The sequence below is a fragment of the Actinomyces oris genome, assembly GCF_001929375.1.
Classification (GTDB): domain Bacteria; phylum Actinomycetota; class Actinomycetes; order Actinomycetales; family Actinomycetaceae; genus Actinomyces; species Actinomyces oris_B.
Window position 1 is genome coordinate 1 of the sequence record NZ_MSGO01000035.1, and the last position, 57,017, is coordinate 57,017.

Annotated in this window: 43 protein-coding genes, 1 tRNA gene and 7 pseudogenes; 26 read left to right on the forward strand and 25 right to left on the reverse strand. The window is 70.3% G+C overall.

What is annotated here, in order from left to right:
* Both BKH32_RS07740 and BKH32_RS07745 read left to right on the forward strand, forming a co-directional pair.
* Positions 1-387 (forward strand): annotated as a pseudogene (locus BKH32_RS07740) (zinc transporter); the annotation flags it as partial.
* A 57-nt stretch (positions 388-444) separates the two neighbouring features.
* Positions 445-928 (forward strand): annotated as a pseudogene (locus BKH32_RS07745) (iron chelate uptake ABC transporter family permease subunit); the annotation flags it as partial.
* Positions 929-1,301: 373 nt separating this feature from the next.
* Here BKH32_RS07745 and BKH32_RS07750 read toward each other — a convergent pair.
* The 3 genes from BKH32_RS07750 to BKH32_RS07760 are packed head-to-tail and all read right to left on the reverse strand — an operon-like array spanning position 1,302 to position 3,710.
* The gene (locus tag BKH32_RS07750; protein WP_075249405.1) at positions 1,302-2,414 is read right to left on the reverse strand and encodes an HAD hydrolase family protein; all 1,113 of its coding nucleotides are present in this window, start codon (positions 2,412-2,414) and stop codon (positions 1,302-1,304) included.
* On the reverse strand, positions 2,408-2,809 hold the full coding sequence (locus tag BKH32_RS07755; RefSeq protein ID WP_075249406.1) for an NUDIX hydrolase: 402 nt from the start codon (positions 2,807-2,809) through the stop codon (positions 2,408-2,410). The genes BKH32_RS07750 and BKH32_RS07755 overlap by 7 nt, the downstream gene beginning before the upstream one ends.
* 10 nt (positions 2,810-2,819) lie before the next feature.
* Entirely contained in the window at positions 2,820-3,710 is an 891-nt protein-coding gene (locus BKH32_RS07760) for a DMT family transporter (RefSeq protein WP_075249407.1), read from the reverse strand.
* Between the two features lie 177 nt (positions 3,711-3,887).
* Between BKH32_RS07760 and BKH32_RS14440 the strand changes: the two genes are divergently transcribed.
* The 5 genes and pseudogenes from BKH32_RS14440 to BKH32_RS14750 all read left to right on the forward strand — a co-directional run.
* Positions 3,888-4,019, forward strand: a complete 132-nt coding sequence (locus BKH32_RS14440; RefSeq protein WP_256691343.1) for a hypothetical protein — start codon at positions 3,888-3,890, stop codon at positions 4,017-4,019.
* Between the two features lie 369 nt (positions 4,020-4,388).
* Positions 4,389-4,985, forward strand: a pseudogene (locus tag BKH32_RS14735) (IS1380 family transposase); the annotation flags it as partial.
* 125 nt (positions 4,986-5,110) lie between these two features.
* Positions 5,111-5,491: pseudogene (locus tag BKH32_RS14740) on the forward strand (transposase); the annotation flags it as partial.
* Positions 5,492-5,571: 80 nt separating this feature from the next.
* Positions 5,572-5,685: pseudogene (locus BKH32_RS14745) on the forward strand (hypothetical protein); the annotation flags it as partial.
* Positions 5,686-5,694: 9 nt separating this feature from the next.
* Positions 5,695-6,411: pseudogene (locus BKH32_RS14750) on the forward strand (transposase); the annotation flags it as partial.
* A 463-nt stretch (positions 6,412-6,874) separates the two neighbouring features.
* On the opposite strand, the gene moeB reads toward BKH32_RS14750, so the two are convergent.
* The 8 genes and pseudogenes from moeB to BKH32_RS07820 all read right to left on the reverse strand — a co-directional run bounded on the left by moeB (position 6,875) and on the right by BKH32_RS07820 (position 19,989).
* Positions 6,875-8,182 (reverse strand): molybdopterin-synthase adenylyltransferase MoeB, encoded by a 1,308-nt coding sequence (gene moeB / locus BKH32_RS07785; RefSeq protein ID WP_075249410.1) that lies wholly within the window; start codon positions 8,180-8,182, stop codon positions 6,875-6,877.
* Between the two features lie 55 nt (positions 8,183-8,237).
* Complete coding sequence (locus BKH32_RS07790) at positions 8,238-10,388, reverse strand: ABC transporter permease (RefSeq protein WP_075249411.1); 2,151 nt, start codon at positions 10,386-10,388, stop codon at positions 8,238-8,240.
* Positions 10,389-10,430: 42 nt separating this feature from the next.
* A complete protein-coding gene (modA, locus tag BKH32_RS07795) occupies positions 10,431-11,393 on the reverse strand; it encodes a molybdate ABC transporter substrate-binding protein (RefSeq protein WP_075249412.1) in 963 nt (320 codons plus the stop codon).
* A gap of 34 nt (positions 11,394-11,427) precedes the next feature.
* Complete coding sequence (gene narI, locus BKH32_RS07800) at positions 11,428-12,216, reverse strand: respiratory nitrate reductase subunit gamma (protein WP_075249413.1); 789 nt, start codon at positions 12,214-12,216, stop codon at positions 11,428-11,430.
* A gap of 1 nt (position 12,217) precedes the next feature.
* Positions 12,218-12,979 (reverse strand): annotated as a pseudogene (narJ, locus tag BKH32_RS07805) (nitrate reductase molybdenum cofactor assembly chaperone).
* 1 nt (position 12,980) lies between these two features.
* Positions 12,981-14,678: a nitrate reductase subunit beta gene (narH, locus tag BKH32_RS07810; RefSeq protein WP_075249414.1), complete on the reverse strand. Its 1,698-nt coding sequence runs from the start codon at positions 14,676-14,678 to the stop codon at positions 12,981-12,983.
* Positions 14,678-18,454, reverse strand: a complete 3,777-nt coding sequence (locus BKH32_RS07815) for a nitrate reductase subunit alpha (RefSeq protein WP_075249415.1) — start codon at positions 18,452-18,454, stop codon at positions 14,678-14,680. Before BKH32_RS07815 ends, narH begins: the two co-directional genes overlap by 1 nt.
* 206 nt (positions 18,455-18,660) lie before the next feature.
* Positions 18,661-19,989 (reverse strand): MFS transporter, encoded by a 1,329-nt coding sequence (locus BKH32_RS07820; RefSeq protein ID WP_075249416.1) that lies wholly within the window; start codon positions 19,987-19,989, stop codon positions 18,661-18,663.
* A 322-nt stretch (positions 19,990-20,311) separates the two neighbouring features.
* Here BKH32_RS07820 and BKH32_RS07825 point away from each other — a divergent pair, with 322 nt between their 5' ends.
* Positions 20,312-20,845, forward strand: a complete 534-nt coding sequence (locus BKH32_RS07825) for a MogA/MoaB family molybdenum cofactor biosynthesis protein (RefSeq protein ID WP_075249417.1) — start codon at positions 20,312-20,314, stop codon at positions 20,843-20,845.
* Positions 20,846-20,888: 43 nt separating this feature from the next.
* Here BKH32_RS07825 and mobA read toward each other — a convergent pair whose 3' ends face one another.
* From mobA to BKH32_RS07840, 3 genes are all read right to left on the reverse strand, one after another.
* On the reverse strand, positions 20,889-21,554 hold the full coding sequence (gene mobA / locus BKH32_RS07830) for a molybdenum cofactor guanylyltransferase (RefSeq protein WP_081376747.1): 666 nt from the start codon (positions 21,552-21,554) through the stop codon (positions 20,889-20,891).
* Entirely contained in the window at positions 21,541-22,044 is a 504-nt protein-coding gene (moaC, locus tag BKH32_RS07835; RefSeq protein ID WP_075249418.1) for a cyclic pyranopterin monophosphate synthase MoaC, read from the reverse strand. The genes mobA and moaC overlap by 14 nt, the downstream gene beginning before the upstream one ends.
* A gap of 89 nt (positions 22,045-22,133) precedes the next feature.
* On the reverse strand, positions 22,134-23,468 hold the full coding sequence (locus BKH32_RS07840) for a molybdopterin molybdotransferase MoeA (protein WP_081376746.1): 1,335 nt from the start codon (positions 23,466-23,468) through the stop codon (positions 22,134-22,136).
* A gap of 182 nt (positions 23,469-23,650) precedes the next feature.
* Here BKH32_RS07840 and BKH32_RS07845 point away from each other — a divergent pair, with 182 nt between their 5' ends.
* The gene (locus tag BKH32_RS07845; protein WP_252862851.1) at positions 23,651-24,118 is read left to right on the forward strand and encodes a molybdenum cofactor biosynthesis protein MoaE; all 468 of its coding nucleotides are present in this window, start codon (positions 23,651-23,653) and stop codon (positions 24,116-24,118) included.
* A 96-nt stretch (positions 24,119-24,214) separates the two neighbouring features.
* On the opposite strand, the gene BKH32_RS07850 is transcribed toward BKH32_RS07845, so the two are convergent.
* The 3 genes from BKH32_RS07850 to BKH32_RS07860 all read right to left on the reverse strand — a co-directional run bounded on the left by BKH32_RS07850 (position 24,215) and on the right by BKH32_RS07860 (position 26,165).
* Positions 24,215-24,523, reverse strand: a complete 309-nt coding sequence (locus BKH32_RS07850; RefSeq protein WP_143222768.1) for a MoaD/ThiS family protein — start codon at positions 24,521-24,523, stop codon at positions 24,215-24,217.
* 24 nt (positions 24,524-24,547) lie between these two features.
* Positions 24,548-25,738 (reverse strand): GTP 3',8-cyclase MoaA, encoded by a 1,191-nt coding sequence (gene moaA, locus BKH32_RS07855; protein WP_075249419.1) that lies wholly within the window; start codon positions 25,736-25,738, stop codon positions 24,548-24,550.
* Positions 25,739-25,868: 130 nt separating this feature from the next.
* On the reverse strand, positions 25,869-26,165 hold the full coding sequence (locus BKH32_RS07860; RefSeq protein ID WP_075249420.1) for a DUF2249 domain-containing protein: 297 nt from the start codon (positions 26,163-26,165) through the stop codon (positions 25,869-25,871).
* A 228-nt stretch (positions 26,166-26,393) separates the two neighbouring features.
* Here BKH32_RS07860 and BKH32_RS07865 point away from each other — a divergent pair, with 228 nt between their 5' ends.
* From BKH32_RS07865 to BKH32_RS07875, 3 genes are read left to right on the forward strand one after another with little or no spacing between them, the layout of a single operon-like run.
* Positions 26,394-27,575 carry a hypothetical protein gene (locus tag BKH32_RS07865; protein ID WP_075249421.1) on the forward strand — a complete coding sequence of 394 codons (1,182 nt, stop codon included), beginning with the start codon at positions 26,394-26,396 and terminating at the stop codon, positions 27,573-27,575.
* Positions 27,572-28,960: a hypothetical protein gene (locus BKH32_RS07870; RefSeq protein WP_075249422.1), complete on the forward strand. Its 1,389-nt coding sequence runs from the start codon at positions 27,572-27,574 to the stop codon at positions 28,958-28,960. The genes BKH32_RS07865 and BKH32_RS07870 overlap by 4 nt, the downstream gene beginning before the upstream one ends.
* Positions 28,957-30,606 carry a multicopper oxidase domain-containing protein gene (locus tag BKH32_RS07875; protein WP_075249423.1) on the forward strand — a complete coding sequence of 550 codons (1,650 nt, stop codon included), beginning with the start codon at positions 28,957-28,959 and terminating at the stop codon, positions 30,604-30,606. Before BKH32_RS07870 ends, BKH32_RS07875 begins: the two co-directional genes overlap by 4 nt.
* A 139-nt stretch (positions 30,607-30,745) precedes the next feature.
* Here the strand turns inward: BKH32_RS07875 and BKH32_RS07880 are convergent, their stop codons facing one another.
* The 5 genes from BKH32_RS07880 to BKH32_RS07900 form a co-directional block, all read right to left on the reverse strand.
* Positions 30,746-31,477 carry a helix-turn-helix transcriptional regulator gene (locus tag BKH32_RS07880; RefSeq protein ID WP_075249424.1) on the reverse strand — a complete coding sequence of 244 codons (732 nt, stop codon included), beginning with the start codon at positions 31,475-31,477 and terminating at the stop codon, positions 30,746-30,748.
* A gap of 259 nt (positions 31,478-31,736) precedes the next feature.
* Positions 31,737-32,855, reverse strand: a complete 1,119-nt coding sequence (rsgA, locus tag BKH32_RS07885; protein ID WP_075249425.1) for a ribosome small subunit-dependent GTPase A — start codon at positions 32,853-32,855, stop codon at positions 31,737-31,739.
* Complete coding sequence (gene aroA / locus BKH32_RS07890) at positions 32,855-34,321, reverse strand: 3-phosphoshikimate 1-carboxyvinyltransferase (protein ID WP_075249426.1); 1,467 nt, start codon at positions 34,319-34,321, stop codon at positions 32,855-32,857. Before aroA ends, rsgA begins: the two co-directional genes overlap by 1 nt.
* A complete protein-coding gene (locus BKH32_RS07895; protein ID WP_075249427.1) occupies positions 34,318-36,594 on the reverse strand; it encodes an NADP-dependent isocitrate dehydrogenase in 2,277 nt (758 codons plus the stop codon). The genes aroA and BKH32_RS07895 overlap by 4 nt, the downstream gene beginning before the upstream one ends.
* A 222-nt stretch (positions 36,595-36,816) precedes the next feature.
* Positions 36,817-37,317, reverse strand: a complete 501-nt coding sequence (locus BKH32_RS07900; RefSeq protein WP_075249428.1) for a DoxX family protein — start codon at positions 37,315-37,317, stop codon at positions 36,817-36,819.
* A 344-nt stretch (positions 37,318-37,661) separates the two neighbouring features.
* On the opposite strand from BKH32_RS07900, the gene BKH32_RS07905 reads away from it, so the two are divergent.
* The 4 genes from BKH32_RS07905 (at position 37,662) to BKH32_RS07915 (ending at position 40,029) form a co-directional block, all read left to right on the forward strand.
* Complete coding sequence (locus BKH32_RS07905; protein ID WP_075249429.1) at positions 37,662-38,330, forward strand: sigma-70 family RNA polymerase sigma factor; 669 nt, start codon at positions 37,662-37,664, stop codon at positions 38,328-38,330.
* Positions 38,327-38,764 (forward strand): mycothiol system anti-sigma-R factor, encoded by a 438-nt coding sequence (rsrA, locus tag BKH32_RS07910; protein ID WP_075249430.1) that lies wholly within the window; start codon positions 38,327-38,329, stop codon positions 38,762-38,764. The genes BKH32_RS07905 and rsrA overlap by 4 nt, the downstream gene beginning before the upstream one ends.
* Positions 38,765-38,925: 161 nt before the next feature.
* Complete coding sequence (locus BKH32_RS14755) at positions 38,926-39,000, forward strand: 50S ribosomal protein bL37 (protein ID WP_370538935.1); 75 nt, start codon at positions 38,926-38,928, stop codon at positions 38,998-39,000.
* A gap of 294 nt (positions 39,001-39,294) precedes the next feature.
* A complete protein-coding gene (locus BKH32_RS07915; protein ID WP_075249431.1) occupies positions 39,295-40,029 on the forward strand; it encodes a YczE/YyaS/YitT family protein in 735 nt (244 codons plus the stop codon).
* An 18-nt stretch (positions 40,030-40,047) separates the two neighbouring features.
* Here BKH32_RS07915 and BKH32_RS07920 read toward each other — a convergent pair whose 3' ends face one another.
* Positions 40,048-40,641 carry a GDSL-type esterase/lipase family protein gene (locus BKH32_RS07920; RefSeq protein WP_003785741.1) on the reverse strand — a complete coding sequence of 198 codons (594 nt, stop codon included), beginning with the start codon at positions 40,639-40,641 and terminating at the stop codon, positions 40,048-40,050.
* A gap of 132 nt (positions 40,642-40,773) precedes the next feature.
* On the reverse strand, positions 40,774-44,613 hold the full coding sequence (locus BKH32_RS07925) for a multifunctional oxoglutarate decarboxylase/oxoglutarate dehydrogenase thiamine pyrophosphate-binding subunit/dihydrolipoyllysine-residue succinyltransferase subunit (RefSeq protein WP_075249432.1): 3,840 nt from the start codon (positions 44,611-44,613) through the stop codon (positions 40,774-40,776).
* Positions 44,614-44,977: 364 nt separating this feature from the next.
* Here BKH32_RS07925 and BKH32_RS07930 point away from each other — a divergent pair, with 364 nt between their 5' ends.
* The 6 genes from BKH32_RS07930 (at position 44,978) to BKH32_RS07955 (ending at position 51,353) form a co-directional block, all read left to right on the forward strand.
* On the forward strand, positions 44,978-46,321 hold the full coding sequence (locus tag BKH32_RS07930) for a hemolysin family protein (RefSeq protein ID WP_075249433.1): 1,344 nt from the start codon (positions 44,978-44,980) through the stop codon (positions 46,319-46,321).
* Positions 46,318-47,397: a hemolysin family protein gene (locus BKH32_RS07935; RefSeq protein ID WP_075249434.1), complete on the forward strand. Its 1,080-nt coding sequence runs from the start codon at positions 46,318-46,320 to the stop codon at positions 47,395-47,397. Before BKH32_RS07930 ends, BKH32_RS07935 begins: the two co-directional genes overlap by 4 nt.
* A gap of 346 nt (positions 47,398-47,743) precedes the next feature.
* Positions 47,744-49,864, forward strand: coding sequence for a M23 family metallopeptidase (locus BKH32_RS07940; protein WP_256691367.1), 2,121 nt, complete (start codon positions 47,744-47,746; stop codon positions 49,862-49,864).
* 12 nt (positions 49,865-49,876) lie between these two features.
* Positions 49,877-50,632 carry a glycerophosphodiester phosphodiesterase gene (locus BKH32_RS07945; RefSeq protein WP_075249436.1) on the forward strand — a complete coding sequence of 252 codons (756 nt, stop codon included), beginning with the start codon at positions 49,877-49,879 and terminating at the stop codon, positions 50,630-50,632.
* An 81-nt stretch (positions 50,633-50,713) separates the two neighbouring features.
* Positions 50,714-50,983, forward strand: coding sequence for a hypothetical protein (locus BKH32_RS07950; RefSeq protein WP_075249437.1), 270 nt, complete (start codon positions 50,714-50,716; stop codon positions 50,981-50,983).
* A gap of 19 nt (positions 50,984-51,002) precedes the next feature.
* Complete coding sequence (locus BKH32_RS07955; protein WP_075249438.1) at positions 51,003-51,353, forward strand: ribbon-helix-helix domain-containing protein; 351 nt, start codon at positions 51,003-51,005, stop codon at positions 51,351-51,353.
* A gap of 95 nt (positions 51,354-51,448) precedes the next feature.
* Here the strand turns inward: BKH32_RS07955 and BKH32_RS07960 are convergent.
* Positions 51,449-51,524: transfer RNA gene (locus BKH32_RS07960), tRNA-Arg, on the reverse strand.
* Positions 51,525-51,655: 131 nt separating this feature from the next.
* On the opposite strand from BKH32_RS07960, the gene argS reads away from it, so the two are divergent.
* From argS to BKH32_RS07980, 4 genes are all read left to right on the forward strand, one after another.
* Entirely contained in the window at positions 51,656-53,341 is a 1,686-nt protein-coding gene (gene argS, locus BKH32_RS07965) for an arginine--tRNA ligase (RefSeq protein ID WP_075249439.1), read from the forward strand.
* 6 nt (positions 53,342-53,347) lie between these two features.
* Positions 53,348-54,808: a diaminopimelate decarboxylase gene (gene lysA, locus BKH32_RS07970; RefSeq protein WP_075249440.1), complete on the forward strand. Its 1,461-nt coding sequence runs from the start codon at positions 53,348-53,350 to the stop codon at positions 54,806-54,808.
* 21 nt (positions 54,809-54,829) lie between these two features.
* Positions 54,830-56,110 carry an ATP-binding protein gene (locus BKH32_RS07975; protein WP_075249441.1) on the forward strand — a complete coding sequence of 427 codons (1,281 nt, stop codon included), beginning with the start codon at positions 54,830-54,832 and terminating at the stop codon, positions 56,108-56,110.
* A gap of 169 nt (positions 56,111-56,279) precedes the next feature.
* Positions 56,280-57,017, forward strand: a 738-nt coding sequence (locus BKH32_RS07980) for a hypothetical protein (RefSeq protein ID WP_143222769.1), incomplete at its 3' end; no start/stop codon positions are given.

Genomic DNA, 57,017 nt, shown 5'->3' on the forward strand with positions numbered 1-57,017 from the left:
CCGAAGGTCGTGATCTCCATGGCCTTCATCGTCTACACCAACCCCGCCGTGCGCTACCAGACCACCACCATCCTGGGCACTGCGATCGAGGTGGAGTTCACCCCCGTGTCCTACACCTGGAGCTGGGGAGACGGCACCACCACAACCACCACCGACCCCGGAGCCCCCTACCCCAACCAGACGGTGACCCACCGCTACCAGCACACCGCCACCGGCGTGACCACCTCTTTGACCACGACCTGGACCACCAGATACCGCCCCCAAGGCGAGAACCAGTGGCGGCCCATTGAGGGCACCATCACCACCACCGAGACCTCCACCCCCTACGACCTGGTCCGCATCGTCACCTACCTCACCGACGACGCCGAAGAAGCCCAAGGCCACTAACCCCCACACCCCCAGCACACACAACCGGAGAGTAGACCACCAGCTCGCCCTGGGGTGAGTCTCTTTAGCGCCGAGACGGCCAAGGCCTGGCAGTACGGTTCCTTCAACGCGATTTCCTGGGGGCAGGTCAGGCCCCTGGCTCTGGCCGCTGTGGTGCTGCTGATCCAGGTCGTGTGGCTCGTGCGGCCTGCGGGCCTGCTGGAGATGGGCGACGATGCCGCAACCAACCTGGGACTGCGGGTCGGCAGGGTGCGTGGCGCGCTGCTCGGCTACGGCGTCGTGCTGGCGGCGATCTGTGTGGCAACGGCTGGACCGATTGGCTTCATCGCCCTGGCCGCACCACAGCTGGTGCGCCGGTTGAGCCGGTCGGCTGGGATCACGATGATCGCTTCGGCGTCCATGGGAGCGCTGCTGCTGGGCGGGGCTGATTTCCTGGCGCAACGGTCAGATCCCAGTGGGTCTGGTCAGTGCTGCGGTGGGCGGGATCTACCTTGTCTGGCTGCTCATATTCTCATCCGAGCGCGCCGGGAGGACTGGCTGAGGCCGCCGTCGGGCGACCGCCGGAGCCAGGCTGCTGCTCTTTTAAGAACTCGCATCTCCTCACGCATCTCATAGCTCCTCCTTGAGTTTCGTGACTCTTAAGCCGACTCTGAGTCCTTCTGGCGGTCCTGGTCGGTGGCGTGCTCCTTCCTGTACCTTGCGACCCAACTGCCCACGTCTTTGGGCCACAAGATCGTAGGACTCGGTCACCTCCGCTGTGGTGGTCCTCCACAGGCCGCTTCTCGCTCGATCTGTGTCCAGCAGTTCCTATGAGTACTTTGCTGCTGGCATGGTCTCCTCCCATATCTACTCATGGGAAGAAAATCTCCCCAAGTCTGAGAAACGCCAGGCACTCCACATACAGGTTGGCGACGTTAGCGGTGCAGCTCAAGCAGCTGCTCCAGAATGGAGACCACCGCGCCGGGGCGTGAGGGGACGCGGACCGTCTGCCTCCTCGCTCTGACCTCTTTTAGACCGTCCCCGACGATGACACCGATGTCTGCCGCGCGGATCATCGTCACGTCGTTGGCGTCGTTGCCTACCGCGACCCACGTGGAGACGGGCCGGTGGCGAAGGCTCAGTACCTGTCTCATGGCGGCAGTCCTTCCTGTGGTACCCGCCCCTCTCGAGACAGCCGGCTTCTCCTCGCCGGTCGGCAGCCTCATGCAGACGCTTTTGTCCACCCCTGCCGCGCAGACGTCGACAACGCCGTCCTCGTGCGGGTATGCGACGACGCCGTCAAGGCGTAGACCCAGCAAGTCCTGGAGAGTGCCCGCGTGCTCCGGGCCGCCCGTCTCCTGCGCGTCGGCAGCCCTCGTACCCGGACCAGCCGCTCCTTGTAGCGGATCAGTAATGCTCTGCCTGACGATGTCCTGCCCCGCACGGCCCCGGCACCTTTTGCTGACGACCGTCACCTTGAGCACATCCTCAGTCGGTACCTGCGTCGGGTCGGTGCACCACGTACCATCCGGGTAGTCCCGCATGTGCTCCAGGCCGTCCCAGAGGCCCGGTTCCGTTTCGGAATCTTGGTTGCCCCTTCGCTGGGTCTCCTTCTCCGCCGTTGTTCCTGGAGACGCAGCGAAATCTGAGACCGCTGCAGACGCCTCCCCTGACCGCGGCTCTGCGACAGGGTCATGCCCCGCCAGTGCAGTGAAAGAGTGGCCCCGGTCCACGTAGAGGGGCATGCCCGCGCGGAAGGCGGCGTCCACGACGGCGCGGACGTGATCCGCCCTCATGGGATAGCGCCTCTCCTTGTCTCCTAGGCGCAAGAGAGCCCCGTTGAGGCAGACCGAGCCTTCCAGGCAGGTCACGGCGTCTCCTAGTACCTCGGCCATTCCTCGGGGTGCACGCGAGGTCGCCACGATGACCGATATGTCCTCACGTCCCGCGGCCCGCCTGAGAAAGGGGGCCAGCCGGGGATCGGCGACTCCGCCGAAGACGACGGTCCCGTCCAGGTCTGTCACCACGCCCACCGGGCTGCTCAGCATTGGCCACGCATCTTTGCAATATCAGGAATAACCCTGCTCTGAAAGGTTGACCCATCACCTGGCGAGCAGGTCACGGGGACCCACTCTACGGCCTCGATCTCAGAGCGAGGGACCGGGTCGCCCACAATATCGCACATGTAGACGAATAGGGTGATCATCCGGCTCCGGTCGAAGATGGAGACATCATCATAAGTACCGAAGTAAGTGGCCGACACCAACGAGACCCCGAGCTCCTCATCAAGCTCGCGGCCGAGGCAGGCGACATGCGACTCCCCTCTCTCCAGTTTGCCTCCAGGAGAAATGAGGGTAGTCGTACCACGCTTGCGGACAAGCAGCACGCTGTCTCCGCGGAGAACGACCGCAGCGCACTTGACAACTGACGGACTCTCTCTCATGTCACGCCTATCAAATTGCACCCGCTCCCTCCCTTCTTGAGCGGCGAATGTAGTGCATGTTGAGGCCGACGATCGCCCCAATGACCACCGACCCACCCACGAGCGAAGCCGCCCCGGGATTCTCACGGAAGAACAGCCACACCCACACCGGGCCCAGCACTGTCTCCGCCAACACGAAGATTGCCACATGGTGCACGGGCAGGAGCTTCGGCCCAACGGATAAGCAGACCAGACCGACCGGCATGACCACGAAGCCCTCGGCTACCAGAGGCAGCCATGAGGAGGACTCGTCAGGAACCTTGACCCCGTGCAGAAGGGCGGCGGCGGTGAGTGCGCACAGCGCCCCACCGACCGCTGTGGTGAGGAAGGGGCTGGAGCGGCGTTTGGAGGAGCACACGAAGCCGCCGCTCATCGACACGGCAGCCAGCAGGGCCAGCAGTTCCCCCCGGCCTGCGGCGCTGGACAGCTGTGAAGCGAAGATGATCATCATACCGGCCAGCGACGCCAGGATCGCCAGGACCGTCGGCCGGTCGATACTGGCCCGGAGAAATACTCGTCCCAGAATTGCTGACCATACCGGCATGGTCGCCATGATAAAGAGCGTGTTAGCGGCGGAAGTGCTCTCGATGGAATACACGAATGCCACTGATGCTATCCCGAACATCAGCCCGTTACCCCAGGCAGCCCACTCGTTGTCCCAGCGTTGCTTTACCCCAGCAACGTGGCAGACCACTGCCGCCAGCACCATGGCAGCGCATATCAGCACACCGCGCCACAACGACAACACCCCGGCCGGCTGGTCTACAGCGCGGATGAGGGCTGCATCAAAAGACATGACCAGGACCCCGCCGAGCACCACCACCGCACCCCGGACGTATCGGTTATCTAGCATTCCCGACATCTGATCAGTCCCTCCAGATCACGGCAGAAGGCTTCAGTAGCATCGACCCAGGAATCATCCTTGCACCCCAGCCTCGAGATTTCATCGTTGAGGTGGTGAAAGTGGGGTGAAGGTGTCGCTTCGCCTGGAATAATGCGGGTTGCTGAGATCCGAGAACTCCAGGGGAAGGACACCTTCGTGGTGAAGAATAGCGGGTTGTATCCGGTTGTGGGTGTGGAGTCCGGGGATGTTCCTGCGGTGGGGCTGGCCGGGGCGAGGCTGCTGAACGAGACGAGCAGGGTCACGGGCCTGGGCGACGAGCTCTCGTAGGTCCTGTCTGCGTGGCGGCGGTCGTGGGCGGTGCACGATCCGGGCAAGATCATTTTGGATCTGGCGGTGTGCGTGGTCCTGGGAGGTCGGTGCCTGTCTGACCTTTCGCTGCTGCGGTGCGGCAAGGAGGTCTTCGGGCCTGTTGCCTCTGACCCGACGGTCTCGCGACTTGTGGGGGCCCTGGCCGACCACGTCGAGGCTGTCGAGGCCGCCGAGGCTGGGCCCGCAGGACAGTGAGACAGCGGGTGTGGGACCTGGCCGGCGAGCACTCACCAACGGCTGGAATCAGTGCTGAGCGTCCGTTGGTGATCGACGTCGACGCCACCCTGGTGGGCGTCCACTCAGACAAATGAGGGTGCGGCCCCGACCTTCAAGAAGGGGTTTGGCTACCACCCGCTGACCGCGTGGTTCGACCACGGCCCCGATGGTGGGGGTGAGTGCGCGGCGCTCGTGCTGCGTCCTGGAAACGCGGGCTCGAACACTGCCGCCGACCACGTCGAGATCATCCGCCGGGCACTGGACCAGGCCGGGCTCGGCCCCAGACCCGGTAGAAAGGTGCTGGTGCGCATCGACGGGGCCGGAGGCACGAAGGAGACCATTGAGCTCCTGGCCCGCCGCCCGGGTGTCCTACAGCGTGGGGTTCACGCTTCCCGAGCACACGCCGCAGATCCACGGGCACCATCCCCGAGACTGCCTGGGCCCCGGCCTACAACGCTGACGGACAGCCCAGGCAGGGTGCGGACGTCGCTGAGACCCGCCGACCTGGTGGACCTGACCGCTTGGCCCAAGGGGATGCGGGTCAACCGTGCGCCGAGAGCGGCCCCACCAGGGCGCCCAGCTGCGCTTCGAGGACGTGGGCGGCTACCGGCTGACCGCCTTCGCCACCAGCACGAGGGTGGGTCAGCTCGCCGATCTCGAGGTGCGAGCCTGTTCAATGGTTTGTGTAAGCCCTTGTGGAAGGACTGACACTGATGACTGCTACTGATGATGACAACAGGGCTCCTGCTGGTGGGCGGGATGTGGTCGACCGGCTGCGCTCGGCTGGGGCTCTGGATGGCTTGTTCGAGCAGATTGATGCCGGCCAGGTGAGCATGACCGGGGCTGATGGCCTGCTTCCAGCCCTGGTCAAGGAGGCCCTGGAGAGGGGCCTGGCCGCTGAGCTGACCGAGCACCTGGGCTACGACAAGGGCGAGCCGACCTCCCAGGCACGCGGCAACGCCAGGAACGGGACCACGTCCAAGACGGTGGACTCTGAGGTGGGGCTCTTCGAGATCGAGGTGCCCCGGGACCGGGCCGGGACCTTCACCCCGCGCCTGGTGCGCAAAGGTCAGCGCCGCCTGGACGGGCTCGATGCGATGATCATCAGCCTGTACGCCGGTGGAATGACGGTGCGCGACATTCAGCACCACCTGGCCTCCACGCTCAGCGTGGAGCTGTCCGCGGGGACCATTTCGAGGATCACCGACGCGGTAGCCGATGCTGTCCTGGAGTGGCAGCGCCGCCCGCTGGAGGAGTTCTACCCGGTGATCTACCACAGGCGCGATCCGGGCCGATGGTCCGCGTCAATCACCGGGTCGCCTCCCGCTCGGCCCATATCGCGGTCGGGGCGGGGCATGGACGGTATCAAGCACGTGGCTTAAGTATCTGGGTCCAGGCCGAGGAGGGAGCCTCCTTCTGGGCACATGTGTGCGCCGAGCTGGCCAACAGAGGCGTGAGCGACGTGCTGAACGTAGAGGGGGCACCTCCCGCACGGGAGCGAAGCGCGCGGGGGAATGCGACGGGCTCACCGGCCTTCCCGAGGCGATCGAGGCGACCTGGCCCCAGGCCACGGTCCAGACCTGCGTGGTCCACCTGATCCGAGCCTCGATGCGGTTCGTGTCCTACGGGGACCGCCGGAAGGTCGCGGCCGCTCTCAAGACCGTTTACACCGCCCCGAACCAGGAGGCCGCCTGGCAGGCTCTGACCGACTTCTCTGAGTCCGATATGGGGGTCAAGTATCCCCAGACGGTGGCGACCTGGGAGCGGGCCTGGGAGCGGTTCATCCCGTTCCTGGACTTCCCGCCGATGCTCAGGCGCGTCATCTCTCCCCCACTTCGTGGGAGGTACCCCCTCCACCAACACGATCGAGACTGCGAGCTACCAGCTGCGCAAGGATCACCGATGAACCGCGGCCACTTCCCCTCCGATGAGGCGGTGGTCAAGCTGCCGAAAGCTGGCGATCTGCGACATCGAGGACAAACGAGCCCGAGAACGCGACAAGGAGAAAGGACTGCCAGCATCCAAGCGCAGGGCCAAGGGCAAGCTCGTCGAAGGACAGATCACCACCGACTGGAACAAGGCCCTGGCCCAGCTCACCACCGCCTACCCCGACCGAATCAACCCCTACCTGTAAAACGCTTACACAGAAAACTGGACAGGCCCTCAGGTCCTGCAGGCCGGCCTGAAGCAGACGACGGAAGACGTCATCATGCGCCAGGTCCGGGTCGGACAGGACTTCCTGAATCAGGACGGACACGGCAGACTGGTCACTGGGCATCGTGGGAGCACTCCTGGTGAATCTTGGTCGAGAATCCGGGTCCCACGATGCCTCTCTGTGTTCTCAGGCAGCTACACCGGCCAGGGAAGCCCCGCAGGAATTGCCACCACACTAAGAGACCCACCCCACACAGTCGCGCCTTAGACCGTCGAGCTCGCCGAGTGGTGTCACTGTGGGCGACTTTTAAGAGCACCCCTAGCCAATGACCATCGAGTTATCGCGCATATGTGCTGGTCAGAGCAGTACAGGCTCGAGCACGGCAGCAGATGAACACCCCAAAAGTCGCCATTCGTGACACCAAGGCCCTCTGATGTCGCGGTCAAGGCCGGCCAGACACCCAGGCCCTCATGCCGCCCTCAAGGTTGAGGAGCCGGCCGGTGTAGCCCGCAGCCTTCAGCGCCTCGATCGCGCGGGCCGAGCGCACCCCAGCGGCGCACACGACCACGGTCGGGCGATCCCCATCCAGCTCGTCCATCCGTGCCACGACCTCACGCAATGGAATGTGCAGAGAGCCTTCCATCGGCTCGAGCGCCACCTCAACATCCTCACGCACATCCAGAAGCGCCGGCGGCTCGGTGCTCTCCAGGAGCCTCCTCAGCTCGGCCGCAGAGACAGTGCCCACTTCCGCCTCAGGCTCCAGGGCCTCACCACCTTCCTGAGTCCGGGAGGACGCGGCGGGACCAGGCTCGGAAAGCCCGGCCTGCCGGCGGGACTCACCCCCGGAGCCGAGTTCCTGAGGCTGCGCCTCGGCGCCAGGATCCCGGGGGATTACGCAGGCATCAGTCTCCGTGACCAGCGTCGTGATAGTCGGGTTCTCCCCGCACACCGGGCAGGCCGGGTTCTTCGCCACCGGAATCTCCCACAGGCGCGCCCCCCAGGCGTCGAGCATCGCCAGTCTCCCCAGTAGCGGTTGTCCGCCGCCGATCACCAGCTTGAGCGCCTCGGCTGCCTGCATCGTCCCGATGATCCCGGGCAGCACCCCCAGTACCCCGGCCTCCGCACAGGAGGGCACCGATCCTGCGGGCGGCGGAGTGGGGTGCAGGCATCGGTAGCACGGGCCCCGGCACGCGTCGAAAACCCCCACCTGCCCGTTGAACCCCAGCACCGCCCCGTGCACCAGCGGCATCCCCAGCATGACGGCGGCGTCATTGACCAGGTACCGCGTGGGGAAGTTGTCCGTGCCGTCGATGACCACGTCCCAGCCGCCCAGCAGGTCTCGGGCATTGTCCGCCGTTAACCGAGTCCGGTGGGCAACGACCTCAACATCGGGGTTGAGTGCCCTGATCGTCTCGGCCGCCGAGTCCACCTTGGGGCGCCCCACGGCCGCCGTGGCATGGATGACCTGTCGCTGCAGGTTGGAGACATCGACGTCGTCGTCATCAATGATCCCGATCGTCCCCACCCCGGCGGCCGCCAGGTACAGGGCCGCCGGTGCCCCGAGCCCGCCGGCACCGATGAGCAGGATCCGGGACGCGCGAATGCGCTGCTGCCCCGCAAGCCCCACCTGCGGCACGAGGGCATTGCGGTGGTAGCGCTCCAGCTCATCGCGGCTCAGCGGCCGCAGACGCTCCTCGGCGATCACCGATCCGCAGACGCCAACGCGATCGCTTCCCTCAACAGTGCTCACTATGCCTCCCTCATCCTCGCCCGGTTCTTCTTCCAACGCCTCAGTGCCGCGGCCCTCAACCTCGGCGGGCCAGGATACGCACCTGCACCGCCTTGATGACGCAGCAGACCTCCCGGCCCTCGGTAATGCCGAGCTCGGCCACGGCTCCCGCGGTGACCGCCGCCGACAGCCGCTGCCCCTCCTCCAGCTCCAGGCGCACACTCACCAGCGCCCCGGAGCGCTCCAGACCCGTCACCCGGCCGGTCAGGACGTTGCGGGGACTGCCGTGTGGAGCCTGCCGGTAGAGGGCGACGGCGTCGGGCGGCACCAGAGCGACACCGGGGACTCCCCGCTGGAAGACCTCACCCTGATCCTCCCGGCTACCCTGGCCGCTCTGTGCACCGGTCCCAGCGTCGGCCGGCTCCTCCTGGGGACGTCCGTGAACGACCTGCCCCGACGGCAGCCGCAGCCCCGGAGCCTCGGCGTCACCGTCGATGACCCCGGTGAGCACCGCTGTCCCCGTCAGGTGGGCGACGAAGTCTGAACGTGGCGCGGACAGGACCCTCGCCGTCGGCCCCTGCTCCACCACCCGGCCCCGGTCCAGGACGACGACGTCCTCGGCCAGTGCCGTCAGGTCCAGGACATCATGAGTCACCAGCAGCAGCGTCAGCCCCTTCTCGGCGCATCGACGCGCCACCAGGCGGCGCATCTCCTGACGGGCGGTGATGTCCAGGGCGGCCATCGGCTCATCCAGGACCAGCAGGCGGGGCCCCGTCGCCAGCGCCCGGGCCAGCGCCACCCGGGCCGCCTGCCCTCCCGAGAGCGCGCTTCCCGGGCGGGAGGCCAGATGATCGGCCCCGACGGCGGCCAGCTCGGCTCGGGCCCGACGCGTCGCCTCCGCTCGGCCCACCCCCTGGCAGCGCAGTGCGAAGACCACGTTGCCCAGCACCGACATATGGGTGAAGACCCCCGGGTCCTGGCTGAGCAGCGCCACCTGACGGCGCCCGGCGCGCACGAAACCCCCGGGGCCGTCCAGGACTCGTCCGCCGAGCACCACCCGGCCGTCCTCGGCGTCCAGCAGCCCAGCCACCACGGAGCAGACCGTCGACTTGCCCGAGCCGTTTGGGCCGATGAGCGCCACCGTGCGCCCAGCCTCCACCTCCAGGTCGACGACGACGTCGCGCGCCCCCAGGTCGAAGGCGACCTGCAGGGCCTGGCCGCGCCTGGAGTCCCCGGCCGGTGCGGCGGGGCGGGTGTCCATGGGGGCCGTGATGGCGCCGTCGGACTCAGCTGAGGGGGAGGACTCAGCGGACGGCATGGGCAGGGAAGCCTCATCGGCCCTATTCTCGGGGGCACGGCGCAATGGGGCGGCCAGACGGGACCAGTCCACGGTGGTCGCTCCGACGATGAGGAAGGACAGGCCGATGAGCACGGCGGCCAGGGCCAAGGAGGTGGCCGTGTCCTTCTCCCGCTCCAGGTAGATGGCCAACGGCATCGTGCGGGTGACGCCCTCCTTGGAGCCCGCGAAGGCGATGGTCGCCCCGAACTCGCCCAGGCTCCGGCCCAGGGCCAGGGCCGTGCCCCGAGCCAGAGCCGGTGTCGCCAGCGGCAGCGTCACCTGCGCCAGAACCCTCCACGGGCCGGCCCCGAGGCTCCGGGCGGTGACTTCCGCCCGCTTGTCGCGGCTGCGCAGCGCCGCCTCCAGGGTGACCACCAGGAAAGGCATGGAGACGAACACCTGGGCGATGACCACCGCGGTGGTGGAGAAGGCGATGGGCACCCCCCACTCCTTCAGGTGCGTCCCCAGCAGGCCGCGGTTCCCCAACGTGGACAACAGCGCGATACCGGCCACCACCGGCGGCATCGTCATCGGCAGCACCGTGAGGATCCGCGCGATCCTCACCCCCGGCCAGCTGCGGGCCAGCAGCAGCGCCAGCGGCACTCCCAGCACCACGCAGATGACCGTGGAGGTCAGGCAGGTGCGGATCGAGAGCCACAGGGCGGCCTGCGCCGACGGCGTCGCCAGCAGCTGGGGCAGCTGCCCCCAGGACACGCGCGTCCCCATACCCACCAGGGGCAGGACGATCGCGCAGCCCCCCAGGATCGCCAGGACAGTGACGAGCACCGGCAGGGGGGAGCGAGAGGCCCGCCCACGCCCCAGGAGGGCGCGGACGGGCCGCCGTACCGGCTGCTGCTCGGAGCGCGCAGCGGGGGACATCTGGTTCACAGACTCATGTGTACCAGGCCAGCGAGTCAGACCAGCGAGCCGTCACGGAGCAGTGGTTTGCGCGGTGGGCTTGTTCGCCTCCGGTGCGGAGGATCCCTCATCGGTCGTGGCCTGGGACGGGGCGGTGCTGGCCCCGGTGCTGGCTGCGGCGGTGCCCCCGGTGCTGGAGCTCGCCCCAGCACTCGCCCCGGCAGCGGTGCCACCGGGCTTGCCGAAGCCGTGCTTGGCCAGGATCTCCTGGCCGGCCTTGCCGGTGACGGCGTCGATGAAGGCCTGGGCGCCCGCAGGGTTCTCGGGCTCGGCCGTCTGGGCGATCGGGTAGTGGTTGACGACGCCGCCGTCGGGGATGTCGATCTTGTCCGCCTTGTCCTTGGCGGCCGCGGCGTCAGTGGTGTAGACGATGCCGGCGTCGGCCTCACCGGACTCGACCTTGCCGCGCACATCGGTCACCTTCTGCTCCTCAGAGACCGGGTTGAGGGTGATTCCCCGGGCTTCGGCGAGCTTCTTGGTGGCCTCGCCGCAGGGCACCTCGGGGGCGCAGATGACCAGGTCGGCACCGTCCAGCGACGAGTCCAGCCCAGTGATCCTCTTGGGGTTGCCCTTGGGGACGATGAGGGTCAGGACGTTGGTGGCGAACTCGGTCTGGCTGCCGACCAGCTTCTGGTCGGCAGCGGTCTTCATCGTGGAGTTGTTGGCCGTGGCCAGGACGTCGGCGCTGTTGCCGCCCGCCAGGGAGGCCACCAGGTCCTGGGAGCCCTGGAAGTCGAAGGTGACGTCCAGGCCGGGGTTGTCCTTCTCCACGGTCTTCTCGATCTCCTCGAAGGCCTTCTGGAGGGAGGCCGCGGCCAGGACCGTGACCTTGCCGGTGGCCTTCCCCGCGCCGCCCGAGGCGCTCGAGGAGGCGGCGCCAGTGGAGCTGTTGGAGGCGGAGCCGCCGCAGGCGGCCAGACAGACGGCGGAGAGCAGGCTGACGGCGGCGATGGCCGCGCGGCGGGAGATGCCCACTGCGTGTCCTTTCATGACGGCTCGGGCGGCCGGTTCAGGCACCCTGGGAGGGAGTGACGTCGTTGGCCCCCTGGTTGCCGGTGCCCTGGGTCCGCACCGGGGTCCAGCCGCGGGAGGTCTGAGCGGTGGAGGTGGCGCCCTCGCGCGAACGGTAGACCACGTAGGGGCGGGTCACGTAGCCCACGGGCGCGGAGACCACGTGGACCAGGCGGGTGAAGGGCCAGATCGCCAGGAGCAGGAAGCCGGCGATGACGTGGAGCTTGAAGGAGAGCGGCACGTCGGCCATGAGCTCGGGGCGCGGCTGGAGGACCAGCACCGAGCGCAGCCAGGGGCTGATCGTCTCGCGGTAGTCGTAGCCGTGGGCGTCGGCGAGCTGGTTGAGGACAGTGGCCGCCGTTCCCAGCAGGACCGGGACGATGAGGAAGCAGTACATGACCAGGTCGTTGCGGGTGGTGGCCAGGCGCACGCTCTTGACGACGATGCGTCGGTAGATGAGCCCGGCCAGGCCCACGATCGTCAGGATGGCCGCGAAGGATCCCAGGTAGGTGGCGCCCAGGTGGTACATGTGCTGGGAGATGCCCAGCATCTCGGTGACGTCCTTGGGCACCAGGAGCCCGACGACGTGACCACCCATCACCATGAGGAAGCCCAGGTGGAACAGGGGGGAGGCCAGGCGCAGGATGCGGGACTCGTTCCACTGCGAGGAGCGGGAGGTCCAGCCGAACTGGTCGGTGCGCCACCGCCAGATCATGCCTGCCACCAGCAGCACCAGGCTGGCGTAGGGCAGGGCCACCCACATGAGGTTCTGCTGAATCGGGCTCATGTCATGCTCTCCTGGCTGCTCGTGAAGGGGGAAGGATCGGCGACTGGTGCCAAGCCCGGCACGGCGGGTGCACCGGACAGGCTCGGGTTGCGCACGGGAATGGTCGGGAAGGGCAGGGTGTCGGTGACACCGACGGTCTCGGTGGGCGGTCCGGCCGCCACGAGGGCGCGCACGCGCTCGGCGGTGGCCTCGTCGATCTGCGGAAGGGTCATCGAGACGGCCTCCACCAGCCCCGCGTAGGGGGAGGCGGCGTCGGCCAGGGCGCTGCGCAGCACCTCGATGCCCTCGGGTGGGAGGACAGGAGCGTGCCGGCCACCTCGTCGCCGCTGCGCGCGGACAGCTCGAGGACCACCGGCAGGTAGTCGGGCAGCTCGTCAGCGGCCATCTCGTAGCCGGCCGCCGCCAGCGCCTGCTTGAAGGCCAGCAGCGCGGCGCCCCGGTGCCGGGTGTCGCCCACCGTGTAGTACGTCAGGTACAGGCAGCAGCGCCGACGTCGATCGAAGACCTCCACGTAGTGCTCGGCCATGGCCCGCTCGCCGCGGCGCCGCGCCTGAGCGATGAACTCCTCCAGGAGGACGGCCACCTCCGCCGGCAGCGTGGCCAGCTCGGCCTCGACGGCGTTCAGGCGCATCTCCAGAGCGCCCTCGGCCGGGTAGTCCAGCAGCAGCGAGGCCGCCATGTGCACGGTGGCTCGCTGGGAGGGCGTCAGGTGCACCTCGGCGGGCTCTTGAAGAACCCGGGGGGCGCGGACGAAGGAGACCATCTCAGAGCTCCCTGGGGGCCGTGACCGCGGGGCCGGTCGAGGTGGCCCGGGCCGAGGAGTCGGCCGCCCGGGTCTGCCCCACCGGCTCAGGCACACCGACCTGCGGGATGCCCGGGCCGGCGGCAGGCACCGGCTCGCGGCGCACGGTCGGCAGCGGCAGGCTCACCGGGCCGCCGCTCATAGCTCCGCCACCGCCCTGGCCGTGGAAGGAGGCGACGTCGGGGTGGCATCCGGCCGGGGCGCCCTCACCCAGGAGGGTCTTGACGTCGTTGCCCATGGACGCCATGCCACGGGGGACCTCGGGCTTGGCGGTGGGGATGACGTAGCGGTCGTCGTACTTGGCGATGGCCAGCAGCCGGTACATGGCCTCCAGCTTTTTGCCGTCCAGGCCCACGGCGGCGGCGATGGCCGGGTCGGGCTCGCGGCCCAGACGCACGTCGCGCATGTGGGAGCGCATCGCGGCCAGGCGCCGCAGCACGAGCTCGACCGTGTTGGTCTCGCCGGCCGTGAACAGGCCCGCCAGGTACTCCAGCGGGATGCGCATGTCGGAGACGGCCGTGAGCAGCACCTTGTAGTTCTCGCCGTCCAGGCCTGCGGCCGCCACCTCGTCAACGACCGGCGAGAGCGGCGGGATGTACCAGACCATCGGCATGGTGCGGTACTCGGGGTGCAGGGGCAGAGCCACCTCGTAGGTGTCGATGAGGTCCCAGACGGGGGAGGCCTGGGCCGCCTCGATCCAGTTGTCCGGCACGCCCTCGGCGCGCGCGCCCGCCACGACCTCGGGGTCGTGGGGGTTGAGGAGGATCTCGCGCTGGGCCATGTAGAGGTCCTGCGGGTCCTTGACGGCGGCGGCCTGCGAGACGCGATCGGCGTCGTAGAGGAGGACGCCCAGGTAGCGCAGGCGGCCCACGCAGGTCTCCGAGCACACGGTGGGCTCGCCGACCTCCAGGCGCGGGTAGCACAGGGTGCACTTCTCGGCCTTGCCGGTGGCGTGGTTGAAGTAGACCTTCTTGTAGGGGCAGGCCGACACGCACATGCGCCAGCCGCGGCAGGCGTCCTGGTCCACCAGGACGATGCCGTCCTCGGTGCGCTTGTACATGGCGCCCGACGGGCAGGCGGACACGCAGGTGGGGTTGAGGCAGTGCTCGCAGATGCGCGGCAGGTAGAACATGAAGGCCGACTCGATGTCGGTGCGCACCTTCGTGCTCATCGCCTCGATGATCGGGTCCTGCTGGAGGGTCTCCAGGGAGCCGCCCAGGTCGTCATCCCAGTTGGGGCCCCACTTGATGGTGGGCATGTACTCGCCGGTCAGCTGGCTCTTGGCTCGCGCCACCGGAAGCGCCGGGGAGTCCTTGGGGGCCGAGAGCAGCTTGTCGTACTCGTAGGTCCACGGCTCGTAGTAGTCCTCGACCGTGGGCATCTCCGGGTTGGCGAAGATGTTGGCCAGGCGGCGCAGGCGCCCGCCCGAGCGGGGCCGCAGGCGGCCCGAGGCCGTGCGCTCCCAGCCGCCGCGCCAGGTGTCCTGGTCCTCCCACCCCCTGGGGTAGCCGACACCGGGGCGGGTCTCGACGTTGTTGAACCACATGTACTCGGTGCCCTCGCGGTTGGTCCAGGCCTGCTTGCAGGTCACTGAACAGGTGTGGCAGCCGATGCACTTGTCGAGGTTCATCACCATTGCGATCTGGGCCATGACCTTCATCAGAACGTCACCTCCTGGTTGCTGCGGCGACGGATAAGCGTGACCTCGTCGCGGTTGTTGCCCGTGGGGCCGATGTAGTTGAAGGCGTAGGACAGCTGCCCGTAGCCGCCTGCGAAGTGGCTGGGCTTGAGCACGATCCGGGTCAGGGAGTTATGCGTCCCGCCACGCCTGCCGCTGGACTCGGTCAGCGGGGTGTTCATGGTGCGCTCCTGGGCGTGGTGCATGAAGACCATGCCCTCGGGGATGCGGTGGGAGACGACGGCGCGCGCCGCCACGATGCCGTTGCGGTTGTAGGCCTCGACCCACTCGTTGTCCTTGACACCGATCTTGTCGGCGTCCTGGGGGCTCATCCAGATGGTCTGGCCCCCGCGTCCCAGCGTGAGCATGTGCAGGTTGTCGAAGTACTGCGAGTGGATCGCCCACTTGTTGTGCGCGGTGATGTAGCGCACCGCGACCTGCGCCGTGCCCGCCTGGCTCGTGGACACCGAGCCCGGCGCGGCCTCCCCGTACAGGGCGTGGAAGTCCAGCGGTGGCCGGAAGACCGGCAGGGACTCGCCCATGTCCCGCATCCAGTCGTGGTCGAGGTAGTAGTGCATGCGGCCGGTCAGGGTGTGCCAGGGCTTGGCGTGCTCCACGTTGACCACGAAGGCCGAGTAGCGCCGCCCGCCGTGCTCGGAGCCGGACCACTCCGGGGAGGTGATGACTCCCTGGGGCTTGACCTGGGTATCGGCGAAGGAGATGAGCTTGCCGGCCTCCTCCTGGCTGAGCTCGACCAGCGGGGTGCCGGTGCGCTTGGACAGCGTGTCCCAGCCCTCGGTGGAGATGCGCCCGTTGGTGGTGCCCGACAGCGCCAGGATCGCGTCGGCGGCGCGAATGTCGGTGTCGAGCAGCGGCCGGCCGGCGGCCTCGCCGTCGGAGGAGACCCCGTGGTTGCGGGCCAGGCGCTCCACCTCCGGGCCCGGCTTGAGCATGATGCCCTTGCAGGGCAGGCCCAGCTTCTCGGCCAGGGGGCCCAGGGCGTCGAACTTGGCCCGGATCTGGGTGTAGTCGCGCTGGGTGGGCACCAGCTTGGGCATCGTCACTCCCGGCACCCACTCCTGGGGGAGGGAGGACACGTCACCGTGCGCCATCGTCAGGGCGTCGGGGGTGTCGTGGGTCAGGGGCGCGGCGACGACGTCGGTCTGGGTGCCCAGGTAGCGCGGCGCCCAGGCGGAGATGAGCCCGGCCAGGGTCTGGAAGACCTGGAAGTCGGTGCGCGCCTCCCAGGGCGGGTCGATGGCCGCGTTGAAGGAGTGAACGAAGGGGTGCATGTCGGTCGAGGAGATGTCGTGCTTCTCGTACCAGGTGGCCGCCGGCAGGACGACGTCGGAGTGCAGGGTGGTGGAGGTGTTGCGGAAGTCCGCGGTCCACATGAGGTCGAGCTTGCCCACGGGGGCCTCGTCGCGCCAGGTCACCGAGGCGGGACGCTGCTCGGGCGGAGGCTCGATGGTGTTGACGTCGTTGTCCGCACCCACCATGTGGCGCAGGAAGAACTCCGTGCCCTTGGCCGAGCTGCCCAGCAGGTTCGTGCGCCACGAGCACAGGATGCGCGGGAAGTTCTCGGGGGCGTCGGGGTCCTCGCAGGCGAAGCGCAGCTCACCGGAGCGCAGCTGCTCGACGACGTAGTCCTTGGGGTCCATGCCCGCCTCGGCGGCCTGCTGACCCAGGAGCAGCGGGCTGCGGTTGAAGGTCGGGTAGGACGGCGTCCACCCGCGCTTCATGGCCTCGACCATGGCGTCGGTGGTCGTCTTGCCCGCCAGGGTGCCGGGCCCTAGTGGAGAGGCCAGGCGCTCGGCGGAGGTGACGTCGTAGCGCCACTGGTCGGTGGTGATGTACCAGAAGCCGGTGGAGATCATCTGCCGGGCCGGGCGGTGCCAGTCCAGGGCGAAGGCGTACTGCTGGAAGCCGCTGAGCGGGCGGACCTTCTCCTGACCCACGTAGTGGGCCCAGCCGCCGCCGTTGACGCCCTGGGTGGCGCACATGGAGGTCAGCGCCAGGATCGTCCGGTAGATCTGGTCGGCGTGGTAGTAGTGGTTGATGCCCGCGCCCATGACGATCTGGGAGCGGCCACCGGACTCCACGGCGTTGAGGGCGAAGTCGCGCGCCACCTGGATGATGGCGGGCCCGGGAACACCGGTGATCTCACTGGCCCAGGCGGGAGTGCCCGGGATGGTGGCGTCCTGGTAGTCCACGGGCCACTCGCCCGGCATGGAGGGGCGCTCGACGGCGTACTGGGCCAGGAGCAGGTCGTAGACGGTGGTGACCAGGCGGTCCCCGATGCGGGTGACCGGCACGCCGCGGCGCACGACGCCGCCGCCCACGGATCCCTCGGGGGTGGAGGAGCCGGGCAGGTCGAAGCGGGGCAGGAGGACCTCGGCGGCCTGGACCTGGGGGCCCTCGCCGTGCAGGTCCAGGATGCTCATGACCGGGTCGAGCCCTTCCATGAGCAGGTTCCACTTGCCCTCGCCCTCGGGGGTGAAGCGGTCGGCCAGGGTCCCGCCGGGGTCGGCCGGGCCGCGCTGGCGGTCCCACACGAGGGGACGGAACTCGTTCTTCGGGGCGCCGGTGGCGACGCCGTTGACGTCGGAGGCCGTCACGAAGCGGCCGGGCACGTAGCTGGTGCCGTCGGGGGAGGGCTCCAGGCCGATGAGGAAGGGGGAGTCGGTGTGACGGCGCATGTAGTCCAGGAAGAAGGGCTCCTCGCGCTTGACGTGGAACTCGGAGAGGATGACGTGCCCCATCGCCTGGGCCAGGGCGCCGTCGGTACCCGGGGCCACGCGCAGCCACTGGTCGGCGAACTTGGTGTTGTCGGCGTAGTCGGGGGAGACGGCCACGACCTTCTGCCCGTGGTAGCGGGCCTCGGTCATGAAGTGGGCGTCCGGGGTTCGGGTCAGCGGCAGGTTGGAGCCCCACATCATGAGGTACTGGGCGTTGTACCAGTCGCCGGCCTCGGGGACGTCGGTCTGGTCCCCGAAGACCTGCGGTGAGGCCGGAGGCAGGTCGGCGTACCAGTCGTAGAAGGAGAGCATCGTGGCGCCGATGAGCTCGTGGAGGCGGGCGCCGGAGCCGTAGGAGACCTGGGACATGGCCGGGATGACGGTGAAGCCGGCGATCCGGTCCGGGCCCCAGGCGCGGATGGTGTGGACGTAGGCGGCCGCGACGATCTCCATGGCCTCGTCCCAGCCCACGCGCACCATGCCGCCCTTGCCTCGGGCCGACTTGTAGGCCTTGGCGGTGGCCGGGTCACCGGTGACCTGCGCCCAGGCGGCGACCGGGTCGCCGTCGTTGTCGGCCTTCGCGGCGCGGAAGGCGTCCAGCAGGACCGAGCGCACGTAGGGGTAGCGGATGCGCGTGGGGGAGTAGGTGTACCAGGAGAAGGCCGCACCGCGCGGGCAGCCGCGGGGCTCGTACTCGGGCATGTCCGGACCCGTGGTGGGGTAGTCGGTGATCTGCTTCTCCCAGGTGATGATGCCGTCGGAGACGTAGACCTCCCAGGCGCACGACCCGGTGCAGTTGACCCCGTGGGTGGAGTGGACCATCTTGTCGTGGCTCCACCGGTGCCGGTAGAAGGTGTCGGCCTCGCGCCCTCCGGTCAGGAACAGGCGGCGGGCGTCGGCAGAGGCCTGTCCTCGACGCAGGTACGAGCCCAGCGTGAGCAGTCCGGGGGCGTTCTCGACCTGCTGATCGGGGCCGGGGACGATCCCGGGGCCGGTGGTTTGGGAGCCGGTGGTGCTCATCAATGGTCCTTTGCTCCGTGAAGCTGACGGGTTTTAGTGGTTGGTGACGAATGGTGGCCCGGAGCCGGTGGGGACGGGCCCTGGGTGGCTCTGGCTGCTCCCGGCGGAGGCGACCACGATGCTGGCCGCGTCCGCCGTCGAGCTGGTCAGTCGGTGGTGGGCGGCGACCCCGACGGACTGGTCCCGACCGGGGCCGGATGGGCGGATCAGCCCGGACGCTTGGCGCCCGGCTTGGCGTAGCGGATCCAGCAGATGACGGCGCACACGACGCAGAAGACGGCGCAGCCGTAGAAGAAGACGTGCGTTGGCATGAGGGTCAGGGCGATACCGACCAGGAAGGGGCCGAGCGAGGCCACGGCGGCGGTGAAGCCGATGGCGCCGCCGGCCTGACGCTTGGGCATGATCATCGGCATCTGCTTGAAGGTCGAGGCGTTGCCGACGCCGGCGAAGAAGAACATGGCCAGCAGCGCCACCATGAAGATGGTGAAGTCGGCCGGGTCGTCCGCGGCGGCCACCAGGTAGCCGCACCAGGCCATCGTGACGGCCATGCCGACGGCGGAGACGAAGGTCCAGATGGCTCCGCCGAAGCGGTCGCACAGGGGACCCCAGGCGAAGCGCAGGAAGGAGCCGATGAGGGTGCCGATGAAGGCGTAGGAGGCTCCCTGGGGCAGGTCGGCCTTGGCGAAGTGCCCGGCCAGGTCGGAGGCGGCGCCGTAGTTGTTGTTGATGATGTTGGCGGTCTGGGCGGCGAACCCGGAGAAGACGCCGAAGGTCATGATGTACAGGACCGTCATGAGCCAGGTGTCGAGGTTGCCGAAGATGTCCATCTGCTCCTTGATGTTGGCCTTGAGCGGGACGTCCTTGATGTAGCGGAAGGTCAGGAAGGCCGCGATGAGGGACCAGGGCAGGAAGAAGACGGTGGCGTTGACGACCATGGGGGCGCCCTCGTGGTGGGGGGCGACCCAGGTCAGCCCGAACAGGCTGATGCTCATGAGGAAGGGGGCGGCGAGCTGGATGATGCTCATGCCCATGTTGCCCAGTCCTCCCTGCAGGCCCAGGGCGGTGCCGGCCAGGCGCTTGGGGAAGTAGAAGCCGGTCGAGGGCATGTAGCCGGAGAAGGTGGCGGCCCCGATACCGCAGGCGAAGGACAGGGCGAGCAGGACGCCGAAGGAGGTGTTGTGGTTCTGCACCGCGAAGAACCAGCCGAGCATCGGCAGGATGTAGAGCAGCGAGGACCAGCCGATCATCTTGCGGGCGCCGATGGTGGCGGGCAGGAACATGTAGATCAGACGCAGCGCGGCGCAGGACAGCCCCGGCATCGAGGTGATCCAGTAGATCTGGTTCTTGGTCAGGTGGAAGCCGATGTCGTTGAGCCTGGGGGCCACCGCGCTGGGCAGGAACCAGACGGTGAAGCCGAGCATGAGGGAGAAAGTGGTGATGGCCAGAGTGGTCCAGGCGATCTTCGCGGACCAGTTCTCCGGCTCCTCGGGGTTCCAGCCTGTGAGGACGCGACCGGAGGTGTCGAGCGTGGACATAGGGCTCCTGCTGTGATGTGGGGCTCGGTCTGCTGGGCGACAGCGCCCTGGACCTGAGACTGTTTGGACAATGTCGGTGAAAGCTCGTGGACTCGCACCACCTTCCATGATGCATTGACCTGCTCGGACCTTCACGCAAGGGACGAATGTCCGAGCAATACGAGGTGAAACCGACATCTAGGAGGTGACGAAGGGCGGTGAATTAGATTAAATGATGGTTGCCTAATTGAGGTTACCGGCTGGATCGGGACGTGTTTCCCTTGAAACACCGGGCGGGAGGCGGAGACCCCTGATTGGGGTGTACGCGGACTACGGTGGCCCCATGAGTGAGACCCCCATCGTCCAGAAGGGCCTCGTGCCCCTCCCTGAGCCCGTCAAGGGCTCCGTCATCACCGTCTCCGACCGCTGTGTCAGCGGCGAGCGCGAGGACCTCTCCGGTCCGCTGGCCCAGCGCCTTCTGGCTGAGCACGACGTCGTCGTCGAGAAGGTGGACCTCGTGCCCGACGGCGTTGAGCCGGTGCGTGAGGCGATCAGGCGGGCGGTGGCCGGCGGTGCCCGGGTGGTCCTGACCACGGGCGGCACCGGCGTCACCCCGCGCGACCTCACCCCGGAGGCCACGGCTCCCCTGCTGACCACCCGCCTGGAGGGAATCGAGGCCCAGATCCGTGCCCACGGGCTGACCAAGACCCCGCTGGCCGGTCTGTCCCGCGGCCTGGTGGGAGTGACCTCCCGCGGCGCTGAGGGCGCCCTGGTCGTCAACGCCCCCGGCTCGCGCGGCGGGGTCAAGGACACCGTCGCCGTCGTCGGCCCCCTGGTGCCCCACGTCCTGGAGCAGCTCGGTGGCGGAGACCACTGAGCGCCGCTGAATGCCACTGAGCGAGGTGGCCTGAGTGGGACCGCTATCCGCAGCGGTCCGAGTCCCAGGCGCGGACCTCGGCCCAGGTGTCCAGATCCCGCACGACGTCGTGGGGCGTGGGGATGGCCGTGACGTGGAGCGGCCCGAGGGCCCGGCGCACGGCCGTGTCCCGCAGAGGCATGCCGTCCGGGGTGACGGCCGCGGTCAGTGCCCGGCGGCGGTAGAGGCCCAGCAGGTACTGGGTGTGGTCGCCGTCGCGGGCGCAGGCGCCGTCCAGCTCCGGCCCCGCCTCCGCAAGCGCCCGGTACAGGGAAGGTAGCGCCCGCCAGGACAAGGGCGCGTCGCAGGTGAGGATCCCGGTGAGCCCCGCAACCGGATCGCTCCCGCCCAGGAGCTCCAGCCCGGCCGCGATCCCGGCGACCGGCCCTCCCAGGGGAGGGTTCTCCAACGCCCGCAGGACGTCGCCGGGCAGCGCGACCTCCGCCGGGGCGACGACGCACACGCGCCCGAGCGCGAGGCCCTGTTCGCGCAGCCGCTCCAAGCCGGCCAGGACGTGGTCGAGCAGACGCAGCCCCCGGGCGACGACGTCGGGCTTGGAGACTCCGTCCAACCGCCTGCCTGTACCGCCGGCCAGCACAATGACGTCGGCGACCTCGGCCGCGTCCGCGGTGCTCACGGCGGTGCGGGCCGTCTGATCAGGACTCGTCACCGCGGTCACCGCGCACCCAGTCCCCTGAGCGTCCCCCGGACTTGGCCACCACCCTGGCCTCGCGCAGCTCGATGTCGCGGTCCACTCCCTTGACCATGTCGACGATCGCCAGTCCCGCCACGGTGGCGGCGGTGAGGGCCTCCATCTCCACCCCTGTGCGGTCGGCCGTGCGCACCGTGGTCTCGATACGCACGCCGCCGTCGACGATCTCCAGATCCACGCGCGCCCCGTGCACGCCGATGACGTGCGCCAGGGGGAGGAGCTCGGGGACCTTCTTCGTCGCCGCGATCCCGGCCACGCGGGCCACGGCGAGCACGTCGCCCTTGGGGACCGAGCCCCCGCGCAGGGCGTCCACGATCGCCTCCGAGCAGGCCACGAAGGCGGTGGCGCGGGCCTCGCGCACGGTCGGGATCTTGGCGGTGACATCCACCATGTAGGCGGCGCCCGCCTCATCCAGGTGGGTGAGGGTGATCTCGGGGCGGGTAGTCATAAAAGGCTCCTTCACTGGGGCGTGGGATCGTGCGTCGCGGATGCGCTCGTGGCTTTCACCGGTGGCCTTCAGGGGGCGGCCGGTGGGTTCTACGAGGCGGACAGCGGGATGAGGGGCAGCTCGTCGCCGACCTCGACCGCCTCGACCTCGGCGGCCACCACCGCCAGGGCCTGCGCGGCCGGCAGCGAGGCCACCAGGTGCGAGCCGGAGCCCAGCCGGTGGGTGGGCGTCACCCAGGGGAGGCCCGCACCGTCGTCGAGGCCGGAACTGACTCCGGAGCCGGTGGGTGCCTCGGTGAAGCGCACCGGCACGTGCTGGCGCCGTCCCGGCGGGGTCCGCCAGCCCACCGCCGCGCGCGCCGTCAGGCCAGGCCGCCCCGGAAGCGGCTCGGCGCCGCCTGCCGCGTCCTGCCCGGCCAGACGGGCCAGCGCCGGGGCCACGATCGTGGTGAAGGACACCAGGACGCTCACCGGGTTGCCCGGCAGGCAGATGATCGGCACCCGCCGGCCGCTGTCGGCGAGCACCCAGCCGTGCCCCTGGGGCTTGCCCGGCTGCATGGCCACCTTGACGAAGTCCAGGTGCACCGGGGCCTCCTCGCCCCGCTGCGCCTGCGCCAGCATCGTCAGTGGGTCGAAGGCGCCCGCGGACACGCCCCCGGAGGTGACGATGAGGTCGGCGCCGGCAGCGGCCTGCCGCAGCACCTCAGCCAGGGCATCGGCCGTGTCGCCGCTGCGGGCCACGCTCGTGCACGCGGCCCCCTGCTCGGCGACCAGCCCGGCCAGCAGCAGGGAGTTGGAGTCGGGGATCGTTCCGGGTTCCAGCGCCTGGCCGGCGTCACGCAGCTCGGCTCCGGTGGAGACCACCGCCACGCGCACCTGCGGCCGCACCAGCACGGAGCCGAGCCCCACGGAGGCCAGGGCGGAGATGGCCGTCGCGGACAGCCTCGTCCCCGCCGCCATGACCGGGTCGCCCGCGGCCACGTCCTCCCCGGCACAGCGCACGTTGAGACCCGAGCTGGCCGCCGCGCGGATCTCGACGCGCTGGGGAACCGGGTGCGGGCCGGGAGCCTGGTCGGTGTCCTCCACCTTGACCACGGCGTTAGCGCCCTCGGGCAGCATCGCCCCGGTCATGATCCGCTGCGCGGTTCCCTCCGCGAGGGGGCGCGGGGCGGCGCCGGCCGGGACGTCCCCGCTCACCGGCAGAACCACGGGCGTTTGCGGGCAGGCGCCGGTCGTGTCCTTCGCGCGCACCGCGTAACCGTCCATCGCCGAGTTCGTCCACGGCGGCACCGGCACGGCGGCGGTCACGTCCTCGGCCAGCACCCGGCCGTGCGCCCGCCCCAGTGGCATACGGCCGCCCTCCAAGGGGGACAGGGCCTCCAACACCTGGGAGACGTAATCCTCCAGGGGGATCATCTGCGCCATAGCGGTCCTTCCTTTGGCAGGTGCCCCGGCGGGTGTCGACCTCAGGGCGGAGGGGTGCGGGCGGGTCGGTGCCCGAACATCCGGGGCCTATCATGCCCGTTCAGCCGGTTGCGCCCACCTGGGTATGCTCGCGGCCGACCACCCGATCACGCCCAGCCCGCCGCCCAGATCGAGGAGACCCCGTGACGCCCAGCCCCGACCAGCACAGCCGGCCGCTCCCGGCTCCCGCGGCCCGCGTGGTACGCGCCGAGGTCACCGAGGCCCCCATCAGCGTTGCCGAGCTCGCCGACGCCGTCCAGGACGCGGCCGCCGGCGCCGTCGTCACCTTCGAGGGCGTGGTCCGCAACCATGACGCCGAGCGCGCCGTCACCGGCATCGGCTACTCCTGTCACCCCACAGCCGGCCAGGTCGTCGAGCAGATCGCCCAGGACGTGGCCCAGCGGGGTCGGGTGCGCGCCCTGGGCGTCGTCCACCGCGTCGGCGACCTGAGCGTCGGGGAGGCGGCGCTCGCGGTCGCCGTCAGCTCCGACCACCGTGCCGAGGCCTTCGCCGTGTGCAGCCAGATCGTCGAGGAGGTCAAGGAGCGCCTGCCCGTGTGGAAGCGCCAGACCTTCACCGACGGCTCGAGCCAGTGGAGCAACATCGCCTGACTTCTTGTCGCCGAGCCGGGCATTTCTCGCGTAGCCGGGCGGAAAAACGGTCGGGCTACGCGAGAAATGCCCGGCTCGATGCGGGAGCGGTGAGACTCACCCGCCGGCGAAGGGCGGGAGCACGTCGACGGCGTCGCCGTCGGCCAGGGGCGTGAGCGAGTCCGCCGGGGTGGAGACGGAGTTGACCAGGAAGCTGCAGATCGGGATGACCCGCGCCATCTCCAGGTCCCGTCCGGAGAGCTGCTCGCGCAGAGCCGCCAGCGTTGTGCCGGCGGGCAGGTCCAGGCGCTCCTCGGGGCGGCCGGCGGCCTCGGCGGCCGCGGCGAAGTAGCGCAGGGTCACAGAGATCTGCGCCTGACCCGCGTGCGCGCCCGCCTGGGGGGACATCTTGGGAGAGGGACTCATCGTGGGGGCTCCTGAGGACTCGGGTCAGCCGCCGATGGCCGACATGGTGCGCTGCGGGCGGGCGAAGCCGTCGCTCTCGGTATGGGGACTGTCCGAGCCGTGCGCTCGGGGCTTGCCCCAGGTGGCGCTGGCCCAGATGCGGATGAGCTCGTCGTCGTCGGCGCCGGCGCGCAGGGGGCCGCGCAGGTCGGTCTCGGTGCTGGAGAACAGGCAGGTCATGAGGCGCCCGTCGGCCGTGATGCGGGTGCGGTCGCAGTCCGAGCAGAAGGGGACGGTGACCGAGGCGATGACGCCCACCGTCCCGGCCGGATGGTCCTGGCCCGCCGTTCTCCCGGCGGCGACGCGCCACAGCGCAGCCGGACGACGGCCCGGGCGGCCCACTTCGGTGAGGGTGAACCCGGCCTCCCGCAGCACCCCCAGGATCTGATCGACGCCGACGACGGCCCGGCTGCTCCAGGTCTCGCGCGGTCCCAGCGGCATGTGCTCGATGAACCGCAGCTGCCAGCCGCGGCGCAGGCACTCGGCCAGGAGGCGCGGTGCCCGCTCCTCCACGGTGGCGGGCACGGCCACGGCATTGACCTTGATGGGGGCCAGGCCGGCCTCCTGGGCGCCGGCGATCCCCGTCAGGACGTCGGCGAGCCGGTCTCGTCGAGTGATGGCGGCGTAGTCCTGCGGATCCAGGGAGTCGATGGAGACGTTGACGCGGTCCAGGCCCGCCGCCCGCAGTCCGGCGGCCCGCCTCTCCAGGCCCAGGCCGTTCGTGGTCAGGGCGATGTCCGGCTTGAGCCCTCTCGAGGTCCGCAGCGCGGACAGCGCCCCGACGATCTCCTCCAGGTCCCGCCGCAGCAGCGGCTCGCCCCCGGTCAGGCGGATGCGCTCGACTCCCAGGCGCTCGACGGCGATGCGCCCCAGACGGGCGAGCTCGGTGGTGGTCAGCAGATCCGGGGTGGGCAGCCACTGGAGCCCCTGCGCGGGCATGCAGTAGGTACAGCGCAGGTTGCAGCGGTCCGTGATGGACAGGCGCAGGTCGCGCACGGTGCGCCCGTAGCGGTCGACCAGCTGTTGGGGGGCGCCCCCGGCAGCCGGGGCCGACGGGCCGGGAGGACCGGGCAGCTCGGGTAGCACCGGCCGGGTCGTCGGCATGGGCAGGTCCGTGGAGGTCCCACGACCCCTGCCCGGGCCGACGACCGCGGCATCGAGCGGTGCTGGCGTCATGCGTTGAGCATATCGGGAGCGCGCCGGTGGCATGGAGTCAGGCCCGACGAGGTCCTGCTGAGCCCATGGCCGGAGCCGTGGGCTCGGACCCGTGGGCGCCTCCCGCCGACCGGCCGCGCTGAGGCGCCGATCAGACGGTGCGCAGGATCTCGACGCGGGCGAAGCCCTCGGACTGCTCCAGCAGCGTGTGCTGGAAGGTGAAGGGCAGCTGGTCGATCTGGGCCAGCAGCGGGGTGGGCACGTGCGGGGCCACCAGGTCGAAGCCCTCACCGGGGTTCAGGGAGGAGGCGGCTCCGATGACCGCGGCGTGGCGCAGGCGGTGCGGGATGGCGCGCGCGTCCAGGGTGAGGCGCTCGTCGCCGTGCTCGTGGCAGCCGCAGCTGGACTTCTTCTCGGTGACGGGCAGCAGCTCGGGGCTCTCGCTCATAGGGCTCTCCTTCGGAGTGTTTCGTACTGGTGGGCGTGACCTTACTACCGCCGGGGGCCGGCAGTAACGGCCGTCCACTTCCGCCAGCGCGACTGTCCACCACCGCCGGTGCGGCCGGCGCCACTCAAACCTACCGAAACTTCATAGACGACGCGGAGCCGTGTCGTCTATGAAGTTTTTGTCGATGTGAGTGCGGGCGTTTCCAGCGCGGTTGGATACGGTTGGGCCGTGGAGACGGACCGACTCAGCCGGGCGCTGACCAGCCGCGTGGCGCCGCGCCTGGTGGCCCTGGCCCTGGGGGCCGCCTGCATCCTCATGGGACTCAACGCCGCCCTCCTGCGCCTCAACCTGCCGGCTCCCGTCGGCGGGGCCGAGCTGGCGGCTCTCCACGGCCCCCTCATGCTCGTCGGCTTCCTGGGGACCGTCATCGCCCTGGAGCGGGCGGTCGCCGCCCGCGCCCCCTGGGCCTTCCTCGCCCCACTGGGCAGTGCGGTGGGATGCCTGGCCCTCCTGGCCGGTGCCCCCGACGTCGTCGGTCGGGGACTCATGACCGGTGCCGCCGGCATCCTGTGTGCCATCTACCTGCACGTTCACCGGCGCGCCCCCAGCGCCGCCGTCGACGTCGAGGCCATGGGCGCGGCCGCCCTCCTGCTGGGGGACGTCCTGTGGCTGGGTGGCCGCGGCATGGAGCACGTCGTCCCGCTGTGGCTGCTCTTCCCCACGCTCACCATCATCGGCGAGCGCCTGGAGCTGGCCCGCATCGCCTTCCTCGACGAGATGGTGGAGACCGTTGTCGAGGCGCTGTCCGGTGCGGCGGTCCTGGGCGCCTGCCTGCTGCTCATCGTTCCGGGCTCCTCCCTCGTGGTCGGCCCGGCCCTGCTGGGGCTGGCCGTCGTCATGGCCTACTACGACGTCGCCCGGCGCACGGTCCGCCTCCGCGGCGGGGTGCGCTTCATGGCGGCCTCCATGCTCGCCGGCTACGTGTGGCTCGCCGTCGCCGGGGCGGTCTGGTCGCTGTGGGGTCTGCAGGGGCTGGACGGGGCCGCCTACGAGATCGTCATCCACTGCATCACGGTGGGCTTCGCCTTCTCCATGATCCTGGCCCACGCCCCGGTCATCATCCCCGCGATCGTCCACCGCGCCCTGCCCTACCACCGGCTCATGTGGCTGCCCTACGTTCTGCTGCACGCCGGCCTGGCGGTGCGCGTCGTCGGTCTGCTGGCGCAGGCCTCCGCGGCCTGGAAGGTCGGCGGTGCCGTGGGAGTGGCGGCGATCGGCGTCTTCATGATCCTCACCCTGGGGCGCGTCCTGACCTCCGGCAGTATCCGCAAGCCGGTCCGGGTGAGACGGCCGGCTGCGGCCGCGGCATCCGGATCGACGACATCGCAGGCGGGGGGAGATCCCGCATGAGCCTGCCCATCGGTTCTCCCGGTACCGGGGCCGTTCCCCGGCCCGGCTCCCCGGCGGCCCGGCCAGCCGGCCCGGGCCGCCCCGCCAAGAAGCCCTCCCGGCGCACCACCCAGGTGCGTCGCAACGCCCTGGTCATGGCCTGGCTGCTCATCGCCGCGGTCCTGGCGGCCCTGACCATCGTGGGCCCCCTGGTCTCCTGGGGCACCTGGCTGCCCCTGCACGCCCTGCTCCTGGGCGGGATCGGCAGCGCCATCACCATCTGGTCCGCCCACTTCGCCGACACCCTCCTGCACCGCCCGGCCCTGGGCGGTGCTGCCCTCCTGGACGTGCGCCTCTACGCCCACAGCCTCGGCACGGCCGTCGTGCTCACCGGCATCACCATGGGCCAGCAGGCGGTGGCGCTCAGCGGGGCGGCCATCGTCATGGCCCAGGCCGTCGCCGGCGTCGTGGCCATCACCGTGCAGTACCGGCGCGCCATCGCCCCACGCCTGGCGTCCCTGGCCCTCCACTACGCCGTCGCCCTGGTCCTGCTGGCCACCGGTGCGCTCCTGGGCTTCCTCATCTCCTGGTCCAACGCCCGCGGGCGCTCCGCCCTGGCCGACGGCTTCTACCTGGCCCACACGACCACCATGCTGCTGGGCTTCGTGGGCACCACGGTCCTGGGCACGCTCACGGTCCTGTGGCCCACGATGCTGCGCACCCCCATGGAGCCGGTCGCACCGCGCTGGACCACCCGCGGCCTGCCCTACCTCGTGGGCGGTACCGCGCTCGTGGCCGCCTGCGGGCTGTGGCCGCCCCTGGCGGGCCTGGGCGCCCTGGTCTACCTCGGCGGCGCCTGCGCAGTCCTCGTGCCGGCGTACCGCACCGCCCGCCGGGTCCCGCCGACCTCCTTCGCCACGGCCTCCGCCACGGCCTCGGTGGCCTGGTTCGTCGGCTGCGTCGCCGTCCTGGGGGCCCGCATGGCGCTGTCCGACGACGTCACTGCTGCCCGCCAGGTCATCCACTCCCTGCGCCTGCCCCTGGCGGCGGGCTTCGCCCTGCAGATCCTCGTGGCGGCCCTGAGCTACCTCACCCCGGTGATGCTCGGTGGCGGCCCCGCAGCCACCCGGGCCACCAACGCGATCATGGACCGCTTCGCCGCCTACCGGGTCACCGCCGCCAACGCCTGCCTCCTGCTGGCGCTCAGCCCGGGGGCGCCCTGGCAGGTGCGCGTCGTCGCCGGCGCCCTGGCCGCGCTGGTGACCTCCTACCTGCTGGCGGGCATGATCCTCAGCCTGCGCGAGCTCTCCCAGCGCAAGCGCACGCCGCGCACCCCGGCCGACGCCGCCCCCACCTCCGACCCCGCGGACCACCGGTCCGCCCAGCCCCGAAGGGGAACCCGATGACGAAGACGCCCGACGCGCAGGCACCATCCCCCGATGAGGCCGCCGCCTTCGAGAACGCCCCTTCTCAGGACGCCGCCGCCAGCGCAACCGCGAACAGCGACGCCGGCGACACTGCTGCCGGGCGCGCCGCGGCGGGTGCCGACAAGCCCGAGGGCGCCCACCGCCGAGCGGTGACGGCCGGTACGGCCCCCGCCATCGACCGCAACCGCCGCCCCCTGACCGGCGGGGCCGGCCGGGCGGCGGGAGGCGGGACTGCCGCATCGCCCTCGGGCGGCCTGCTCCAGTCCGCCGACCGCCGCGGCATCCTCATGGGACTGCTCACCGCCGGAGCGGCCGTCGTCGTCGGAAGCGTCGTCGGCAACCGCGGCCGGGGCGGAACCACCCAGGACGTCGCGCCCACCGGCAACACCGTCAACGCCACCATCAAGGTGCAGGGCATGCGGTTCGTGCCCGACACGGTCGACGTCACCCCCGGCGACCGACTCGTCATCACCCTGGACAACACCGCCGACCAGGTCCACGACCTCGTCCTGGCCACCGGTGAGACCACCGGGCGCGTCGCCGCCGGCGCCAAGGGCAGGCTCGAGGTCGATACCGTCCCCGGGCCGATCGAGGGCTGGTGCTCCATTGCCGGCCACCGCGCCCAGGGCATGGTCTTCCACGTCACCGCGGGCGGGGCGGCCGCAGGCTCCCACCAGCACGGCGGCGGCCAGAGCAAGCAGACCGGCTCCGGCAAGGACGCTGTTCCCGACTACTCGGCCCATCTGCCCGCCGACTTCAAGGCCTTCGACGCCACCCTGCCTCCCGCCCCCAGCAGTCCCGACGGCGGACCCATGACCCACCGGCACACCTTCACCGTCAAGGAGCAGGTCATGCAGGTCGGCGCCGGTGTCACCCAGCGGCGCATGACCTTCAACGGGCAGGTCCCCGGCCCCGTCCTGCGCGGCAAGGTGGGGGACACCTTCGAGATCACCCTGGTCAACGACGGCACGATGAGCCACTCCCTGGACTTCCACGCCGGGATCACCCCGCCCGATCAGGCGATGCGCTCGATCAACCCCGGGGAGTCCCTCGTCTACACCTTCAAGGCCCAGCACTCGGGGATCTGGCTCTACCACTGCTCCACCTCGCCGATGAGCCTGCACCTGGCCTCCGGCATGCACGGTGCCGTCATCATCGACCCGCCGGGGCTGCCGGCCGTGGACCGCGAGTACGTCATCGTCGCCTCCGAGGTCTACCTCGGCCCCGAGGGCGGCGAGCCCAACGCGGACAAGATCGCCGCCAAGACCCCCGACCTCATGACCTTCAACGGAGTGGCCTTCCAGTACCACCAGCAGCCGCTCAAGGCCAAGGTCGGCGAGCGCGTGCGCTTCTGGGTCATGGCCGCCGGGCCCTCCCTGCCGACGTCCTTCCACGCCGTCGGCCTGCAGTTCGACCAGGTCTTCTTCGAGGGGGCCTGGACCCTCGGCGGCCCGAGCCGGATCGGGGCCGCCTGGTCCGGCGGCTCCCAGGCCCTCGGCCTGCAGCCGGCCCAGGGCGGATTCGTGGAGTGCGTCGCCTCCGAGCCGGGCCACTACGTGTTCGTGACGCACTCCTTCGCCGACATGGAGAAGGGCGCTCACGGCGTCCTGGAGGTCAGCGCCTGAGCCGCGGGCACTACAGGCCACGGCTTGGAGTGCCCCCCCGAACGCCGCTTCGGCCCCGGGCGACTGTGCCCGGGGCCGAAGCCTTGCGATCTCAGAAGTGGTGGACGGGTGGACGGATGGTGCTCTCGGAGCCGCGCGGTCAGGCGACGTCGGCGTGGACGACCTTGAGGTCCGGCTCCTCGTGGACGGGCTGAGCCGAGTTGATCTGGCAGCCGTCAGGCCCGTTGGGCAGGAACTTGAGGCGCTCGTAGGCGGCCGGGTCGGGGCCGACGACGGCCCGCAGGAAACCCTCGTGCATGGTGCACACCAGGTCGCGCGGCTGGTGGTTGCGCGTGATGAGCGGGCAGGAGCGCAGGACGACGGTGTCTCCGGAGACCTCCGGGGCGAAGCCCATGACCGCGAGGTAGGGGATGAGGGCGGTGACCCGGTCCACCTGCTCGCCGTCGACCGCGGGCTCGGCAACGGTGCCGGGGGTCAGCTCGGCCCAGCGACGACCGATCTCCAGAGCGGTGGCGCGGGCGTCCTCACTCTCGCCCAGGGTGTCGGCGATCGCGTCGAGCAGCAGCAGGTAGGCGTCGACCATCTGCTGGGGGTCGGGGGCCGTTGAGGCGTAGCGCAGGGCCGGGCGGCCCCGCTTGCCCGTCGGCTTGGTGGACACCGTGACGAAACCGGCGTCAACCAGGGCGTCGAGGTGCTCACGGACAGTGTTGTGGTGCAGGTTGAGTGCGCTGGCGACCTGAACGGCCGTCATCGCGTCGTTAGAAGCCTCCACGACCTCCAGGACGCGCCGGCGCGCCGCAGAGAGGTTGGCGCGTGCGGACAGGTCGCCCAGGGCGGGACGTGGAAGCGAAGAAGTCGGACGGTTGTGCATGTCATGAGACTAACTCGCTTTCGCTTGTGGGAACCGTCAAAATCGGTGTGTAGTTGAATCCTGCAACGGCTGCGTGATGTGAGTTTTAGCACATGAAGTTCAATAGGGGGTCCGTCGAAACGTGAAAAAACTCAGTATTGACGCCGTTTCTGCCGGGTCGTCGCCCTGTGCCAGGGCAAACGGCTCTCAGGGTTAAGGGGCGCGCTGTCGACGAAACTGTGACGTGCCCGGAAGGTCTCCGCGCGCCGCCAGGGGCGCTTCAGGGTCGGGTGGGGTCCTCGGCCTCCAGTGAGGGGGCCAGCAGCCGGCGGAAGGATTCCACTCGCGCGTGCCGCTCCTCGGGGGCGGCTGGTGCTCCCGGTGCGTCCGGTCCGTCCGCTGTGCTCGCCCACGCATCCAGGGCGCAGTCGACGACGCCGTCCTCGTGGGTGCACCCGCGCGGACAGTCCTCGGCCACGTCGGCCAGGTCCGGGAAGCCCCGCAGGACATCGGCGCTGCCGACGTGGGAAACCCCGAAAGAACGCACCCCGGGGGTGTCGATGACCCAGCCGCCCCCGGGCAGCTCGAGGGCCTGAAGACTGGTGGAGGTGTGGCGGCCCCGGCCGGTGACCTCGTTGACGTGCCCGGTGGCGCGGTCGGCCCCGGGCACGAGCGCGTTGATGAGCGTGGACTTGCCGACCCCGGAGTGGCCCACGAGGACTGAGACGGCGCCGTCGAGCACCTGGCGGACCGCCTCGACGCCGTCGTCGGACCGCTCGCCGCCGCTCTGGGAGGGGTCGGTGTCGGGGCTGTGGGGGCTCAGTCGCGTGGCCAGGCAGCGCACGCCCAGGGGGCTGTAGAGGCCCGTCAACGGGGCGGCGTCGGCCAGGTCGGTCTTGGTGAGCACGATGAGCGGATCCATGCCGGCGTCGTAGGCGGCCACGAGGTAGCGGTCGATCATGCGCGGGCGCGGCTCGGGGTCGGCCACGGCGGTGACGATGACGAGCTTGCGGGCGTTGGCGACGATCGCTCTCTCGGTGCCGGCGGCGTCCCCGTCCTCGGCGCTGCGGCGCAGCAGGGCGGTGCGCTCCTCGATGCGGACCATGCGCGCCAGGGTTCCTTTGCGGCCACTGGTGTCCCCGACGACGGCGACCCGGTCGCCGACGACGACCTTGCCCCGACCCAGCTCGCGGGCCTTCATGGCGGTGATGTCGCCGCTGGAGTTCTCGGTGAGGCCCGGTTCGTCCAGGCGGATGCGGTAGTGGCCGCGGTCGATGCGGGTGACCATGCCCAGGGCCGCGTCGGCGTGGCTGGGGCGCTGCTTGGTGCGCGGGCGCGAGCCCCGGCCGGGGCGGACCCTCACGCGCGGGTCGTCGGTGCCGATGTCACGGCGGGCCATCAGGCACCATCTCCCGGGGTCGCCGGCCCGCGCCTTGATCCGGCGCCCGCTCCGGTGCCGCCCTCACCGGCGGTGGCCAGCATGGCGGCCCACAGGTCCGTGAAGCCGGGCAGCGTCTTGGAGGTGCACTCGACGTCGTCCAGGCTCACCCCCTCCACGCCCAGGCCGATGAGGGCGGCGAAGGTCGCCATCCGGTGGTCGGCGTAGGAGCGCAGGGCGGCGCCGTGCAGTGGTGCGGGGCGGATGATGAGTCCGTCGTCGCTCTCCTCGGCCTCCCCGCCCAGGAGACGGATCTGGGTGGCCAGGGCCGCCAGGCGGTCGGTCTCGTGCCCCCGCAGGTGCGCGATGCCGGTGAGGGCGCTGGTGTGGCCCTGCGTCCCGGCGAGGGCCGCCAGGGCCGCCACCGTGGGGGCCAGCTCGCCGACGTCGGACAGGTCCGCCTGGATCCCGGTCAGCCGCCCGGTGCCGCGGGCCGTGAGCACCCCGTTAGTGAAGGTCACTTTCCCGCCCAGGCGGGGGAGGAGCTCGCGCCAGGCGTCGCCGGCCTGGGTCGTGGCCGCCGGCCAGTGGGGGACGCCGACCCGGCCTCCGGCCACGAGGGCGGCCGCCAGGAAGGGGCCGGCGTTGGACAGGTCCGGCTCGATGGCCACCTGCCCTCCGCGGGGGCGACCGGGGTGGACCCGCCAGGTGCGCTCGCCGTCACCGGCCCCGGGGGAGGGCTCGTCGACGGCGATGCCCCGCTCGCGCAGCGTCGCCACCGTCATGGCCACATGCGTCAGTGAGGGCACCGGCCCGGTGGGGGTGAGCTCCAGTCCGCCGGGCAGGAGGGCGCCCAGGAGCAGGAGGGCGGAGACGAACTGGGAGGAGGCCGAGCCGTCGACCGCCACCCGGGCGCCCTCGGCTCGCAGGAGGGCGCCGTCGCCGGGGCCCACCCGGAAGGGCAGGAAGCCGGGCTCACCGAGGTGGGTGACCTCAGCGCCCAGGGCGGCCAGTGCGTCGAGCAGAGGCGCCATGGGGCGGCGCCGGGCGGCCTCGTCCCCGTCGAAGACGACCGGGGCGTCGGCCAGGGCGGCCAGCGCGGGCACGAAGCGCATGACGGTGCCGGCCAGGCCGACGTCGATGCGGCCGAGGCCGTCGGGGCCGGCCTGCACGTGCAGCGGCAGAGGAGCCGGCGTGACACGCAGCCGCGTGCCGGTCTCGTCAAGGTCCTCGAAGCGGGCGCCGAGCACGCTCAGGGCGGCGAGCATGAGCTCGGTGTCGCGCGAGCGCAGGAGCCCGGTGAGCGTGGTCGGCACGTCGGCCAGCGCGGCCAGCAGCAGGGCCCGGGCGCTCAGCGACTTCGACCCCGGCAGCTCCACGACGGCCTCCAGCGCCCCCACCGCCACCGGCGCCCGCCACGGCTCGGCGGATCCGGCCGAGAGGGCCGCAGGGACTCCAGGGCCGCCGGCGTCGGGGGCGTCGGTCATGCGAGGGCCTCGATGACCGTGTTGAGGGTCGTCGAGGGGCGCATGACGGCGTCGGTCAGGGTCGTATCGGGACGGTAATAGCCGCCGATGTCCACCGGGGAGCCCTGGACCGCCAGCAGCTCGGCCTGGATCGTGTCATTGAAGGCCTCGAGCTGCTGGGCGATCGGGGAGAAGACGGCGGCGAGCTCGGGACTGGTCTCCTGCGCGGCCAGCTCGCGGGCCCAGTACAGGGCCAGCCAGGCGTGCGAGCCGCGGTTGTCGATCTGCCCCAGGCGGCGCGCCGGGGAACGGTTCTCCTCCAGCAGCCGGGCCGTGGCGGCCTCCAGGGCGTCGGCCAGGACCTCGGCTCGCTCGTTGCCGCTGACCTGGGCCACGTGGTGGAAGGCCTCCGCCAGGGCCAGGAACTCGCCCAGGGAGTCCCAGCGCAGGTAGTCCTCCTCGAGCAGCTGGCGCACGTGCTTGGGGGCCGAGCCCCCGGCACCGGTCTCATAGAGGCCGCCGCCGTTCATCAACGGCACCACCGAGAGCATCTTGGCGCTCGTGCCCAGCTCGAGGATGGGGAAGAGGTCCGTGTTGTAGTCGCGCAGCACGTTGCCGGTCACCGAGATCGTGTCCTCGCCGCGGCGGGCGCGCTCCAGGGACAGGCGCGTGGCCGCCACCGGGTCCAGGACGCGGATGTCCAGGCCCTCAGTGTCCTCATCTGCCAGGTAACGGTTCACCAGGTCGATGAGGACGGTGTCGTGCCCGCGCTCGGGGTCCAGCCAGAAGACGGCCGGGGCGCCGGTGGCCCGGGCCCGCGTGACCGCCAGGTGCACCCAGTCGCGCACGGGGGCGTCCTGGGTGGTACAGGCCCGCCAGATGTCGCCGGTGGCCACCTCGTGTGACAGCAGCACCGCGCCGGGCTCGGCGCCCGCGCCCTCGACCGCGACGACCTCCACGGTGCCGTCGGCCGGGATGAGGAAGGTCTTGTCGTGGCTGCCGTACTCCTCGGCCTTGCGGGCCATGAGGCCCACATTGGGCACCGAGCCCATGGTGGCCGGGTCCAGGGCGCCGTGGGTGCGACAGTCCTCGATGACGGCCTGGTAGACCCCGGCGTAGGAGGAGTCCGGGATGACGGCGAGGGTGTCCGCGGTCTGGCCGTCCGGCCCCCACAGGTGGCCGCCGGCCCGGATCATGGCGGGCATGGAGGCGTCGATGATGACGTCACTGGGCACGTGCAGGTTCGTGATGCCGCGCTCGGAGTCCACCATGGACAGGCGCGGCCCGGCGGCCAGCTCGGCCTCGATGGCGGCGCGGATCTCCTCACCCTGGGGCAACGGGTCCAGGCCCGCCAGGATCGAGGCCAGCCCGTCCTCGGCGCGCAGGCCCGCCTCGGCCAGGACCCGCCCGTAGGTGGAGAAGACCCCCGGCAGGGCGGCGCGCACCGCGTGACCGAAGATGATCGGGTCGGAGACCTTCATCATCGTGGCCTTCAGGTGCACCGACAGCAGCAGGTCCTCGTCCTTGGCGGTGGCCACCTGCCGGGCGAGGAACTCGTCCAGGGCGGCGGCGCTCATGAAGGTGGCGTCCACGACCTCCCCGGCCGTCACCGGCAGACACTCCCGCAGGACGATCTGCTCACCGCCGTCGGCCGGGCGCAACCGGATCTGCAGGGTGCCGGCCTCGGGCACGACGACGCTGCGCTCGTTGCGCCGGAAGTCGCCCGATCCCATCGTGGCCACGCGGGTGCGCGACTGGGGCGACCAGGCACCCATCGAGTGCGGGTGGGAGCGGGCGTAGGCCTTGACGGCCGCCGGGGCGCGCCGGTCCGAGTTGCCCTCACGCAGGACGGGGTTGACGGCGCTGCCCTTGACGGCGTCGTAGGCGGCGCGCGCCTCGTGCTCGGCGGGCGTGGCCGGGGAGTCGGGGTAGTCGGGGATCTCGTGGCCCAGGGCCTGGAGCTCGGCGATGGCGGCCTTGAGCTGAGGCAGGGAGGCCGAGACGTTGGGCAGCTTGATGATCGTTGCCGCCGGGGACTGGGTGAGCCCGCCCAGGCGGGCCAGGTCGTCGTCGGCCAGGGAGAAGGCCGCCAGGATGCGTCCCGCCAACGAGATGTCCGCCGTGCCCACGCTCACGCCCGCCCGCTGGGCGAAGCCGCGCACGATCGGCAGGAAGGAGTGGGTCGCCAGCATCGGGGCCTCGTCGGTCCAGGTGTAGACGATGTCGGGCTGTGCAGCCTGCTCCGGCTGGGGCGACCGGCTTGCCTGGGCCGGCTGGGCGGACTGGACGGTCATGAGTGCTCCCTGCGTGTCGATGACGTGTCTGCGCGTGGTGGTCGGTGGTGCGGGCGCGTCAGGGCGCCGCGACCGGTCGGCAGTGGACGGGGCGAGAGTAGCCGCCGCCTGTGACGCCCAGGTGACAGGTGCCGGGGCGCTCCGGGCGGTGACGGCGATAGGCCGACGTCGGACCCGGGCCCCGAAGCCGACGGGTTCCGATGGTGGGCCGGCGCGGGCGGCTCAGGCGGTCACGTAGCGCTGCTGGACGGCCTGCTGGGCGGCCTGCATCGCCTCACGCTGCTGGCGGGCGTTGCGCACCTGCCAGGCCAGGGACGGCCTGCCCTGACGGTCGACGGCGGCCAGCACGAGCCCGGCCCCCAGGGCGGCCCCGCGCAGCAGCCCGGAGAGGGCCTCCTGACGGGCCTGCGTCCCCTTGACCGCCCAGACGGGGTTGTTGACCACGGTGAGGGGCGCATTGAGGGCGGCCAGGATGGTGGCGTTCGTACGGGGCGCCCGGCCGACGGCCAGACCCAGACCGGCCGCGAGGCTCACGGCGCCCGAGGCGCGAGTGAGCAACCGGGCGTCGGAGGACAGCACTGGCGGCAGGCCGGCCCGCTCCAGCGTGGGAGCGACCTTCTCGAACTTCTCCACGTGGCGCGACGGGCGCACCAGGGCGTCGATCCCATCGACGATGAAGGGCGCAGCGAGCATGGGGCGGGCGAAGGAGCGCAGAATGTTCATACCCCCATCCTGACCTACGCGGGCGGCTCGGGCCAGCGATATCGCTGCTCGAACGTGGCGCGTGCCTCGCTCGGCGCGGACGGGGAATGAAACCGGGGCGCCTCCGCGTTGGTCAGGACATGAGCACTCAGCAGCCGACCGCGTCGCCGTCGAGCCGGTCCGCCCTCCGGCGGGGCGCACCGCCGAGCGGGCCGCGAGGCCGCCACGAGTGGCCCGGCCTGCAGGACAGGCGCCGTCGGTACCGGGACCTGCCGGGAGGGTCCGCCACGATGGTCGAGACGATGACCGCGGCTCTTGGCGTCGGTGAGGCCGAGGACCCTCGGGGCACGTTAGGCTCGTGGGTGATGACGGACATCGACGACCACACAGATGAGCTCGCCCTGGATGAGGCGATCGATCCGGGCGATGGCGCGCGCGATCTGGGCCGGGCGCCGGCCGGTGAGGACGAGGCCGCCCGGGCCGCCCGCTTCGAGGCCGAGGCCCTGCCCTACCTGGACCAGCTCTACGGCGCCGCCCTGCGCATGACCCGCAACCGGGCCGATGCCGAGGACCTCGTGCAGGACACCTACGCCAAGGCCTTCGGCTCCTTCCACCAGTACCGGCCCGGCACCAACCTCAAGGCCTGGCTCTACCGGATCCTGACCAACACCTTCATCAACTCCTACCGCAAGAAGCAGCGCGAGCCGCTCCAGTCCGACGCGGAGGCGGTCGAGGACTGGCAGCTGCACCGGGCGGCCTCCCACGACTCGGTGGGGCTGCCCAGCGCGGAGAACCTCGCCCTGGACGCCCTGCCGGACTCCGACATCAAGGACGCCCTGGGCCAGCTCACCGAGGACCGGCGCCTGGCCGTCTACCTGGCGGACGTGGAGGGCTTCTCCTACAAGGAGATCGCCGAGATCATGGACACGCCCATCGGGACGGTCATGTCCCGGCTGCACCGAGGGCGCCGCCAGCTGCGCGAGCTGCTGGCCGACTACGCCCGCGAGTACGGATACGGGGAGGAGGAGAAATGACAGACCGCATGGAACCGGGCACCCACGGCGACAACAGCGCCGAGCCCACCAAGAGCGCCACGACGGCGGACGACTCCCAGGACTGCTCCTGCGCCGAGGCCCGCGCCCACCTGGAGGCCTTCCTCGACCACGAGTGCACCGCCGACCTCGCCGAGCGCCTCGCCCAGCACGTGGCCGCCTGCTCGCACTGCTCACGCCTCGCCGACGCCGAGACCCACCTGCGGGAGATCCTGCGCTCGCGGTGCGCCGAGCAGGCCCCTCCCGAGCTGCGCGCCCGGGTCCTTGGGCGCCTGTCGGCCCTGCGCGCCACCGCGGTGAGCGTGACGACGACGGCGACCACGACCCGGACCCAGTCCTCCGCCTCCGGGCGGGTCGTGCGCGTCGTGGAGTCGCGGGTCGAGTCCTCCCGGACCGTCCGCTTCGAGAGCGACTGAGAAGGCGGCCGCGTCGCCGCCGGCAGCGGCCTGCGCTGGCGTGTGGTCGCCTTCACCGGCTGGTCGACGGCGCGAGACTGGCCGGGGCGCGTCGCCGTGTGCGAGAATCAGCGGCGTTCCGTGCCCCCTCGTGGGGCGAGTCAAGACACGAGGAGGCAGTGATGAGCAAGCGCGGTCGTAAGCGTCGTGCACGCGCCAAGTCCAGCGCCAACCACGGCAAGCGTCCCAACGCCTGAGCCGGGTAGCGCGCTGAGCGCAACGCCCTGAGACATAACAGACGTCGGCCGGTCACCACAGTGGTGACCGGCCGACGTCGTTCTTAAGCCGTCCCGGAACTGCCCTGGTCAGGCACCGATTCGCACTCACAGCCTGGGTCCTTCGGCCTTGACGGTGATGAGACGGTGAGGTGTGAGCCGCGGAACACGGCCTGATTCGTGGTGAGGGGGCACTGTCCAGCCTCTCACCGAGAAACCCGGTGGTGTCTCGTGGGTATGACCTTGCCGGCTCCTCCTCAACGACGGCGGTGTGACATGAACCTGAGAAACCTGATAGCATCAGACCAGTGGACACTCTCTGACAACTCGCTCCTGCGGCGCATCCTCGTGTGCTTCCTGGGGGAGGTGATCACGGCGGTCGGGATCGCGATCTGCCTGGAGGGCAAGAGCGGTGTTGACCCGTTCACCGCCTTCCTCCAGGGCATCTCCCACGTCTCTGGGATCTCCTTCGCGGCGATCGTCCCGATCGTCAACATCATCATGCTGATCCTCGTCTTCCCCTTCGACCGGTCCATCTTCGGCCTGGGGACAGTCATCAACTTCACCGTCGTGGGTGTCCTCGTGGACTACTTCCGCCCGATCTACCGCAGCTTCTTCCATGTCGAGTACTCCTTCGGCAGCATGCTGCTCCACCTGGCGATCGGGCTGCCGCTGTTCTGCCTGGGGGTCTCCATGTACATCACCTGCGACCTGGGCCAGTGCCCCTATGACGGGATCGCGCCCTCGCTCAGGCGGCACTTCCCGCGCTACAGCTACCGCGCCTACCGGCTGGTTCAGGACATCGTCACAATCTTCCTGGCCCTGCTCCTGATCAGGTTCGACCTCTCGCTGGGCATCGTCGCCCTGGGTACGGTCATCATGGGCTTCTTCATCGGCCCCATCGTCGGTTTCTTCAACAACCACGTCTCCAACCGCCTGGTGGGGATCAGCGGCGACATCTTCGCCGCCTCCGAGTCGTCGTCTGACGAAGGCTCCCCGGCGCCTGCCTGACCGGTGGGTATCGAGGCCTCAGGACTCGGGGCGCTCGACGCCGAGCCACTCGTACCAGCCGCGGTGCAGCACCAGCCAGGCCAGCAGGCCGTATCCGGCCTGGCCCGGGTGCGTGCCGCCGGCGGCGGCGACGTCGGCCGTCCACTGCTCGTGGTTGCGCAGCGGCTCGAAGGCGTCCACGTAGGGCACGTTGCGCCGCAGGCACACCTCCTCGGCGGCCTGGGACAGCTGGGCGGTGGCGTCGGGGTCGGCCTCGGGCAGGGGAGGGGGGCCGACGACGAAGCACTCGCGGTGGTCGGAGGCGGCAGTGTCGAGGATGTTGGCCAGGGCCAGGCGTGAGCGGGCGTAGGAGATGCCGGCGAGCACGTCGGCCACGCCCAGCCCCACGACGAGCCGGTTGATGCCGGTGTGCGTGGAGCGGCGGGCCACCTCGGGCCCCCAGCGGTCGGACATCTGCGCCGTCGTCTCACCGGGAACCGCCAGGGAGGTCCACAGGATGTCGGCGTCCCGGGGGGTGCGGGCCATGACCCGGCCCGTCCATCCCAGGGCGCGCCCGTCACCATGACCGGCCACCAGCTCGTCACCGATGAAGCTCAGCCTCGTCTCACGCATGACAGCGCCTCCTCATGCCTCATGATCCCTCATGCTGTCTTGACATTATCGTGACCTTGGGTTGTAACGGTGGAAGCTGACGGCATTTCGGAGGCTTTGGCCTGCAATGAGCCGGAAACGATCAGCCCGTTCTCAGCGGCGGGCGAAGGCCTGGCGGAGGATCTCCTCCTGCTGGGCGCGGTGGACGCCGGCGGTGCCCACCGCCGGGGCGGCGGCCTCGGGCCGGGAGACCAGCGTGGGCAGGACGCCACCGGTCAGGTCGGTCGGCAGGTGGAGCGCCAGGTAGGGCCACATGCCCTGGTTGGCGGGCTCGTCCTGCACCCACACGAGCTCGGCCCCGCTGAAGGGGGCCAGCGCCTCGGCGATGTCCGAGGTCTGAAGCGGGTAGAGCTGCTCGAGGCGGACGATGGCCGTGCTCGTGTCCCCGGTCTTGGACCGGTGGGCCAGCAGGTCGTAGTAGACGCGCCCCGAGCACAGCAGCACCCGGTCCACGCCCTGCTCGCGCGCCGCGGCCAGGACGGCCTCGTCGGTCTCCCCGATGACCGGCTGGAAGGTGCCGGAGGTGAAGTCCTCCACCGGGGAGCAGGCGGCCTTCAGGCGCAGCAGCTGCTTGGGGGTGAAGACGATGAGCGGGCGGCGCGGGCGGGTGTAGGTGTGCTCGCGCAGCAGGTGGAAGTAGCTGGCGGGCGTGGAGGGCTGGGCCACCAGCATGTTGTCCTGGGCGCACATCTGCAGGTAGCGCTCGATGCGGGCCGAGGAGTGGTCGGGTCCCTGCCCCTCCTGGCCGTGGGGGAGCAGCATGACCAGGCCGGAGCGCTGCCCCCACTTCTGGGCGGCGGAGGTGACGTACTCGTCGATGACGGACTGGGCACCGTTGGCGAAGTCGCCGAACTGGGCCTCCCACATGGTCAGCCCCTCGGGGCGCTCCACCGAGTAGCCGTACTCGAAGGCCAGGGCGGCGTACTCGCTGAGCAGGGAGTCGTAGATCTCCAGAGGCGCCTGGTCCGGGGTCAGGAAGCCCAGGGGCGTCCACTCCTGCCCGGAGGCGTGGTCGTGCAGGACGGCGTGACGCTGGGCGAAGGTGGCGCGGCGGGCGTCCTCGCCGGCCAGGCGGATCGGCACGCCCTCCATGAGCAGGCTCCCCAGGGCGATGAGCTCCCCGAGCCCCCAGTCGATGCCGCCCTCGCGCGTGGCCTCGCGGCGCTTGGAGAGCATGGCCTGGAGCTTGGGGTGGACGGTGAAGGACTCGGGCCAGGCGACCTGGGCGTCCCCGATGCGCTCGACGACGTCGCGCGGCACGGCCGAGGTCCAGCCGAGCATCATGCCGGTGCCCGCCCGCTGGGAGTGGGGGATCTCCAGGGAGGACAGGGGCACGCCCACCTTCGTGGGGTCCGACAGGTCCTGCGTGAAGGTGTCGGCCGCCTCCCCGGCGCCGCCGGAGCCCGTGCCCCCGGTGACCTGAACGCGGGCCTCGGCGAAGACCCGCTCCAGCTCGTCCTGGTAGCTCTTGGCGATCTCCTGGGCCTCCTGCGGGGTGATGTCGCCGCGACCCACGAGGGCGGAGGTGTAGACCCCGCGGGTGGAGTCCAGCGAGTCGATGAGCCGGTACATGAGCGGCTGGGTCATCGAGGGGTCGTCTCCCTCGTTGTGCCCGCGGCGCCGGTAGCAGATGAGGTCGATGATGACGTCCTTGTGGAAGGTGCGCCGGTACTCGTAGGCGTGGCGGGCGGTACGGGCCACCGTCTCGGGGTCGTCGGCGTTGACGTGGAAGATCGGCACCTGCAGGCCCTTGGCCAGGTCGGTGGCGTAGATGGTGGAGCGGGCCGAGGCCGAGCCGGTGGTGAAGCCGATCTGGTTGTTGACGACGATGTGGACGGTGCCGCCGGTGCGGTAGGCGGGCAGCTGGCTCATGTTGAGGGTCTCGTAGACCACGCCCTGGCCGGCGAAGGCGGCGTCGCCGTGAACGAGGACCGGCATGACCGTGTAGCCCTTCTCGCCCAGACCGATGCGGTCCTGCTTGGCGCGCACGATGCCCTCGACGACGCCGTCGACCGTCTCCAGGTGGGAGGGGTTGGCGGCCAGGGAGACGCGGGTGGACACGCCGTCGGTCCCGGAGAAGACGCCCACGGTGCCCAGGTGGTACTTGACGTCCCCGGTGCCGGCGCCCTCGATGACGCCGTTGCCCTCGAACTCGTCGAAGACCTGGGCGTAGGACTTGCCTGCGATGTTGGTGAGCACGTTGAGGCGGCCGCGGTGGGCCATGCCGATGACGACCTCGTCGAGGCCGTCGTGGGCGGCGGCGTCGAGCAGGCGGTCCAGGGTCACGATGAGGGACTCCCCGCCCTCGAGGCTGAAGCGCTTCTGGCCCACGTACTTGGTCTGCAGGAAGGTCTCGAAGGCCTCGGCCTGCTCCAGCTTGGTGAGGATCCGACGGCGCTCCTCGTCGCCGATGTCCTCCCAGTCGCGCTCGAGGCGCTCCTGCCACCAGGCTCGCTGGGCCGGGTCCTGGATGTGCATGTACTCCACGCCCACGGTGCGGCAGTAGGCGTCGCGCAGCATCCTGAGGATTTCGCGCAGGGTGGCCCGATCATGCCCGCCCAGTCCCCGGGTGGGGAAGGAGCGGTCCAGGTCCCACAGGCTCAGCCCGTAGGAGGTGATGTCCAGGTCGGGGTGACGGCGCAGGCGGTAGGTGAGCGGGTCGTTGTCGGCGGCCAGGTGGCCGCGCTGGCGGTAGGCGTGGATGAGCTCGGCCACGCGCGCCGGCTTGCCGGTCTCCAGCTCGGGGTCGTAGGTGGTGTCACGCACCCATGCGACCGGCTCGAGGGGGATGCGCAGGGACTCGAAGGCCCGGTTCCAGAAGCCGTCCAGTCCCAGGAGCTTGCGCTCCACCAGGCGCAGGAACTCGCCGGAGGCGGCGCCCTGGATGACGCGGTGGTCGTAGGTGGAGGTCAGGGTGACGACCTTGCCGATGCCCTGGCGGGCCAGGGTGTCGGGGCTGGCGCCGGCGAAGGCGGCCGGGTAGTCCATGGCGCCGACCCCCACGATGAGTCCCTGTCCGGGCATGAGGCGCGGCACCGAGTGCAGGGTGCCGATCATGCCGGGGTTGGTCAGGGTCACGGTGGTGCCGCGGAAGTCGTCGAGGTCCAGCTTGTTGTCGCGGGCCTTGGCCACGAGGGCCTCGTAGGACTCCACGAAGCGGGACAGGTCCATGAGGTCGGCCTGCTTGATGGAGGGCACCAGCAGGCGGCGCTGCCCGTCGGAGCCGGGCACGTCGATGGCCAGGCCGAAGGCCACGTGGGCGGGCTCGTGCAGGACCGGCTTGCCGGCCTCGTCGACCCCGTAGGAGACGTTCATCGAGGGCATCTCGGCCAGGGACTCGACCACCGCCCAGCCGATGAGGTGGGTGAAGGAGACCCTGCCGCCGCGGGTGCGGGCCAGGTGGGCGTTGATGACGGCGCGGTTCTCGATGAGGACCTTGGCGGGCACGGCCCGGGCGGAGGTGGCCGTGGGCATGGACAGGGAGTCGTCCATGTTCTTGGCGGTGCGGGCCGCCGCACCCTTGAGCCTGGTGGTGCAGTCCTCGCAGGCGTCACCGTCCTGGTCGTGGGCGGGGTGGGCGGCCAGGCGCTGGGCGTAGGGGGAGGTCGGGGGCTCGGTGTCCGACGGCGGCGCCGGTGGGAGGTCGGAGCGCGTGACGTCCTGGACGGCGGAGGAGCGGCGCAGGGTGGAGGCTGCCTGGGGCGTGATGGTGGCCCGGCGCGGCCCACCGGGGCCCGACGACGCAGAACCGTTGGCGAAGCCGTTCGAGGGGGCGGGGCTCGGCCGCCGCAGGCCGGCGCTCGGGTCAGTCTCGAAGAGCTCCCGCCACTGGGGGCTCACAGACGAGGGATCCGCCGACCAGGCGGCCCGCATCTCCTCCACCATCCACTCGTTGGCGCCGAAGCCTGGGCTGATCTGGTCCTGCGTGGGCACGTCGGGTCTCCTCGGAGCTCGTCAGTCTCCCGTTCCGGCACTGGGAGCCTCAGCGGGACCCCGGGGGAGGAACGGCGGCGTTCATCGGACATCCTAGAAGGTGAAGGGCGTCTCATGCGAACAAATACGGGACCAAAGACACATGCGTGTCCGGGTTCGACACGTCGCACTGCACCCGAGTTGTCACAGCACCGGAGAGAGGGTCGCGGTGGTACCGTTCGGTCACTATGCGATCGGCTTTCCGCCGGGCCTCAAGGCGCCGCACCCGCACGCACCGCGCCTCCTCGCCCGCCTTAGACCACCCCCACCCCGACTCGTCCGCTTCCAGCACCCACGCCGCACCCCACGTGGGGGAGGGGCCCGCATGACCGACTGGCTCATGATCGCCGTCGGCGTGGTCCTCACCGTGGGCACCGCCCTGTTCGTGGCCGGTGAGTTCTCCCTGGTCGCCCTCGACCCCTCCACCGTCGAGACCCGTGCCGCCACCGGCGACAAGCGCGCCACCACCGTCCGGCGGGCCCTGGGCCGGCTGTCCACCCTCCTGTCCGGTGCCCAGGTCGGCATCACCCTGACCACCGTGCTCCTGGGCTACACGATGCAGGCGGCCCTGGCGAACCTGCTCACCGGCCTCATGAGCCACTGGATGGCCGCCTCCGTGGCCACCGGCGCCGCGGTCATCATCGCGCTCATCGTCGTCAACGCCTTCTCCATGGTCATCGGCGAGCTCATCCCCAAGAACGCCACCCTGGCCGACCCCATGCGCGCCGCCGGCCTCGTCGCCCCCTTCCTCATGGGCTTCACCACCCTCCTCAAGCCCCTCATCGTCCTGCTCAACGGCGCCGCCAACGCCGTCCTGCACGCCATGGGCATCGAACCCGCCGAGGAACTCAGCGGCACCCGCAGCGCCGGAGAGCTCGCCTCCCTCGTGCGCCACAGCGCCGAGGAGGGCACCCTCGACGCCTCCACCGCCACCCTGCTCACCCGCTCCATCGGCCTGGGGGCGCTCACCGCCGTCGACGTCATGACCGACCGCGGCCGCCTCCACACACTCGAGGCCGACGACTCCGCCGAGGACGTCGTGCACCTGGCCCGCGCCACCGGCCACTCCCGATTCCCCGTCATCGGCCGCGACGTCGACGACGTCATGGGCATCGTCCACCTGCGCCGCGCCATCGGCGTCCCCTACGAGCGGCGCACCGACGTCCCCGTCGCCTCCACCTCCCTCATGACCCCCGCGCCCCGAGTCCCCGAGACCATGCCGCTGGCCAACCTGCTCGTCGAGCTGCGCGCCCAGGGCTCCCAGATGGCGATCGTCGTCGACGAGTACGGCGGCACGGCCGGAGTCGTCACCCTCGAGGACGCCATCGAGGAGGTCGTCGGGGACGTCGCCGACGAGCACGACCGCCGCCGCGCCGGCGCCCACCTCGACTCCTCGGGCCACTGGGTCGTCCCCGGGTGGATGCGCCCCGACGAGCTCGCCACCCGCGCCGCCATCCAGGTCCCCGATGACGGCCCCTACGAGACCCTCGGCGGCCTGGTCATGACCGAGCTCGGCCGCATCCCCGCCGTCGGCGACGTCGTCGAGCTGACTCACGCCTCCCTGACCGTCGACGCCATGGACGGACGCCGCGTCACCCGCCTCCACGTGCGCCCCAAGGACCCCGAGGCCGCGCCCGGAGGCCGGGGACCAGAGGGGGAGCGTCGATGAGTACTCCGCTCGCCCTCCTGACCACCGTCATCCTCCTGGCCGGAAACGCCTTCTTCGTCGGCGCCGAGTTCGCCGTCACCTCCTCGCGCCGCAGCCAGCTCGAACCACTGGCCGAGGCCGGCGACGCCCGCGCCGCCACCGCTTTGTGGGCCCTGCAGAACGTCTCACGCATGCTGGCCACCGCCCAGCTCGGCGTCACCCTGTGCTCCACCGGGCTGGGCGTCGTCGCCGAGCCGGCCATCGCCCACGCCCTGGAGCCCCTGCCGGCGACCGTCGGCGTCGGGCACGCCGGCTCCCACGCCGTCGCCGTCATCATCGCCCTGGTCATCGTCGTGGGCCTGCACGTCGTCGCCGGGGAGATGGTGCCCAAGAACATCTCCATCGCCTCCCCGGAGAAGGCCGTGCGCTGGCTCGCCCCGCCCCTGGTGTGGTGCTCGCGCGTCTTCAGCCCCGTGGTCAACGCTCTCAACGGCTTCGCCAACGGGGCCCTCAAGGTCCTGGGTATCGAGGCCAAGGAGGAGATCGCCGCCGCCTTCAACGCCGAGGAGGTCGCCTCCATCGTCGAGCGCTCCACCGCCGAGGGCGTCCTGGAGGACTCCACCGGCCTGCTCAGCGGCGCCCTGGAGTTCTCCGAGGAGACCGCCGGCAGCGTCATGGTGCCCTTGCACGAGCTCGTCACCCTGCCCCAGGACTGCACTCCGGAGGACGTGGAGCGGGCCGTGGCCTCCACCGGCTTCTCCCGCTTCCCGCTCGTCGCCGACCAGGACGCTGTTGGCCAGGGGGAGGAGCCGGCCATCACCGGCTACCTGCACCTCAAGGACATCCTCTACGCCGACGGCGCCGAGCGCACCGAGCCGGTACCCGCCTGGCGCGCTCGCGCACTCGTGCCCGTCGGCTACGACGACGAGGTCGAGGAGGCGCTGGCGGCCATGCAGCGCTCGGGAGCCCACCTCGGACACGTGTGCAACGCGCAAGGGCGCTTCGTCGGGGTCCTCTTCCTGGAGGACATCCTCGAAGAGCTCGTCGGAGAGATCAACGACGCCATGCAGCGCGAGGAGTACCAGCGCCGTGACTAAATCGTGATTTAAACGGTGAGATCGGCGGCTCCCCACAACTCGAGCCGGCTCGGGCGACCATCGTCCACGGCTGAGCAGACAGTGGTGCACAGGTGCTGATTCGTTCGTATGGTACGTGAATCCGGTTCGCGGCCGGCTGGTCGGATGGAACCTCTGGGGTTTGTGCGAGAAGTGCAGGTCACACAAAGGTGTGCTGGTTCTCCTGGCAAGACCCACAGGAGACGGCTACTGTTTTAACCGAGCACAACAACCCATGCTGTCGCCCTGGCAGCCGCCACGTCGCCACTGCCGGTTTGTCGGCAGCGACGACTTCCCTATGACACTCAGCCACCTGGAGGCTTCTCGCGTGACCCCGCAGCCCATGAGTCGACGCCAGCGTCGCGAGGCGGAACGTGCTGCCGAAGCCGCTCGCCAGGTCGCTGAGGCGCAGGTCGGAACCGTCCCGTCGTCACCGTCGACGACGCACACCACTCACGTCGCCGGGGCCACTCGCCGCTCACGTCGCGACCTTCACACTCACCGCGCCGAGAACGGCGCCGTCTCCAACCCCGTCACCGCTCCGAGCTCATCGGCTCTCCCCGACATCCCGCTCGCCCCGCAGAAACAGAACCACCCGCAGCCCGTCGCACCGATGAGCCGGATGGCCCGCCGGCGTCAGAGCGCCATTGAGCAGCCCGAGCCCACCTCGCATCAGCCCGAGCAGCCGCAGGCCTCGGCGCCTCAGGCGCACAGCGCCGCATCTGCGACCCCGTCCGTCTTCTCCTCCTCAACGCAGGTCGCCGGCGACACTCGCCCCACCCGGCGCTCCCGCAAGGACCTGCGCACCGCCCAGGTCTTCGAGGACACTCAGCAGACGCGGGAGAACCCCGCCGTCGCGAACGTGCCGCAGCCCCAGGCTCACCAGCCCGAGGGCCACTCCAAGAACCGCCACGACCAGCGCCGCTCGCATCGTGGCCACCAGGCCGCGCCCGCAGCGGCACCGTCAACGCCCTCGGCGCTGTCGCCCCTGGTCGCGGCCTCGCTGGCCGAGTCCACCTCAGGGCTCGAGCCGGCAGCCGCTCGCTCCACCGACGCCACGTCGTGGTGGGCCGGCAGCGGCACGGCTCCTGCTTCGCCCAGCGACACGCAGCGTCACCGTCACGCAGCCGCGCAGGCCACCACCCCTGCCGAGCCGGAGGCCGGAGCAACCGCTGAGACCGCCTCCCGTTCCGGGGGGCGCCGCCGGCAACCCCTCTCCGCAGCAGCTCCCGCCAGCGCCTCGACCAAGCCCGTCGTCGCCCAGACGCCGCAGGCCGAACCGTCAACGCCCGCGACGCAGGCGCCCCTCGCTCCCGAGACTCCTCACGAGATCCGATTCTCCCAGCGGATCACGGACTTCCGCGGCGCTGAGACCATCGAGGTCCCCGAGGTCCGCAAGATCATGGCCGCCCGCAAGGCCGGGGTGCCGCTCGCGGACGAGGAGACCATCCACGCCATCAAGGCCGCCCGGAGCGCCAGGAAGACCAAGCCGGCGCGGACGGCCGCCGAGACCAAGCGGGGCAGGGCAACCGATGAGACCTCCGCCCCGACGTCGTCGGCCAGGAGCACGGCAGCATCGAGGCCGGACACCCACCGCGACTCCTCAACCGGGCCCGCCCCCGCCCGTCCCGTCCGCCGTCGCACCGGTTCCGGGATTCTGGGGCGCACCGCCGTCCTGTCGGTCCTGGCCGTGGCCACGGTCCTCGCCCCCTTGTCCAGCCACCTCGACAACACCCCGCTGGCCTCGGCCGCCATCAAGATGCACCCCAGCGGCCCCGCCACGCAGAGCCCGGCCGCCGGCGGAACGAAGGCCTCCTCCGTGGCCAGCGCCGTGCTCGGCAGTGACGACCTGGACGAGGACTCCGACACCCAGCTGTCCAACGTGCCCGACGCCGCCACCCGGGCCAGGATCCGCGAGGCCTTCCAGAACGCCGCCAAGACCTGCTCCTCGGCAACCGGCGCCTCCGGCGACACCAGCGCCTTCAGCTCCAAGCCGCAGCTGTTCTACCCGATGCTTCCGGGCACCTACGAGATCTCCTCGGAGTACGGTTACCGCACCCACCCCACCCTCGGCTACCGCAAGCTGCACGCCGGTCAGGACATGGCCGCCCCCGTGGGGACACCCATCTATGCGGCCGCCGCAGGCACCGTCACCACCGCCGGCATGGTCGACGGCACCGGAACCATCACCATCAAGCACGAGATCGACGGCCAGGTCTGGTACACCAGCTACCTGCACATGTACGAGGACGGCATCCACGTCAAGGTCGGTGACACCGTCACGGCCGGGCAGATGATCGCCGGCGTGGGCAACACGGGCCGGTCCTCCGGATCTCACCTGCACTTCGAGGTGCGTACCAAGGACGACACCGCCGACGAGTCCACCGTGGAGCCGTGGGGCTGGCTCAAGCAGCACAACGCCGTCGAGCTCACCACCAACTGCAGCTGAGGGAGACCCACTGTGCCGCCTGCCGCGTCACGAACCCGCCGTCCTGCCGTCATCGCCCACCGCGGCGGCGGACGCGAGGTTCCTGAGAACACCTGGAGCGCTGTCGAGCACGTGGCCGCGCTCGGGCTGGAGTGGATGGAGACCGACCTGCGGCTGACCGCCGACGGCATCGTCGTGTTCAGTCATGACGAGGACCTGCGCCGAACCGCGAACGACCCCCGCACCGTGGGGGAGGTCATGTGGGCCGAGCTGGCCGACCTCGACCCCGGTGACGGGCGCGGCTTCGTCCGACTCGACGACGCCCTGTACGCCCACCCGGCGATGAAGTTCAACATCGACCTCAAGGACTCCAGCGTCGTCCAGGCCACCCTGCAGACGGTGCGTGACGCCCAGGCCCTCGACCGAGTCCGGTTCGCCTCCTTCTCCGCTCGTCGGCTGGCCGTGCTGCGCCGCCAGGAGCCGCGGGCCATGACCTCCCTGGGCGTCAGTGATGTGCTCGGCCTCATGCTGCGCAGCGAGGCGGCCGTCCCCCTGCCCCAGACCCGCTGGGGCTGGACGCGCGGCAGGGTCGACGCCGTCCAGGTGCCGGAGAGCTACCGCGGCGTCCCGGTGGTCACCCGCCGCTTCGTCGCCTCCGCGCACACCGCGGGCCTGGAGGTCCACGTCTGGACGGTGGACGATCCTGAGCGGATGCGCCACCTGGCGGACCTCAACGTGGACGCCATCATGACCGACGTCCCCAGCCTCGCCCTGAAGACCCTGGGGTGACGTTGGGCGAGGGGAGTCGCACCGCTGAGCAGCGGTGTGAGAAATCTTGCTCGCCTCCTTCCTCGGTACTACCATAATGTGGTGAGGTTCGAGTTCAGCGATTCTGCGGACAAGCATGGCGTTCCCCGCTCCGATGCGGAGTACGCCGTCATGCACCACGTCGACTACGAAATCCTCCAACCCCGCCGTCCAGGCGAGCAGTCATTCATGTTCGTCGGCCTGCCCCACCCGCAGGCACTGCGCTACCTCGAAGTCGGCGTCGCCGTTGACGGTCGCGGCCGACGCACCATCTTCCATGCCATGGAGGTCACTGATCTCTACCGTCACCTTGTTCCGCCCGCCGACCACTGACCGACCAGATAGAGCCGCTATGTCTCCTGATTCCACACGCGCCCCTTTCACTGATGCTGAGCAGGTCTACTACAACCAGCTCGATGAGGACGTCACCGCAGGCCGCATCCCCACCGTCGGACGCGGAGCCCGCCGCGACGGCTCACGCATCAGCGACACCGACCTCGACGCCATCCTCCGCGGCCGCCCAGGTCTCGGACAGGCCCACGCCACCGGCCGTGGACGCTCCCCACGCCGCCAGGTCCGTCTTCCGGAGCACACCAACGCGGCTCTTGACGCCTACATCGAGAAGCACGGCACTACCGCCAGTGCCGTCATCCGTGATGCCGTTGAGGCTTATCTTTCCCATCAGAACACGCCAGCCGCATGATGACCGGTCTGAGCCGTGGACACACTGTTGCCCCGTGGTCATACCTCGAATACATGAGCAGGCCCCCGTCGCGGGTGGCGACGGGGGCTCGGAGGTGGTGCCCCGGACAGGATTCGAACCTGCGACCTTCTGCTCCGGAGGCAGACGCTCTATCCACTGAGCTACCGGGGCCCGAGGCGTGACTGTACCAGCGTCCCGGCCCCGGAGCGAAACCGGATCGAAACTGCGACATGTCCCACGATGTCCGGCGGTTGCCGGTCTCCCTCGTGATTCGGCCCCTTGTTGACGGTACGCTGACGCGCGTGACCCCAGAAGAGCTTGCCGCAGCCATCCGCACCGTCCTGGAGGAGGCCTCCGCCGAGGGCTCCCTCGCCCTGCCCGCCGCCGAGATCCCCGACCCCCGCGTCGAGCGTCCCCGCAACCGTGACCACGGTGACTGGTCCACCAACGTTGCCATGCAGCTGGCCAAGAAGGCCGGCACCAAGCCGCGCGATCTCGCCGAGCTCCTCGTCCCTCGTCTTGAGGCCCTCGACGGCGTTTCCTCCGTGGAGGTCGCCGGCCCCGGCTTCCTCAACATCCGCCTCGATGCCGCCAGCGCCGGTGCGCTCGCCCGCTCCATCGTCGAGGCCGCAGAGGCCTACGGCCGCAACGACTCCCTGAGCGGCCAGCACATCAACCTCGAGTACGTCTCGGCCAACCCCACCGGGCCGGTCCACCTGGGTGGCGCCCGTTGGGCCGCCGTCGGCGACTCCCTGGCCCGAATCCTGTCCGCCTGCGGCGCCCAGATCACCCGGGAGTACTACTTCAACGACCACGGCACCCAGATCGACCGCTTCGCCGAGTCCCTGCTGGCCTCCGCTCGCGGCGAGCAGACCCCCGAGGACGGCTACGGCGGCGCCTACATCGGTGAGATCGCCCAGCAGGTGACCGCCGACGAGCTCGCCGCCGGCCGCCCCGACCCGGCCACCCTGTCCGACGCCGAGGCCACCGAGGTCTTCCGCGCCCGCGGCGTCGACCTCATGTTCGCCGCCGTCAAGGCCGAGCTGCACGACTTCCGCTCCGACTTCGACGTCTTCTTCCATGAGGAGTCCCTGCACACCTCCGGCGCCGTCGAGCGCGCCATCGCCCGCCTGCGCGAGCGCGGCGTCATCGAGGAGCGTGACGGCGCCACCTGGCTGCGCACCACCGACTTCGGGGACGACAAGGACCGGGTCCTCATCAAGTCCGACGGAAACTCCTCCTACTTCGCCGCCGACCTCGCCTACTACCTGGACAAGCGCGAGCGTGGCACCGACTGCGCCATCTTCCTGTTCGGGGCCGACCATCACGGCTACATCGGCCGGATGATGGCCATGTGCGCGGCCTTCGGCGACGAACCCGGTGTCAATATGCAGATCGTCATCGGCCAGTTCGTCAACCTTGTCAAGGATGGTCAGCCCGTGCGCATGTCCAAGCGCGCCGGCACCATCGTGACACTCGGCGACCTCGTTGACGCCGTCGGCGTGGACGCCGCCCGCTACGCCCTGGCCCGCTCATCCATGGACTCCGCCATCGATATCGACCTGAACCTGTTGGCCTCCACCTCGAGCGAGAACCCGGTGTACTACGTCCAGTACGCCCACGCCCGGACCCGCAACGTGGCCCGCAACGCTGCCGAGCACGGCGTGAGCCGTGACTCGAACGAGGCGCCCTTCGAGCCCGCCGCCCTGGACGATCCGGCCGACGCCGCCCTGCTCGGCGTACTCGCCCAGTTCCCGGCAGTCGTCGCCCAGGCCGCGCAGCTGCGCGAGCAGCACCGCGTGGCCCGCTACCTCGAGCAGCTCGCCGCCGCCTACCACGCCTGGTACGGCGCCACCCGCGTCACCCCCCGTGGGGACGACGCCGTGGGCGCCGGGCACGTGGCCCGCCTGTGGCTCAACGACGCCGTCGGGCAGGTCCTGGCCAACGGGCTCGACCTGCTGGGCGTGAGCGCACCCGAGAGGATGTGAGAGCCGATGGCCGACCAGGTGCCCGCCGGTGAGCCGTCCCCGGGGGCGCTGGCCTGTCCTGAGCCCGAGGACCGTCCCGACCTGTGGCCCACCACGGCGCGGCGCACGGCCGCCGGCGAGCTCGCCCTGGGCGGGCTGACCGTCTCCGAGATCCTCACTGAGGCCCCCAGCCCCGTCTTCGTCCTGGACGAGGCCGACCTGCGCGGTCGCGCCGCCTCCTGGGCCGCCGCCATGCATGAGGAGTTCTGGCCCAGCTACGGCATGGCCGGGGGAGAGGCCTTCTACGCCGGCAAGGCCTTCCTGACCACCAAGGTCGCCCAGTGGGTCCTTGAGGAGGGCATGGGCATCGACACCGCCAGCCGCGGCGAGCTCGCCGTGGGACTGGCCGCCCTGCAGGAGGTGGACGGGTCGGAGGCCACCACGGACGCCACCCGTCTGGGCCTGCACGGCAACGGCAAGACACAGGCCGAGATCGCCGTCGCCCTCACCCACCACGTGGGCCACCTCGTCCTCGACTCCCTCGAGGAGGTTGACCTCGCCGTCCGCGCCGTGCGCGAGCTGCGCGCCAGCGGCGTCTACGGGCCCGAGGAGACCGGCAAGGTCATGGTGCGCCTGACCACCGGCGTGCACGCCGGTGGCCACGAGTACATCTCCACCGGCCACGAGGACCAGAAGTTCGGCCTCTCCGTCCACGGGGGCGCTGCCCGGCAGGCCATCGACGCGATCATCGCCGCCCCCGAGCTCGAGCTGCACGGGCTGCACTCCCACATCGGCTCCCAGATCCTGGACCTGGCCGGCTTCCGGAAGGCCGTCGGCATTGTCCTCACCCTGCGCCACGAGGTCGCCGTCGACACCGGGCACCTGTGCCCGGAGGTCGACCTGGGCGGCGGTTACGGCATCGCCTACACCGGGGCCGACCCGGTGCCGCCCAGCCCGGCGCAGGTCGCCCGCACCCTGGCCGAGGCCGTGCGCGAGACCTGCGCGCGCCTCGGAGACGAGGTCCCCACCGTCTCCATCGAGCCCGGCCGCGCTGTCGCCGGACCGACGACGGTCACCCTCTACACCGTCACCGGCCTCAAGCACGTGGCGCTGGGGGATGGGGCCTCGCGCCTCTACGTGAGCGTCGACGGCGGCATGAGCGACAACATCCGCCCCGCCCTCTACGAGGCCGCCTACACGGCCCTCGTCGCCAACCGCCGCCCCGACCCGCAGGCCGGGCTGGTGCGCAGCCGGGTGGTGGGCAAGCACTGCGAGTCCGGCGACGTCGTCGTGCGTGACGTGGACCTGCCCGCGGACCTGGCCGTCGGCGACGTGCTGGCCGTGCCCGCCACCGGTGCCTACGGGCGCTCCATGGCCTCCAACTACAACCTCTTCACCCGCCCCGGCGTGCGCTGGGTGCGCGAGGGCGAGTCGGGCTGGGTTCTGCGCCCCGAGACCATCGAGGACCTCCTCCGCCTGGAGGGCTGAGTCCCTGTATAGACTCCGGGCATGGGTGACAGTGACCGGGACTACCGCAAGACTTTCTACAGCGCGCTGAACGTCCATCAAGGCGCTCAGATGCTCAGCGAGGAGGAGGAGTTCGAGCGCTACTACGTCCCGATCTACGCCCGGCCCGACGGCCCGGCTGGGCCGGATCTGGTTGCGGAGATCGCCACGGCGATCGACTTCACCGCCGGAGGGTCGGTTCAGTTGCTCTCCGGCTACCGCGGCGCGGGAAAGACCACTGAGCTCCTGCGCCTCAAACGGGAGCTGGACCGTGAGGTCTACCTCCCCGTCTACTTCGACATCGAGGACTACTTCAACACCGAGCTCCCACTGGAGGCGGCGACTTTTCTCGTCGGCCTCGCCGCCGGCTTCGTTGACAACTGCGAGGAGATCGACGGGCTCAAGCAGAGTCTGTACCGCCGGGTTCAGACGTTCTTCCAGCGACTCGACATCGATGCTGAACTCAGCGCCTCCGTCAGCGGGGGGCCGGCCTCTCTTGACCTAAGGGCGAGGTTTCGTGATGACGAGAGCTTCCGGGCGCAGGTCAAGGCGGCCCTGGAGTCCAACCGCAAGACCTTCAAGGAGGAGATGCACGCCTTCTTCAACGATCTGGCGAACAGCCTGCCCGGGAACAGGACACCGGTCTTCATCGTCGACTCCATTGATCACTATCGGGGGCGTTCCTCCACCTTCGACGAGGTCCGCGACTCCGTGGAGGCATTGTTCTCCCACTACGCCTCAGAACTGGCGCTGCCTGGGATGCACGTGGTCTACACGGTGCCGGTGTACGTCAAACCTACGGGATGGGGCGGGGAGGTCTGGCCTGTCCTCAACGTCAAGGTGCGGGAGCGCAGCGGCGAGGACTGTCAGGAGGGCATCGACCTGCTGCGTCAGGTGCTGGCTCAACGCGCCCCGAATGGCGATGTGGAACGACTCCTGGGCGCGGAGACGGACCGGGTCATCCGGGCCTCGGGTGGCCTGTTCCGTGACCTGTTCCGCCTGGTTGCGGGCCTCCTACTCAAGAACGGCCCGCTTCCCGTGAGACCCGAGGATGTCGACCAGGTGGAGCGCCAACAGCGCTCGCAGGCTGTCGTCGGGTTGACTCAGGAGCAGTGGGAGATCCTTCGCCAGGTGAAGGAGACCCAACAGCTTATCGTGCCGCGAGAGCTGACCTCGGAGGCCTGGACTCTCCAGGCGCTTGGGTATGTGCTGTGCTACCGCAACGGAACTGTTGACTGGTGGGGTGTGAATCCCCTTTTGGAGCCCCTCCTCGACGAGGACTAGCATGCGCGTCCCTACTGCCCCCTCGACGGTGAGCATTGACCAAGCTTGGTCGGATCTGCGCCGCCACCTGGAATGGACGAGGAATGAGCCCAGCGTCGTGATAGCTGCGGCCCAGACTCGTGCCCAGACCCAGGACCTCAAGGAACGCGCCGCACTGTGGTGCCGACGGGTGCATGAGCCCTGGAACGAACCGGAGTGGTATCTGGCCTCTTGGCTGCGCCGCCACCTCCCCGTTCCCGGTGCTCTCTTCCTGGATCTGTGGGATGACGAGGTACGTCGTAGCGTTTTGCACGCACTCAACGAGATGCGGATTCGTCTGGCCCGTCCCGGGGGCGGATGCGTCATCGTCTGCGGACCGATCGCCTTACTGGGTGACGCTGCCCGTGAGGCCGCGGACCTGTGGTCCATCCGGTCCTTGACCTGCGTCATCGGTTCCAGTTCCGGGGAGTTGGCGGATCGGCCGCAGCGCCGCGAAGAGGACGACAGCTCTGGCTCCATAGGAGTAGGTGATGGATCTCGGTACCGCTCGACCTGGAGTATCACGGTTCCGCCGGATCAGCGGACCCCCGAGCTCGTCGTCACTATCCGGGAGACGGACCGGGCCCGGCGCCTGCTGCCTACCGAGCCCTGGAAGGCCAGGGAGATTCTGGATGCTCTGCCCGAGGATCCGTCCCCACTGGCGGTGGCTTTCAGGGGACTGACCCGTGCGGAGATCGGCGGACTGCTGGACGACACTGTCACCGTAGAGGTGAATCTCAAGGCCGTCCTGGAGACCCTTGCTGATTTTCCGGCCCCTCTCCGTTCCCAGGTGGCGGATGCGGTTCTGTCCATCGCCATGACCTTCGGAGTTGTTGACGTCGCCGAGCCAGCAGCTCGGGAACTGGAGTGGTTGGCTCGGGGGTTGGAG

Excerpts from the sequence above, each read along its gene's own strand:
- moaC (WP_075249418.1), bottom strand. The coding sequence starts at position 22,044 with ATGACTACCCGCCCCGAGATCACCCTCACCCACCTGGATGAGGCGGGC.
- BKH32_RS07900 (WP_075249428.1), bottom strand. The coding sequence starts at position 37,317 with ATGAACATTCTGCGCTCCTTCGCCCGCCCCATGCTCGCTGCGCCCTTC.
- BKH32_RS07815 (WP_075249415.1), bottom strand. The coding sequence starts at position 18,454 with ATGAGCACCACCGGCTCCCAAACCACCGGCCCCGGGATCGTCCCCGGC.
- aroA (WP_075249426.1), bottom strand. The coding sequence starts at position 34,321 with ATGACCGACGCCCCCGACGCCGGCGGCCCTGGAGTCCCTGCGGCCCTC.
- moaA (WP_075249419.1), bottom strand. The coding sequence starts at position 25,738 with ATGACGCCAGCACCGCTCGATGCCGCGGTCGTCGGCCCGGGCAGGGGT.
- BKH32_RS07905 (WP_075249429.1), top strand. The coding sequence starts at position 37,662 with ATGACGGACATCGACGACCACACAGATGAGCTCGCCCTGGATGAGGCG.
- BKH32_RS07840 (WP_081376746.1), bottom strand. The coding sequence starts at position 23,468 with ATGGCGCAGATGATCCCCCTGGAGGATTACGTCTCCCAGGTGTTGGAG.
- narH (WP_075249414.1), bottom strand. The coding sequence starts at position 14,678 with ATGAAGGTCATGGCCCAGATCGCAATGGTGATGAACCTCGACAAGTGC.
- BKH32_RS07935 (WP_075249434.1), top strand. The coding sequence starts at position 46,318 with ATGAGTACTCCGCTCGCCCTCCTGACCACCGTCATCCTCCTGGCCGGA.
- BKH32_RS07955 (WP_075249438.1), top strand. The coding sequence starts at position 51,003 with ATGTCTCCTGATTCCACACGCGCCCCTTTCACTGATGCTGAGCAGGTC.
- BKH32_RS07750 (WP_075249405.1), bottom strand. The coding sequence starts at position 2,414 with ATGCTGAGCAGCCCGGTGGGCGTGGTGACAGACCTGGACGGGACCGTC.
- BKH32_RS07825 (WP_075249417.1), top strand. The coding sequence starts at position 20,312 with ATGAGTGAGACCCCCATCGTCCAGAAGGGCCTCGTGCCCCTCCCTGAG.
- BKH32_RS07920 (WP_003785741.1), bottom strand. The coding sequence starts at position 40,641 with ATGCGTGAGACGAGGCTGAGCTTCATCGGTGACGAGCTGGTGGCCGGT.
- BKH32_RS07860 (WP_075249420.1), bottom strand. The coding sequence starts at position 26,165 with ATGAGCGAGAGCCCCGAGCTGCTGCCCGTCACCGAGAAGAAGTCCAGC.
- BKH32_RS07895 (WP_075249427.1), bottom strand. The coding sequence starts at position 36,594 with ATGACCGTCCAGTCCGCCCAGCCGGCCCAGGCAAGCCGGTCGCCCCAG.
- BKH32_RS07930 (WP_075249433.1), top strand. The coding sequence starts at position 44,978 with ATGACCGACTGGCTCATGATCGCCGTCGGCGTGGTCCTCACCGTGGGC.
- rsgA (WP_075249425.1), bottom strand. The coding sequence starts at position 32,855 with ATGGCCCGCCGTGACATCGGCACCGACGACCCGCGCGTGAGGGTCCGC.
- BKH32_RS07850 (WP_143222768.1), bottom strand. The coding sequence starts at position 24,523 with ATGAGTCCCTCTCCCAAGATGTCCCCCCAGGCGGGCGCGCACGCGGGT.
- BKH32_RS07870 (WP_075249422.1), top strand. The coding sequence starts at position 27,572 with ATGAGCCTGCCCATCGGTTCTCCCGGTACCGGGGCCGTTCCCCGGCCC.
- BKH32_RS07915 (WP_075249431.1), top strand. The coding sequence starts at position 39,295 with ATGAACCTGAGAAACCTGATAGCATCAGACCAGTGGACACTCTCTGAC.
- BKH32_RS07755 (WP_075249406.1), bottom strand. The coding sequence starts at position 2,809 with ATGAGAGAGAGTCCGTCAGTTGTCAAGTGCGCTGCGGTCGTTCTCCGC.
- lysA (WP_075249440.1), top strand. The coding sequence starts at position 53,348 with ATGGCCGACCAGGTGCCCGCCGGTGAGCCGTCCCCGGGGGCGCTGGCC.
- BKH32_RS07875 (WP_075249423.1), top strand. The coding sequence starts at position 28,957 with ATGACGAAGACGCCCGACGCGCAGGCACCATCCCCCGATGAGGCCGCC.
- narI (WP_075249413.1), bottom strand. The coding sequence starts at position 12,216 with ATGAGCCCGATTCAGCAGAACCTCATGTGGGTGGCCCTGCCCTACGCC.
- BKH32_RS07760 (WP_075249407.1), bottom strand. The coding sequence starts at position 3,710 with ATGTCGGGAATGCTAGATAACCGATACGTCCGGGGTGCGGTGGTGGTG.
- BKH32_RS07975 (WP_075249441.1), top strand. The coding sequence starts at position 54,830 with ATGGGTGACAGTGACCGGGACTACCGCAAGACTTTCTACAGCGCGCTG.
- BKH32_RS07880 (WP_075249424.1), bottom strand. The coding sequence starts at position 31,477 with ATGCACAACCGTCCGACTTCTTCGCTTCCACGTCCCGCCCTGGGCGAC.
- rsrA (WP_075249430.1), top strand. The coding sequence starts at position 38,327 with ATGACAGACCGCATGGAACCGGGCACCCACGGCGACAACAGCGCCGAG.
- BKH32_RS07820 (WP_075249416.1), bottom strand. The coding sequence starts at position 19,989 with ATGTCCACGCTCGACACCTCCGGTCGCGTCCTCACAGGCTGGAACCCC.